54 protein-coding genes and 1 pseudogene (1 of these 55 only partly in view) are annotated in these 55,050 nt (G+C 69.6%); 27 read left to right on the top strand and 28 right to left on the bottom strand.

Translation table 11 applies throughout. From position 1 onward, the window contains the following. Window positions 1–601: the 3' portion of a zinc-binding alcohol dehydrogenase family protein gene (locus AC5Y4Z_RS20155; protein WP_499966449.1), read on the top strand. 425 nt of this gene lie to the left of the window's left edge; only the last 601 of its 1,026 coding nucleotides appear in the window; the start codon falls outside the window, past its left edge; its stop codon occupies window positions 599–601. 3 nt (window positions 602–604) lie between these two features. On the opposite strand, the gene AC5Y4Z_RS20150 is transcribed toward AC5Y4Z_RS20155, so the two are convergent. The 4 genes from AC5Y4Z_RS20150 to AC5Y4Z_RS20135 form a co-directional block, all read right to left on the bottom strand. After that, entirely contained in the window at window positions 605–1,342 is a 738-nt protein-coding gene (locus AC5Y4Z_RS20150; protein ID WP_499966447.1) for a CPBP family intramembrane glutamic endopeptidase, read from the bottom strand. Between the two features lie 103 nt (window positions 1,343–1,445). Then, complete coding sequence (locus AC5Y4Z_RS20145; RefSeq protein WP_499966445.1) at window positions 1,446–3,821, bottom strand: phosphoketolase family protein; 2,376 nt, start codon at window positions 3,819–3,821, stop codon at window positions 1,446–1,448. A 30-nt stretch (window positions 3,822–3,851) separates the two neighbouring features. Continuing rightward, window positions 3,852–4,697, bottom strand: a complete 846-nt coding sequence (locus tag AC5Y4Z_RS20140; RefSeq protein WP_499966443.1) for an SDR family oxidoreductase — start codon at window positions 4,695–4,697, stop codon at window positions 3,852–3,854. Between the two features lie 33 nt (window positions 4,698–4,730). After that, the gene (locus tag AC5Y4Z_RS20135; RefSeq protein WP_499966441.1) at window positions 4,731–5,633 is read right to left on the bottom strand and encodes an undecaprenyl-diphosphate phosphatase; all 903 of its coding nucleotides are present in this window, start codon (window positions 5,631–5,633) and stop codon (window positions 4,731–4,733) included. A 125-nt stretch (window positions 5,634–5,758) separates the two neighbouring features. Here AC5Y4Z_RS20135 and AC5Y4Z_RS20130 point away from each other — a divergent pair, with 125 nt between their 5' ends. Together AC5Y4Z_RS20130 and AC5Y4Z_RS20125 are read left to right on the top strand one after the other, a co-directional pair. Beyond that, a complete protein-coding gene (locus tag AC5Y4Z_RS20130) occupies window positions 5,759–7,243 on the top strand; it encodes an acetyl-CoA acetyltransferase (protein ID WP_499966440.1) in 1,485 nt (494 codons plus the stop codon). A gap of 109 nt (window positions 7,244–7,352) precedes the next feature. Then, on the top strand, window positions 7,353–9,467 hold the full coding sequence (locus tag AC5Y4Z_RS20125; RefSeq protein ID WP_499966439.1) for an NAD(P)H-binding protein: 2,115 nt from the start codon (window positions 7,353–7,355) through the stop codon (window positions 9,465–9,467). On the opposite strand, the gene AC5Y4Z_RS20120 is transcribed toward AC5Y4Z_RS20125, so the two are convergent. The 5 genes from AC5Y4Z_RS20120 to lon all read right to left on the bottom strand — a co-directional run bounded on the left by AC5Y4Z_RS20120 (window position 9,456) and on the right by lon (window position 14,556). Beyond that, window positions 9,456–10,688 (bottom strand): NAD(P)/FAD-dependent oxidoreductase, encoded by a 1,233-nt coding sequence (locus AC5Y4Z_RS20120; protein WP_499966732.1) that lies wholly within the window; start codon window positions 10,686–10,688, stop codon window positions 9,456–9,458. The genes AC5Y4Z_RS20125 and AC5Y4Z_RS20120 overlap by 12 nt on opposite strands. 5 nt (window positions 10,689–10,693) lie before the next feature. Then, window positions 10,694–11,419, bottom strand: a complete 726-nt coding sequence (locus AC5Y4Z_RS20115) for a DUF72 domain-containing protein (RefSeq protein WP_499966437.1) — start codon at window positions 11,417–11,419, stop codon at window positions 10,694–10,696. An 81-nt stretch (window positions 11,420–11,500) separates the two neighbouring features. Then, window positions 11,501–11,833 carry a TfoX/Sxy family protein gene (locus AC5Y4Z_RS20110; protein ID WP_499966436.1) on the bottom strand — a complete coding sequence of 111 codons (333 nt, stop codon included), beginning with the start codon at window positions 11,831–11,833 and terminating at the stop codon, window positions 11,501–11,503. A 4-nt stretch (window positions 11,834–11,837) separates the two neighbouring features. Beyond that, the gene (locus AC5Y4Z_RS20105) at window positions 11,838–12,233 is read right to left on the bottom strand and encodes a nitroreductase family deazaflavin-dependent oxidoreductase (RefSeq protein ID WP_499966730.1); all 396 of its coding nucleotides are present in this window, start codon (window positions 12,231–12,233) and stop codon (window positions 11,838–11,840) included. Next, entirely contained in the window at window positions 12,226–14,556 is a 2,331-nt protein-coding gene (gene lon, locus AC5Y4Z_RS20100) for an endopeptidase La (RefSeq protein WP_499966434.1), read from the bottom strand. Before lon ends, AC5Y4Z_RS20105 begins: the two co-directional genes overlap by 8 nt. A gap of 88 nt (window positions 14,557–14,644) precedes the next feature. Between lon and AC5Y4Z_RS20095 the strand changes: the two genes are divergently transcribed. Further along, entirely contained in the window at window positions 14,645–15,775 is a 1,131-nt protein-coding gene (locus tag AC5Y4Z_RS20095; protein WP_499966433.1) for a phytanoyl-CoA dioxygenase family protein, read from the top strand. A gap of 191 nt (window positions 15,776–15,966) precedes the next feature. On the opposite strand, the gene AC5Y4Z_RS20090 is transcribed toward AC5Y4Z_RS20095, so the two are convergent. Then, window positions 15,967–17,226 (bottom strand): alpha-hydroxy acid oxidase, encoded by a 1,260-nt coding sequence (locus tag AC5Y4Z_RS20090; RefSeq protein ID WP_499966432.1) that lies wholly within the window; start codon window positions 17,224–17,226, stop codon window positions 15,967–15,969. A gap of 19 nt (window positions 17,227–17,245) precedes the next feature. On the opposite strand from AC5Y4Z_RS20090, the gene AC5Y4Z_RS20085 reads away from it, so the two are divergent. Continuing rightward, window positions 17,246–17,674, top strand: coding sequence for a DUF1810 domain-containing protein (locus AC5Y4Z_RS20085; protein WP_499966431.1), 429 nt, complete (start codon window positions 17,246–17,248; stop codon window positions 17,672–17,674). On the opposite strand, the gene AC5Y4Z_RS20080 is transcribed toward AC5Y4Z_RS20085, so the two are convergent. Genes AC5Y4Z_RS20080 through AC5Y4Z_RS20070 form a run of 3 tightly spaced genes read right to left on the bottom strand, consistent with a single transcriptional unit; the run spans window position 17,671 to window position 20,068 of the window. After that, the gene (locus AC5Y4Z_RS20080) at window positions 17,671–18,945 is read right to left on the bottom strand and encodes an alpha-amylase family protein (protein WP_499966430.1); all 1,275 of its coding nucleotides are present in this window, start codon (window positions 18,943–18,945) and stop codon (window positions 17,671–17,673) included. The genes AC5Y4Z_RS20085 and AC5Y4Z_RS20080 overlap by 4 nt on opposite strands. Window positions 18,946–18,947: 2 nt before the next feature. Then, window positions 18,948–19,484 (bottom strand): alkylhydroperoxidase, AhpD family, encoded by a 537-nt coding sequence (gene ahpD, locus AC5Y4Z_RS20075; protein WP_499966428.1) that lies wholly within the window; start codon window positions 19,482–19,484, stop codon window positions 18,948–18,950. Next, complete coding sequence (locus AC5Y4Z_RS20070; protein WP_499966427.1) at window positions 19,481–20,068, bottom strand: peroxiredoxin; 588 nt, start codon at window positions 20,066–20,068, stop codon at window positions 19,481–19,483. Before AC5Y4Z_RS20070 ends, ahpD begins: the two co-directional genes overlap by 4 nt. A gap of 101 nt (window positions 20,069–20,169) precedes the next feature. Between AC5Y4Z_RS20070 and AC5Y4Z_RS20065 the strand changes: the two genes are divergently transcribed. From AC5Y4Z_RS20065 to AC5Y4Z_RS20050, 4 genes are read left to right on the top strand one after another with little or no spacing between them, the layout of a single operon-like run. Then, on the top strand, window positions 20,170–21,105 hold the full coding sequence (locus AC5Y4Z_RS20065) for a hydrogen peroxide-inducible genes activator (RefSeq protein WP_499966426.1): 936 nt from the start codon (window positions 20,170–20,172) through the stop codon (window positions 21,103–21,105). 26 nt (window positions 21,106–21,131) lie between these two features. Then, window positions 21,132–21,824 carry an EthD domain-containing protein gene (locus tag AC5Y4Z_RS20060; RefSeq protein WP_499966425.1) on the top strand — a complete coding sequence of 231 codons (693 nt, stop codon included), beginning with the start codon at window positions 21,132–21,134 and terminating at the stop codon, window positions 21,822–21,824. Window positions 21,825–21,840: 16 nt separating this feature from the next. Then, the gene (locus AC5Y4Z_RS20055) at window positions 21,841–22,284 is read left to right on the top strand and encodes a TIGR03618 family F420-dependent PPOX class oxidoreductase (protein ID WP_499966424.1); all 444 of its coding nucleotides are present in this window, start codon (window positions 21,841–21,843) and stop codon (window positions 22,282–22,284) included. 22 nt (window positions 22,285–22,306) lie between these two features. Continuing rightward, window positions 22,307–23,056: an enoyl-CoA hydratase/isomerase family protein gene (locus AC5Y4Z_RS20050; RefSeq protein WP_499966422.1), complete on the top strand. Its 750-nt coding sequence runs from the start codon at window positions 22,307–22,309 to the stop codon at window positions 23,054–23,056. An 85-nt stretch (window positions 23,057–23,141) separates the two neighbouring features. On the opposite strand, the gene AC5Y4Z_RS20045 is transcribed toward AC5Y4Z_RS20050, so the two are convergent. Further along, window positions 23,142–23,327 carry a (2Fe-2S)-binding protein gene (locus AC5Y4Z_RS20045; protein WP_499966421.1) on the bottom strand — a complete coding sequence of 62 codons (186 nt, stop codon included), beginning with the start codon at window positions 23,325–23,327 and terminating at the stop codon, window positions 23,142–23,144. A gap of 216 nt (window positions 23,328–23,543) precedes the next feature. Here AC5Y4Z_RS20045 and bfr point away from each other — a divergent pair, with 216 nt between their 5' ends. The 8 genes from bfr to AC5Y4Z_RS20005 all read left to right on the top strand — a co-directional run bounded on the left by bfr (window position 23,544) and on the right by AC5Y4Z_RS20005 (window position 31,511). After that, window positions 23,544–24,023 carry a bacterioferritin gene (gene bfr / locus AC5Y4Z_RS20040; protein ID WP_499966420.1) on the top strand — a complete coding sequence of 160 codons (480 nt, stop codon included), beginning with the start codon at window positions 23,544–23,546 and terminating at the stop codon, window positions 24,021–24,023. 95 nt (window positions 24,024–24,118) lie between these two features. Next, window positions 24,119–26,221 (top strand): MDR family MFS transporter, encoded by a 2,103-nt coding sequence (locus tag AC5Y4Z_RS20035; protein ID WP_499966419.1) that lies wholly within the window; start codon window positions 24,119–24,121, stop codon window positions 26,219–26,221. Beyond that, a complete protein-coding gene (locus AC5Y4Z_RS20030) occupies window positions 26,196–26,690 on the top strand; it encodes a carboxymuconolactone decarboxylase family protein (RefSeq protein WP_499966418.1) in 495 nt (164 codons plus the stop codon). The genes AC5Y4Z_RS20035 and AC5Y4Z_RS20030 overlap by 26 nt, the downstream gene beginning before the upstream one ends. 18 nt (window positions 26,691–26,708) lie before the next feature. After that, window positions 26,709–27,590 carry a TIGR03854 family LLM class F420-dependent oxidoreductase gene (locus AC5Y4Z_RS20025; protein ID WP_499966417.1) on the top strand — a complete coding sequence of 294 codons (882 nt, stop codon included), beginning with the start codon at window positions 26,709–26,711 and terminating at the stop codon, window positions 27,588–27,590. Between the two features lie 160 nt (window positions 27,591–27,750). After that, a complete protein-coding gene (locus tag AC5Y4Z_RS20020; RefSeq protein ID WP_499966415.1) occupies window positions 27,751–29,103 on the top strand; it encodes a type I glutamate--ammonia ligase in 1,353 nt (450 codons plus the stop codon). A gap of 5 nt (window positions 29,104–29,108) precedes the next feature. After that, the gene (locus tag AC5Y4Z_RS20015; protein WP_499966728.1) at window positions 29,109–30,212 is read left to right on the top strand and encodes an amidohydrolase family protein; all 1,104 of its coding nucleotides are present in this window, start codon (window positions 29,109–29,111) and stop codon (window positions 30,210–30,212) included. A gap of 31 nt (window positions 30,213–30,243) precedes the next feature. Beyond that, window positions 30,244–31,077: a lysophospholipid acyltransferase family protein gene (locus AC5Y4Z_RS20010; protein WP_499966414.1), complete on the top strand. Its 834-nt coding sequence runs from the start codon at window positions 30,244–30,246 to the stop codon at window positions 31,075–31,077. After that, window positions 31,077–31,511 carry an SRPBCC family protein gene (locus AC5Y4Z_RS20005; RefSeq protein WP_499966413.1) on the top strand — a complete coding sequence of 145 codons (435 nt, stop codon included), beginning with the start codon at window positions 31,077–31,079 and terminating at the stop codon, window positions 31,509–31,511. The genes AC5Y4Z_RS20010 and AC5Y4Z_RS20005 overlap by 1 nt, the downstream gene beginning before the upstream one ends. Window positions 31,512–31,596: 85 nt before the next feature. Here the strand turns inward: AC5Y4Z_RS20005 and AC5Y4Z_RS20000 are convergent, their stop codons facing one another. After that, window positions 31,597–32,970, bottom strand: coding sequence for a phenylacetate--CoA ligase family protein (locus AC5Y4Z_RS20000; RefSeq protein WP_499966726.1), 1,374 nt, complete (start codon window positions 32,968–32,970; stop codon window positions 31,597–31,599). A 39-nt stretch (window positions 32,971–33,009) separates the two neighbouring features. Here AC5Y4Z_RS20000 and AC5Y4Z_RS19995 point away from each other — a divergent pair, with 39 nt between their 5' ends. From AC5Y4Z_RS19995 to AC5Y4Z_RS19985, 3 genes are all read left to right on the top strand, one after another. Then, window positions 33,010–34,419 carry an amidase gene (locus tag AC5Y4Z_RS19995; RefSeq protein WP_499966412.1) on the top strand — a complete coding sequence of 470 codons (1,410 nt, stop codon included), beginning with the start codon at window positions 33,010–33,012 and terminating at the stop codon, window positions 34,417–34,419. Between the two features lie 64 nt (window positions 34,420–34,483). After that, complete coding sequence (locus AC5Y4Z_RS19990; protein ID WP_499966410.1) at window positions 34,484–36,088, top strand: putative alpha/beta hydrolase; 1,605 nt, start codon at window positions 34,484–34,486, stop codon at window positions 36,086–36,088. Window positions 36,089–36,098: 10 nt separating this feature from the next. Beyond that, window positions 36,099–36,608: a hypothetical protein gene (locus tag AC5Y4Z_RS19985; RefSeq protein WP_499966409.1), complete on the top strand. Its 510-nt coding sequence runs from the start codon at window positions 36,099–36,101 to the stop codon at window positions 36,606–36,608. Window positions 36,609–37,238: 630 nt separating this feature from the next. Here the strand turns inward: AC5Y4Z_RS19985 and AC5Y4Z_RS19980 are convergent. The 9 genes from AC5Y4Z_RS19980 to ag85B all read right to left on the bottom strand — a co-directional run bounded on the left by AC5Y4Z_RS19980 (window position 37,239) and on the right by ag85B (window position 43,542). Then, window positions 37,239–37,715, bottom strand: coding sequence for a hypothetical protein (locus AC5Y4Z_RS19980; protein WP_499966407.1), 477 nt, complete (start codon window positions 37,713–37,715; stop codon window positions 37,239–37,241). 135 nt (window positions 37,716–37,850) lie between these two features. After that, window positions 37,851–38,135, bottom strand: coding sequence for a hypothetical protein (locus AC5Y4Z_RS19975; RefSeq protein WP_499966406.1), 285 nt, complete (start codon window positions 38,133–38,135; stop codon window positions 37,851–37,853). Window positions 38,136–38,189: 54 nt separating this feature from the next. Beyond that, on the bottom strand, window positions 38,190–38,648 hold the full coding sequence (locus tag AC5Y4Z_RS19970) for a nuclear transport factor 2 family protein (protein ID WP_499966405.1): 459 nt from the start codon (window positions 38,646–38,648) through the stop codon (window positions 38,190–38,192). 128 nt (window positions 38,649–38,776) lie between these two features. Next, entirely contained in the window at window positions 38,777–40,108 is a 1,332-nt protein-coding gene (locus tag AC5Y4Z_RS19965; RefSeq protein WP_499966403.1) for a cytochrome P450, read from the bottom strand. Window positions 40,109–40,116: 8 nt separating this feature from the next. Next, the gene (locus tag AC5Y4Z_RS19960) at window positions 40,117–40,536 is read right to left on the bottom strand and encodes a lipoprotein LpqH (RefSeq protein WP_499966401.1); all 420 of its coding nucleotides are present in this window, start codon (window positions 40,534–40,536) and stop codon (window positions 40,117–40,119) included. A 13-nt stretch (window positions 40,537–40,549) separates the two neighbouring features. After that, entirely contained in the window at window positions 40,550–41,383 is an 834-nt protein-coding gene (locus AC5Y4Z_RS19955) for an SDR family oxidoreductase (RefSeq protein WP_499966399.1), read from the bottom strand. 6 nt (window positions 41,384–41,389) lie between these two features. Further along, a complete protein-coding gene (locus AC5Y4Z_RS19950) occupies window positions 41,390–41,863 on the bottom strand; it encodes an SRPBCC family protein (RefSeq protein WP_499966725.1) in 474 nt (157 codons plus the stop codon). A 47-nt stretch (window positions 41,864–41,910) separates the two neighbouring features. Next, window positions 41,911–42,324 (bottom strand): resuscitation-promoting factor RpfC, encoded by a 414-nt coding sequence (rpfC, locus tag AC5Y4Z_RS19945; protein ID WP_499966398.1) that lies wholly within the window; start codon window positions 42,322–42,324, stop codon window positions 41,911–41,913. A 228-nt stretch (window positions 42,325–42,552) separates the two neighbouring features. Further along, complete coding sequence (gene ag85B / locus AC5Y4Z_RS19940) at window positions 42,553–43,542, bottom strand: diacylglycerol acyltransferase/mycolyltransferase Ag85B (protein WP_499966396.1); 990 nt, start codon at window positions 43,540–43,542, stop codon at window positions 42,553–42,555. A gap of 642 nt (window positions 43,543–44,184) precedes the next feature. Here ag85B and AC5Y4Z_RS19935 point away from each other — a divergent pair. After that, complete coding sequence (locus tag AC5Y4Z_RS19935) at window positions 44,185–45,297, top strand: DUF7159 family protein (RefSeq protein ID WP_499966395.1); 1,113 nt, start codon at window positions 44,185–44,187, stop codon at window positions 45,295–45,297. On the opposite strand, the gene AC5Y4Z_RS19930 is transcribed toward AC5Y4Z_RS19935, so the two are convergent. Genes AC5Y4Z_RS19930 through AC5Y4Z_RS19920 form a run of 3 tightly spaced genes read right to left on the bottom strand, consistent with a single transcriptional unit; the run spans window position 45,294 to window position 48,168 of the window. Continuing rightward, window positions 45,294–45,839, bottom strand: coding sequence for a YceI family protein (locus AC5Y4Z_RS19930; protein ID WP_499966723.1), 546 nt, complete (start codon window positions 45,837–45,839; stop codon window positions 45,294–45,296). The genes AC5Y4Z_RS19935 and AC5Y4Z_RS19930 overlap by 4 nt on opposite strands. Before the next feature lie 21 nt (window positions 45,840–45,860). Continuing rightward, complete coding sequence (locus tag AC5Y4Z_RS19925; protein ID WP_499966394.1) at window positions 45,861–46,874, bottom strand: alcohol dehydrogenase; 1,014 nt, start codon at window positions 46,872–46,874, stop codon at window positions 45,861–45,863. A gap of 10 nt (window positions 46,875–46,884) precedes the next feature. Continuing rightward, window positions 46,885–48,168, bottom strand: coding sequence for a cytochrome P450 (locus AC5Y4Z_RS19920; RefSeq protein ID WP_499966393.1), 1,284 nt, complete (start codon window positions 48,166–48,168; stop codon window positions 46,885–46,887). A 212-nt stretch (window positions 48,169–48,380) separates the two neighbouring features. Between AC5Y4Z_RS19920 and AC5Y4Z_RS19915 the strand changes: the two genes are divergently transcribed. From AC5Y4Z_RS19915 to AC5Y4Z_RS19905, 3 genes are read left to right on the top strand one after another with little or no spacing between them, the layout of a single operon-like run. Further along, window positions 48,381–48,785, top strand: coding sequence for a hypothetical protein (locus tag AC5Y4Z_RS19915; RefSeq protein WP_499966392.1), 405 nt, complete (start codon window positions 48,381–48,383; stop codon window positions 48,783–48,785). Between the two features lie 4 nt (window positions 48,786–48,789). Beyond that, window positions 48,790–49,080 (top strand): hypothetical protein, encoded by a 291-nt coding sequence (locus tag AC5Y4Z_RS19910; RefSeq protein WP_499966391.1) that lies wholly within the window; start codon window positions 48,790–48,792, stop codon window positions 49,078–49,080. A 47-nt stretch (window positions 49,081–49,127) separates the two neighbouring features. After that, on the top strand, window positions 49,128–49,370 hold the full coding sequence (locus tag AC5Y4Z_RS19905) for an Rv1893 family protein (RefSeq protein ID WP_499966390.1): 243 nt from the start codon (window positions 49,128–49,130) through the stop codon (window positions 49,368–49,370). A 6-nt stretch (window positions 49,371–49,376) separates the two neighbouring features. Here the strand turns inward: AC5Y4Z_RS19905 and AC5Y4Z_RS19900 are convergent, their stop codons facing one another. Further along, window positions 49,377–50,507, bottom strand: a complete 1,131-nt coding sequence (locus AC5Y4Z_RS19900) for a nitronate monooxygenase (protein ID WP_499966389.1) — start codon at window positions 50,505–50,507, stop codon at window positions 49,377–49,379. A gap of 466 nt (window positions 50,508–50,973) precedes the next feature. On the opposite strand from AC5Y4Z_RS19900, the gene AC5Y4Z_RS19895 reads away from it, so the two are divergent. The 3 genes and pseudogenes from AC5Y4Z_RS19895 (at window position 50,974) to AC5Y4Z_RS19885 (ending at window position 55,001) form a co-directional block, all read left to right on the top strand. Beyond that, the gene (locus tag AC5Y4Z_RS19895; RefSeq protein WP_499966388.1) at window positions 50,974–52,641 is read left to right on the top strand and encodes a PE family protein; all 1,668 of its coding nucleotides are present in this window, start codon (window positions 50,974–50,976) and stop codon (window positions 52,639–52,641) included. A 56-nt stretch (window positions 52,642–52,697) separates the two neighbouring features. After that, window positions 52,698–53,749, top strand: a pseudogene (locus tag AC5Y4Z_RS19890) (13E12 repeat family protein); the annotation flags it as partial. A 151-nt stretch (window positions 53,750–53,900) separates the two neighbouring features. After that, a complete protein-coding gene (locus tag AC5Y4Z_RS19885; protein ID WP_499966387.1) occupies window positions 53,901–55,001 on the top strand; it encodes an IS110 family RNA-guided transposase in 1,101 nt (366 codons plus the stop codon). Window positions 55,002–55,050: the final 49 nt, after the last annotated feature.

Genomic DNA, 55,050 nt, shown 5'->3' with positions numbered 1-55,050 from the left:
CGCGCACCACCTGCCCGGCGGCTACAGCGACAGCGAGCTGGCGCCGCTGCTCTGCGCCGGCATCATCGGGTACCGCTCGCTGCTGCGCGCCGAGCTGCCTCCGGGCGGGCGGCTGGGGCTGTACGGGTTCGGCGGCAGCGCCCACATCACCGCGCAGGTCGCGCTCGCCCAGGGCGCCGAGGTGCACGTGATGACCCGCGGGGCCGAGGCGCAGCAGCTGGCGCTGAGTCTCGGCGCCGCGTCGGCCCAGGGCGCCGCGGAGCCGCCGCCGGTTCCGTTGGACGCCGCGATCCTGTTCGCGCCCGTCGGCGAGCTGGTGCTGCCAGCGCTGGAGGCGCTGGACCGCGGCGGCACCCTGGCGATCGCGGGCATCCACCTGTCGGACATCCCGACCCTGAACTACCAGCGCCACCTGTTCCAGGAGCGCCAGGTCCGGTCGGTCACGTCGAACACCCGGGCCGACGCGCGGGCCTTCCTCGACTTCGCCGGCGAGCACCGCATCGAGGTGACCACGCCGCAATACCCGCTCGACCGGGCCGACGAGGCGCTGACCGATCTCGCGGCCGGGCGCATCGCCGGGGCCGCGGTGCTGCTCGTCTGAGGCTCAGGTCGACAGGTGCCAGACGAACGCGGCGGCCAGGGCGCCCAGCCCGTTCAGCGACCAGTGCAGCGCGATCGGGGCGATCAGGCTGCCGCTGCGCCGGCGCAGCCAGCTGAAGACGAACCCGGCCGCCCCGGTGGCCAGCACCGCCAGCGTCACCCCGGCCAGCATCCCGGCGAACCCGCCGCCGAACAGCCGGGTGAACCCGACGTTGCTGCTGGTCAGCCCCAGTGACGTGGCGACGTGCCACAGGCCGAACAGCAGCGACCCGGCCAGCGCCACCCCGCGAAACCCCCAGGCCCGGTTCAGCGCGCCGTGCAGCACGCCGCGAAACGCCAGCTCCTCGGGGATCACGGTCTGCAGCGGGATGATCACCATCGAGGCGATCAGCGCGCCGGAGATCGTGGCGTAGTGGTTGTTCAGGAACATCGGCCGCGTCGCCGGCAGCGCGATGCCGATCCCTATGACCGACGCCACCGCCGCCACGGCGGCCAGCGCATAGCCCACCCCGGAGCGCCAGTGTTGGCGGCCCAGGCCGAGATCGGTCCAGTCCAGGCCGCGGGCGCGCATCAGGATCGCCAGGCCGACGGCCGCGGCCGGGACGGTGGCGATGCTCGCCCACGGCGTGGTGAAGTGCGCGATCAGGTTCGTCAACACCAGCACCACGACGACCACGGCGATGTCGAGGTGGACGCGGAACCGATGCAGCGCCGGCGTGTCGGCAAGCGTCGCGTCGGGCATCCGGCCAGTTTACCGGCGCCGCGGCGGCACCCGTTTTCCCGCCGAGCGTGCGCGTCTGTACACCGACACGCCGTCAAGGCTGTCATTCCGCGCACGCTCGCGGTTACATCGGCGTCTCGGACCCCCACGTCCAACCGGAGATCGCGGGGTCGTCCTCGCCGTGCTCGCGGGTGTACATCCGCGCGGCCAGGCGGGCGTCGACCATGCGCTGGCGCAGCATCGCGGCGCGGTTGCCCAGCCCGTCGACCCGGTCGATGACGTCCATCACCAGATGGAACCGGTCGAGGTCGTTGAGCATCACCATGTCGAACGGCGTGGTAGTGGTGCCTCGCTCTTTGAACCCGCGCACGTGCATGTGGCTGTGGTTGGTGCGCCGATAGGTGAGCCGGTGGATCAGCCACGGGTAGCCGTGGTAGGCGAAGATCACCGGCGTGTCGATGCCGAACAGCGCGTCGAATTCCTTGTCGGGCAACCCATGTGGGTGTTCGGAGTCCGGCTGCAGCCGCATCAGGTCGACGATGTTGATGACCCGGACGGCCAGGTCGGGCAGCTCGCGGCGCAGGATGTCGGCGGCGGCCAACGTCTCCAGCGTCGGGATGTCACCCGCGCAGGCCAGCACCACGTCCGGTTCGGCGGCTAAAGATCGAGCGGTGCTGGCCCACTGCCAAATACCCAGCCCTCGCGTGCAGTGGGCGATCGCCTCATCCATGTCCAGGTAGGCCAGCGCGGGCTGCTTGCCGGCGACGACGACGTTGATGTAGTCGCGGCTGCGCAGGCAGTGGTCCGCGACCGACAGCAGCGTGTTGCCGTCGGGCGGCAGGTACACCCGGGTCAGCTCGGCCCGCTTGTTGGCGACCAGGTCGATGAAGCCGGGGTCCTGGTGCGACGCGCCGTTGTGGTCCTGGCGCCACACGTGCGAGGTCAGCAGGTAGTTCAGCGACGCGATCGGCCGCCGCCACGGCAATTCGCGGCTGGTGGCAAGCCATTTCGCATGTTGGTTGAGCATCGAGTCGACGATGTGGACGAACGCCTCGTAGCAGTTGAACAGGCCGTGGCGGCCGGTCAGCAGATAGCCCTCCAGCCAGCCCTGACACAGGTGCTCGGAGAGCACCTCCATGACGCGGCCGTCGGGGGCAAGGTTCTCGTCGTCGGGCTGCAGCTCCGACAACCACACCTTGTCCGTCGCCCCGTAGACCGCGTCGAGCCGGTTGGAGGCGGTCTCGTCGGGACCCATCAGCCGGAACCGGTCGCCGTTGCGGGCGATCACGTCCCGCAGGAAGGCCCCCAGGATCCGCGTCGCCTCGTGGGTTTCCGCGCCCGGCCGCGACACCGGCACGGCGTAGTCGCGGAAATCCGGCAGGTCGAGGTCGTGCAGCAGCAGCCCGCCGTTGGCGTGCGGGTTGGCGCTCATCCGGCGGTCACCCGTCGGCGCCAGCGCCCGCAGCTCGGGGCGCAGCGCGCCGTCGGCGTCGAACAGCTCCTCGGGTGAGTAGCTGCGCAGCCACTGGTCGAGCTGCGCGCGGTGTTCGGGGTTGTCGTGGGTCTCGGCGAGCGGGACCTGATGCGCTCGCCAGGTGCCCTCCACCTTCTTACCGTCGACCACCTTCGGGCCGGTCCAGCCCTTGGGGGTGCGCAGCACGATCATCGGCCAGACGGGCCGCTCGCCCTGCTTGCCGGAGCGCGCGGCGCTTTGGATGGCCGCGATGTCGTCGAAGGCGTCGTCGAGCGCGGCGGCCAGCTGGCGGTGCACGTCGGCCGGGTCGTCCCCGGCGACCGTGATGGGCCGGTAGCCGTAGCCGCGCAGCAGCGATTCCAGCTCGGGGTGGGGGATGCGGGCCAGCACGGTCGGGTTGGCGATCTTGTAGCCGTTGAGCTGCAGGATCGGCAGGACCGCGCCGTCGGTGACGGGGTTGAGGAACTTGTTGGAGTGCCAGCCGGCGGCCAGCGGCCCGGTCTCAGCCTCCCCGTCGCCGATCACGCAGGCCACCACCAGTTCCGGGTTGTCGAACGCCGCACCGTAGGCGTGCACCAGCGCGTAACCCAGCTCGCCGCCCTCGTGGATGGAGCCCGGCGTCTGGGCGGCGACGTGGCTGGGGATGCCGCCGGGAAAGGAGAACTGCCGGAACAGCTTTCGCAGCCCCTCGGTGTCCTCCTCGATGCCGGTGTACACCTCGCTGTAGGTGCCCTCGAGGTAGGCGTTGGCGACCAGCCCGGGGCCCCCGTGGCCGGGGCCGGTGACGTAGATGACGTCGGCGTCGCGGTTGCGGATGATGCGGTTCAGGTGCGCGTAGATGAGGTTGAGCCCGGGCGTGGTGCCCCAGTGCCCCAACAGCCGGGGTTTGACATGCTCGGGTGACAGCGGCTCGGCCAGCAGCGGGTTGTCGAGCAGGTAGATCTGGCCGACCGACAGGTAATTGGCGGCGCGCCAATATTTGTCGATGCCGGCAAGTTCGTCGTCGGAAAGAGTTTGGGGGGTCACGCCACCGCTTGTTCCCGTCTCTGGGTCTCCCTACTCCTCGCCGCGGGCGCGGGCCTCATAGGCCCGGCGCTTTTCGACGTCGACGTCGTCGGTGAAGACGTGTTCGCCGCCGAGGAGGCGGTTGAAGCCCTCGGCCACGCGGCGGGGCCAGAACTTCTGCGCCGCGACCATCGCGCCGGCCGCGCGCGTCACCCGCACCCTGGGCTTGGGATGGGCGACGAGCTTGACGATCGCGTCGGCGATGTCGGACGGTTCGGCGTTCTTGAAGCCCTTGACCCCGTGGGTGCCCGCGGTGAGCTCGGTGTTGACGAATGTCGGCGACACCATCGAGAACGTCACGCCGGCCTTGCGGTACTCCAGCCGCGCCGAGTCGGTGAATGCCACCACGGCGTGCTTGCTGGCGCAGTAGGTGGCCAGCCCGACGGCGTAGAGCTCGCCGGCCAGCGAGGCGACGTTGATGACGTGGCCGGACCCGCGGGGGACCATGCGCTGCGCCGCCAGCTTGCTGCCCAGGATCACGCCGTAGACGTTGATGTCCAGGATGCGACGGGTGACCGCGTCGGGCTCGTCGACGATGCGGCCGACGGGCATGATGCCGGCGTTGTTGATGAGCACGTCGATCGGCCCGAGTTGGCGCTCGACCTCGTCGAGGAAGTCGGCGAACGAATGCGGGTCGGTGACGTCGAGTTTCCCGTAGACGTCGAGGCCCAGCGCGGCGCCCGACTCCTTGACGCGCACCTCGTCGATGTCGCCGATCGCGACCTTGGCGCCCAGGTTGTGCAGCGCGGTCGCGGTGGCGAGGCCGATTCCCCGTGCGCCGCCGGTGATCACGATGACTTTGTCGCGGATCTTCACGCCCAGTGCAGTGTCTGCCATGCGGCAAGCACAGCACTCGGCGCCACCCAACGTCTAGTGCGCGACGAGCCAGACCAGGCTGGCGCCGCCGGCCAGCGCGCAGTAGACCGCGAACGGCGTCAGGGTGCGGGTCTGGAAATACCGGGTGAGGAACCGCACCGCCAGGTAGGCGCAGACGAACGAGGCGACGCTGCCGGCCAGCACCTGGCCCTGGATGCCCGCGGCGCGCGGCCCGAACAGGTCCGGGATCTTGTACACCCCGGCGGCCAGGATGATCGGCGTGGCCAGCAGGAAGGAGAAGCGGGCGGCGTCCTCGTGTGACAGGCCGCGCCACAGCCCGGCCACGATCGCGATGCCGGAGCGGCTGATGCCGGGGAACAGCGCCAGGATCTGGGAGGCGCCGATCAGCAGCCCGCGCCGCATCGGCAGCTCGGCCAGCCGGTTGTCGATCGCCTCGCCGGTGTGGTCCGCGTGCTCCTCGTCGCCGGTCGGCGAGACGCGGCGGCGCAGCACCTCCCCGACGTAGAGGGCGATTCCGTTCGCCAACAGGAACGCCGCCGCCGGAACGGGTCTGCCCAGCGTGGTCCGGAAAGCGTGCTCGAGGGCCAGCCCGGCCAGCCCCACCGGAATGGTGGCCACCACGATCAGCCAGGCCAGCCGCTCGTCGGGCGTCTGGATGCGCCGGTGCCGCAGCGAGGTGAAGAAGCCGGCCACGATGCGCAGCCAGTCCCGCCAGAAGAACACCAGCAGCGCGGCGGCCGTCGCCACGTGCAGGCCGACGATGAACGCCAGGTACGGCGAGTCGGGCGTGGAGACGTTCAGGTCGCGCGCCCACCGCCCGCCGACGAGCGCCGGCACCAGCACCGCGTGCCCCAGGCTGGAGACCGGAAACAGCTCGGTGACGCCCTGAAACGCGCCGACGACGACGGCCTCGACGTAGCTCAAGTGGGCGCTCATCGAATGCAGTCCTCCCTGGATGGTTTCGCGGCCTGCGACCCTATCGCAGCGAATGTGCGGCTGGGCGCACGCTCGCGCCCGACTGTGCGGCCAGCCGCACTGTCGGCGTCCGATAGGTTCGGTCTATGCCCGTCGACCCCAGGACACCGGTGCTGATCGGCCACGGCCAGGTCAACCACCACGACGAGATCGACCCGGCGGCGCGCTCCGTCGAACCTGTCGACCTGATGGTCGCCGCGGCCCGGCAGGCCGCCGATGCCCGGGTGATCGAGGCCGTGGACTCCGTCCGCGTGGTCAACATCCTCTCGGCCCAGTACCGCGACCCCGGCCTGCTGCTGGGTGAGCGGCTCGGCGCGACCAACTTCACCACCCTGTACAGCCCCGTCGGCGGCAACGTGCCGCAATCGCTGCTCAACCAGGCCTGCCTGGACATCCAGGCCGGCCGCGCCGGCGTCGTGCTGCTGGCCGGCGCCGAGACCTGGCGCACCCGCCGGGGGCTGAGGGCCAAGGGCGGCCGGCTGGAGTGGACCGCGCAGGACGAGTCAGTCCCGATGGCCGAGGTCAGCGGCGACGACGTCGAGATGGCCGGCGACGCCGAGATCAGGATCCGCCTCGACCGGCCCGCCTACGTCTACCCGCTGTTCGAGCAGGCGCTGCGCATCGCCAACGGCGAGTCGACCGAGGACCACATCGCGCGCATCGGCGAACTGTGGGCGCGGTTCAACGCCGTCGCGGTCGACAACCCCAACGCCTGGATCCGCAAACCCATTAGCGCCGAGGAGATTTCGCGGCCCGGACCGCAGAACCGGATGATCAGCTGGCCCTACACCAAGTTGATGAACTCCAACAACATGGTCGACCAGGGCGCCGCGCTGGTCCTGACGTCCGTCGAGCAGGCGAAGCGCCTGCGGATCCCCACCGAGCGATGGGTCTTCCCGCACGCGGGCACCGACGCGCACGACACCGCGTCGATCGCCGAGCGCGACGAGTTGCACAGCTCGGCGGCCATCCGGATCGCCGGCGCGCGGGCGCTGCAGCTGGCCGGGCTGGGCATCGACGACCTCGATTACGTCGACCTGTACTCCTGCTTCCCGTCGGCCGTTCAGGTCGCGGCGGCCGAACTCGGGCTCAGCGCCGACGACCCGGCCCGCCCGCTGACCGTCACCGGCGGGCTGACGTTCGCGGGCGGCCCGTGGAGCAACTACGTGATGCATTCGATCGCCACCATGGCCGGGCTGCTGGTGGCCAACCCCGGCCGCCGCGGCCTCGTCACCGCCAACGGCGGCTTTTTGACCAAGCACAGCTTCGGCGTGTACAGCACCGAGCCGCCGGCCGAATTCCGCTGGGAGGACGCGCAACCGGCGGTGGACCGCGAGCCCACCCGCGACGCCATGGTCGAATGGGAAGGCGTCGGGATCGTCGAGGCGTGGACGACGCCGTTCGACCGCGAGGGTGAACCCGAGAAGGCCTTCCTGGCGGTGCGCACCCCCGACGGGTCGCGCGCATTGGCCGCCGTCACCGACCCGGCCGCCGCCGCGGCGACGGTGCGGGAAGATATCGGGGGCGCCAAGGTTGCCGTCAGCGCCGACGGCACCGCAGTGTTGCAGTAACCGGCCGGGCGGATCAGCACAGGCCAGGAGGCCAGTACGCCGGTAACGGTCGCGTAAGTGACGGCGACGTGCCTATTGTCGGTTGGGACGTTCGGGGAGGTGAGCCTGGGTGCGGATCCTGGTTACCGACGCCACCGGCGCGGTCGGGAGGCTGGTCGCACGCCAGCTGGTCGCGGCCGGGCACACGGTCACCGGGATTGCTGGGCGCCCGCACCCCTACCTGGATCCCGCCGTCGAATTTGTTTGCGCGCCGGTGAGCCACCCCGTCCTGCAAGACCTGGCCGACGACGCCGACGCGGTGATCCACCTGGCGCCCATCGACGCCGCCGCCCCCGGCAGCGCCGACGTCGACGGCCTCGCCCACGTGACCCACGCGGCCGCCCGCGCGGGCGCGCGGCTGCTGTTCGTGTCCCAGGCCGCCGGGCGGGCCGAGCTGTATCGGCCGGCCGAGGAACTGGTGTCGGGCAGCTGGGCGCCGAACCTGGTCGTGCGGATCGCGCCGCCGGTAGGGCGCCAGCTCGACTGGATGGTCTGCCGCACCGTGGCCACCCTGCTGCGCACCAAGGTGTCCACCCGGCCGATTCGCGTCCTGCACGTCGACGACCTGGTGCGCTTCCTGGTGTTGTCGCTGAACACCGACCGCACCGGCGTGGTGGACCTCGCCACCCCCGACACCACCAACGTCGTCACCGCGTGGCGGCTGCTGCGAGCCGTCGACCCGCGCGCGGCGCTGCGGCGGGTCCGCAGCTGGCCGCGGTTGGTTCCGGACATGGATATCGCTGCGGCGCAAGAGGATTGGGGATTCGAATTCGGCTGGCATGCGCTCGAGGCGGTCGCCGACACCGCGCGCGGGCTCGTCGGGCGACGGCTGGCCCCCGAGGGCGCCGTCGCCCACGACCGCCGGCTGGCGCTTCCCGTCGAGGTCCTGCCGCGGCCCCGGCCGTCCGGCGACGTGCACAGCGCGGCCCCCGACGGCATGGAGGGGGAGTTCGACGACCGGATCGACCCGAGGTTTCCGGTCTTCAGCGCGACCCGGCTGGCCGAGGCGCTGCCCGGGCCGCTGACCCCGATGACCCTCGACGTCCAGCTGAGCGGGCTGCGCACCGCCAGCCGCATGCTGGGCCGCGTCCTCGCGCTCGGCGGCGTGGTCGACGAGGAGTGGGCCAGCCGGGCCATCGCGGTGTTCGGCCATCGCGCCTACGTCGGGGTGTCGGCCAACGTCGTCGCCGCCACCCAGCTGCCCGGCTGGGACCAGGACGCCGTCGCCCGCCACGCCCTGGTGGACCAGCCGCAGGTGGGCGACGTCCTGCCGTTCGGCGAGCCCAAGCTGGCCGAGGGCGCGCTGGGGTCGATGGCCAAGGCGGTCGTCGCGGCCCGGTCGCTGACCCTGATGCGCCGCCTCAAGCCCGACACGCGCGCCTACAGCGCGGCTGCCGACGCGGAGTGCCTGGACGCCGCGCTACTGGCCGAGCTGCCGGACGCGGCGCTGGAGGTCCGGCTGCCGCTGCTGCGCGACCGCATCCACCAGGGCTGGATCCTCACGGCGCTGTGGCTGGTCGACTCCGGCGTCACCACGGCCGCGCTGGAGCACACCCGCGCGGCGTCCCGGGTGTCCGGGCTGGGCATGCTCATGGAGAGCACCCGCATCGCGGCCGAGACCGCCGGGCTGGCGGCCGCCTTGCGCGCCGATCCGCCGTTGGGCGCGCTGGCCGCCGAGGGCAACGTCGGCAGCGTCCGCGCGCTGTCCCCGGACACCGCCGCCGCGCTCGACGCCGCCGTCGCCCGGATCGGGCACCGCGGGCCGGGGGAGGCCGAGCTGGCCAGCGCGGTGTTCGGCGACGACCCGGTGATGTTGCTGGTGGCCGCGGCCAACGTGGCGGCCGCCGGTGCCGCGCCCGAAGAGCCGGCCCCGCCGCCGACGCTGGCCGGGCGCATCGCGGCCAACACCCGCGGCTCGCGCGAGCTCGCGCACGACACCACCATGCGGTTCACCCACCAGCTGCGGATGACGTTGCGCGAGTTGGGGTCTCGCCGCGTCGCGGCCGACCTGGTCGACGCCGTCGACGACGTCTACTACCTGACCTGTGACGAGCTGGTGACCATGCCCGCCGACGCCCGGCTACGGATCAAGCGCCGCCGCGCCGAGCGGGAGCGGCTGCAGGTCCAGCGGCCGCCCGATGTCATCGACGGAAGCTGGACCCCGGTCGAGCCGTCAGCCCAGTAGCTCGCCCAGCGGCGACTGCGGGTCCGTCAGCCGGTCGACGTCCACCGGGGCCTTCGCCCGGATCAGCGCCTTGACGTCGTCGAGCACGTCCCAGATGTTGACATTCATCCCGGCCAGCACCCGGTCGTCGCCGTCGAGCCAGAACGCGACGAATTCCCGGCCGGGCACGTCGCCGCGGAACACCACCCGCTCGAAGCTCGGCGCGTGTCCCGCGTACTCCATCCCGAGGTCGTATTGGTCGGTGAAGAAGTAGGGCAGCTCGGCGTATTCGCCTGGGCTGCCGAGCATCCCGGCGGCCGCGACCGCGGGCTGCTTGAGCGCGTTGGCCCAGTGCTCGGTGCGGATGCGGGTGGCGAACAGCGGGTGCTCGGCGGCGGCGATGTCGCCGACGGCGTAGATGTCCGGGTCGCTGGTGCGCAACGACGCGTCGACCAGCACGCCGCCGTCCCCCATGGCCAGCCCGGCCCCCTCCGCGAGTTCGACGTTGGGTTGGGCGCCGACGGCCACCAGCACGGCGTCGGCGGTGACCGTCGAGCCGTCGCGCATCCGCAGCCCGGTGGCGCGGCCGGCCTCGGTGGTGATCTCCTCGACCTGCGCCTGCAGCCGCAAATCGACCCCGTGCTCGCGGTGCAGGTTGGCGAACACCTCGCCGACGGTTTCGCCCAACGCGGCCTGCAGCGGCTGGGCCGCCGTCTCGACGACGGTCACGTCGACGCCGCGCTGGCGGGCCCCGGCGGCCACCTCCAGGCCGATCCAGCCCGCGCCTACGATGGCCAGCGAAGACCCTTCGGTGAGAACGGAATTCAGGGCCGCGGCGTCGTCATAGGTCCGCAGGTAGTGGACCCCGCCGGCGTCGGATCCGGGTATCGGGGGGCGCCGCGCGGAAGAACCCGTCGCCAGCAGCAACTTGTCGTAGCCGACCGTGGTGCCGTCGGGAAGCCCGACGGTGTGTCCCCGCGCGTCCACGGACGACACCGGCGCCCCGAGCCTCAGGTCGACGGCCCGCTCGCGATACCAGTCGGCGTCCTGCACCGTGAAGTCGGCGAGCGACTTCTTGCCGGCCAGAAACTCTTTGGACAGCGGGGGGCGCTCGTAGGGAAGATGGTCCTCGGCGGCGAACAGGACGGTCTCGCCGTCAAACCCGTTGCTGCGCAATGCTTCTGCGGCCTTGGCCCCGGCAAGTCCGCCGCCGACGATGACGAATGTAGCCATACTGGCCAGCCTACTTAGCCCAGGAGTTCCCGCAAGGTCAGCGCGTTGCGGACCGCGTGCCCACCCAAGTCGTTGTTGAAGTACATCCACACGTCGCGGCCCTCGTCGTCCCACTGTTTGATCCGCTCGGCCCACCAGCGCAGGTCGGCCGCGGTGTAGGAGCCGGTGTACATCGAAGCCGGCTCGGGGCCGTGCATGCGGACGTACACCAGATCGGTGGTGGCGCGGGGCACGCACGCCAACTCCGCGCCGCTCATCACCACGTAAGCGGCGCGGCGGCGTTCCAGCAGCTCGTAGACGGCGGGGTCGTTCCAGGACGGGTGCCGCAGCTCGACGGCCACCCGGATCGACTCGGGCACCATGCGCAAAAACGCGTCCAGGCGCTCGTCATCGCGCTGTTGCTCGGGGTGCAGCTGCACCAGCAGCACGCCCCGACGGTCGCCCAGCAGCCGCCAACAGCGCTCGAACCGCTCGATCCACGGCTCGGGCGAGGACAGCCGCCGGTAGTGGGTCAGCCCGCGGTGGGCCTTGACCGACATCTTGAACCCCGCGGGCAGCTGCTCACGCCAGCCGGCGAACGTCGAATCCTTGGGCCACCGATAGAAACTCGCGTTCAGCTCGACGGTGTCGAACACCTCGACGTAGCGCGCCAGCCGCCGCGCCGACGGCAGGCCGGGAGGGTACAGGACGTCGGCCCAATGGTTGTAGGACCAGCCGGACGTGCCGATCCGGATCGTCACCGCCGGATCATCCGGCCACCCGCCGGCGCGGCTCGTCCATACCGCACCACGTACCCGCGACGCGTTCGGCCTAACCGGGCGTCACTTGGGGGGCAGGCTGCGGGCGTAGCCGGTGCCGCGGGCGACCCAGCCCTGCAGCTGGCGTTTGGTTTTCACGCCGACGGCGTCGACCCGCAGCCAGCCGCGGGCCTCCCGGCCGGCCATCACCATCGGGCTGACGTGGGCACGCTGCACCAGCTTGTCGGTGTCGTCGGGCGGTACCCGCACCAGCAGCCCGCCCTGGCCGCTGGCGGCCACGGACATGTTGCCGTTGATCAAGAAGGCCAGCCCGCCGAACATGCGCTTTTCCTCGACGCCGCGCTCGGCGGACAGTAGCTCGCGGATCCGGTTGGCCAGGTCCTCGTCGTAGGCCACGCGCTCAGTCCAGATCCACCCGGATGGTGAGCAGGTCGCTGCCCATCGTCCGCACCGCCGCGCTGTTGAGCCGGGGCAGGCTGCGCAGCCGCTGCCGCGCGTCGTCGTCGGGCAGCAGGTGGGCGGTGCCGTTGCGCCACTGGCCGCGGACGCGCACCCGCACCCTGGGATTGGCCTTGATGTTGTAGACGTAGTCGGAATGATCGCCGTGTTCGGAGACCATCCAGAACGCGCCGTCGATCACGCTTCCGCCCACCGCCGTCAGCCGCGGCTTGCCGCTCTTGCGGCCGATGGTTTCGAGCATGGTCACCGGCAACTGCCGGCCCACCGGGTTGGCCACCATCCGTTGCACGCGGTGCACCACTCGCCGTTTGAGAGTCACCGCCCTATTGTTACGCAGCCGCCGTGGCCGCGGTACCCACCGGCTCCAGCGCCTGCGAGACGATCTCGGCGACGTCGGTCATCGGCTTCACGTCCAGCGCGGCGAGCACCTCGGCGGGCACGTCGTCGAGGTCCGGCTCGTTGCGGGCCGGGATGAAAACCGTTGACAGCCCGGCGCGTTGGGCGGCCAGCAGCTTCTGCTTGACGCCGCCGATCGGCAGCACCCGGCCGTTCAGCGTGACCTCGCCGGTCATCCCGACGTCGGAGCGGACCTGACGCCCGGTGGCCATCGAGACCAAGGCGGTCACCATCGTCACGCCGGCCGACGGGCCGTCCTTGGGCACCGCGCCCGCGGGCACGTGCACGTGGATGCGCCGGTCCAGCGCCGCCGGGTCGATCCCCAGCTCGGTGGCGTGGCTGCGCACGTAGGACAGCGCGATCTGCGCCGACTCCTTCATCACGTCACCCAGCTGACCGGTCAGCTGCAAGCCGGCCTCGCCGCCGGTGGACCCGGCCTCGATGTAGAGCACGTCGCCGCCCAGGCCGGTGACGGCCAGGCCCGTGGCCACGCCGGGCACCGCGGTGCGTTCGGCCGACTCGGGCGTGAACCGCGGGCGGCCCAGGTAGCCAACAAGATCCGGCTCGTCTAGAACTATCGGGCTCACCGGTTCGTCGGCCAGCTGCGTCGCCACCTTGCGCAGCGCCTTGGCCAGCAGCCGCTCGAACTGCCGCACCCCCGGCTCGCGGGTGTAGTCGGCGGCGATCTTGCGCAGCGCGGCGTCGGTGACGGTGACCTCTTCGTCGTTCAGCGCCGCCCGCTCCCGCTGCCGGGGCAGCAGGTAGTCGCGCGCGATCGCGACCTTGTCGTCCTCGGTGTACCCGTCGATGGTCACCAGCTCCATGCGGTCCAGCAGGGCCGACGGGATGTTCTCGATCACGTTGGCGGTGGCCAAAAACACCACATCGGACAGGTCCAGATCCAGGTCCAGGTAGTGGTCGCGGAACGTGTGGTTCTGCGCGGGGTCGAGCACCTCGAGCAAGGCGGCCGAAGGGTCGCCGCGATAGTCGGAACCGACCTTGTCGATTTCGTCAAGCAGCACAACGGGATTCATCGAACCCGCCTCACCGATCGCGCGCACGATCCGGCCCGGCAGCGCGCCGACGTAGGTGCGCCGGTGCCCGCGGATCTCGGCCTCGTCACGCACCCCGCCCAGGGCGACGCGCACGAACTTGCGGCCCAGCGCCCGGGCCACGCTCTCGCCCAGCGACGTCTTGCCGACGCCGGGCGGCCCGGCCAGCACCATCACCGCCCCGGAGCCCCGGCCGCCGACGACCTGCAGCCCGCGCTGCGCGCGGCGGCTCCGCACGGCCAAATATTCGACGATGCGGTCCTTGACGTCGTCCAGCCCGTGGTGGTCGGCGTCCAGGATGTCCCGCGCCGCCGTCAGGTCCGTCGAGTCCTCGGTCCGGGCCTTCCACGGCAGGTCGAGCACGGTGTCCAGCCAGGTGCGGATCCAGCCGCTTTCCGGGCTCTGGTCGCTGGAGCGTTCCAGCTTGCCGACCTCGCGCAGCGCGGCCTCGCGCACCTTCTCGGGCAGGTCGGCGTCTTCGACCCGCGCGCGGTAGTCGTCGGATCCGTCGGGCTCACCCTCGCCCAGCTCCTTGCGGATCGCGGCGAGCTGCTGGCGCAGCAGGAACTCCTTCTGCGTCTTCTCCATGCCCTCGCGGACGTCCTCGGCGATCTTGTCGTTGACCTCGACCTCGGCCAGATGCCCGCCGGTCCACTCGATCAGCACCCGCAGCCGCTCACCCACGTCCACGGTTTCCAGCAGCTGGCGCTTCTGCACGTCGGTCAGATACGACGCGTACCCGGACGTGTCCGCCAGCGCCGACGGGTCGGTGAGGCTGTTGACGTAGTCGACGATCTGCCAGGCCTCGCGCCGTTGCAGCATGGCCAGCAGCAGCTTCTTGTACTCCGCGGCCAGCGCCTTGACCTCGTCGGTGGCCTCGGTCTCGGGCGCCTCGGTCACCTCGACCCACAGCGCCGCGCCGGGGCCGGAGGCCCCCGCCCCGATCGTCGCCCGGCGCTCGCCGCGCACGACGGCGGCCGTGCCACCACCGGCGATCCGCCCGACCTGCAGGATCTTCGCGATCACGCCGTGGGTGGGGTAGCGGTCGTCCAGCCGGGGCGCGATCAGCAGCTGCCCGGAGTCGCTGGCCTGCGCGGCGTCGATCGCCGCGCGTGCGGCCTGAGAGCTCTGGTCCAGCGCGATCGGCACCACCATCCCGGGCAACACGATCGTGCCGGTGAACAGCACCGGCACTGAGTTGGCTTCAGCCATCAATCCTCCAAAAGTTGAGTCTGATGCGCTTAACCCAGCCCGGCGCGGGTTTGTTCCCGAACGGCGACCGCGCGGTCATAATCACTCCATGCCGCTGTCACGGCCCGACCTGCGATCCCTCGACCCGGACATCCTGGAATCCGCGGCGAAAGACCTCGCAAAAACCGGCGCGGTCACCTTCCTGGTCGACGACGACGCACGCACCTATTCCGTCGACGGGCCGACGATTCGCGTCGACGGCGGCCGGGACGGGGGAGACACCGTCGTGCGGCTGTCCCGACGGGCCTGGGACGACATGGTCGGCCAGGTCCGCACGGTGATCAACCTGCTGCTCAGCGGCGACCTCGACTTCCAGCGTGGCGGGTTCGACCAGCTGGCCGACTGGGACCCCATCCTCAGATACCTGCACGCCGGCGTCCCGCCGTACGACCCGGCCCGGGCCGACCTGCACGGGCGCGACCCGCGCGCGGCGTTCACCCTCGACGCCGACGACGCCGAACTGGCCGCGCAGCTGCGGACGATGGGCTACCTGCACGTCAAGGCCGTCTTCGGCGCCGACGAGATGGAACGCGCCAACCGCGACGTCGATCGCCTTGCGGCACAAGCCAACCCGGGTGACGACCGGTCCTGGTGGGTCACCGCCGAGGACGGCGGTAACCAGCTGTGCCGCCTGGTTTACGCGACCCTGCGCTCACCGGTCCTGGCCGCGCTGGAGGACGACCCCCGGGTGCGCCGCCTCGGCGCCCTGCTCGACCCCGCGCTGCGCCCGGCGCCCGACCGGATGGAGGGCGCCGCGGTGCTGCTCAAGGTGCCGGGCAACACCAGCGGGCTGTCCAACATCCCGTGGCATCAGGACTGCGGGATGGGCGGGCACGCGATCATGTGCCCCGCGGTCAGCGTCGGCATCCAGCTCACCGGCTCGGACGCCTCGACCGGCAACCTGCTGGTGGTGCCCGGCAGCCACGGCCAGGCCATCCATTACCGCTGGGAACAGCGGCTGCAGGGCGTGCCGGTGGTCAGCATCGACACCGCGCCCGGCGACGTCACCGTGCACATCCAGGACCTGATGCACGCCTCCCCGCAGCCGACGGGCACCGGCGGCCGCCGCACCATGTACGTCACGCACTACCCGCCGCAGCTGTGGCAACACATCGGTCCCGGCCAGGCCTACAACGACCTGGTGCGCGACCGCACCGAACAGGTCGCGCGCCTGCAGTAGCGCCCCCATACGCAATGCAAGTGCATGGTGGTGTCATGTCGCGGACCGCGCCGTCGACTTCGGCCTGCGCAGGCTCGTGGGCGAACCCTTGAGCCGCGATGACGCGCTGGCGCTGCAGGGCAGCGGTTTCGATTTCACCAACGACGAGGTCGAATCGCTGTCGGACACAGGACAGGGCTTGCCGGCCAGTCCTAAACGATCGTGACGCTCCCGTCTGGATCAAACGGCGCCAGCCGGCGCAGTTGCGTCACGTGCTTCGGCGACAGCTCCTCGAGGCAGGTGACGCCGAGCAGCGCCATCGTCCGGGTGACACCGCTGGCCAGGATCTCGATCGCGCGGGTGACCCCGGCCTCGCCGCCGGCCATCAGCCCGTACAGGTAGGCCCGGCCGACCAGCGTGCACCGGGCTCCTAGCGCGATCGCCGCGACGATGTCGGCGCCCGACATGATGCCGGTGTCGAGCAGGATCTCGGTGTGCTTGCCCAGCTCGCGCGCGACGGCGGGCAACAGGTGGAACGGCACCGGGGCCCGATCCAGTTGGCGCCCACCGTGATTGGACAACACGAGGCCGTCGACGCCGCGGTCGACGACGGCGCGGGCGTCCTCGAGCGTCTGGATCCCCTTGACGACGAGCTTGCCCGGCCACCGGGCCTTGATCCACTCCAGGTCGTCGAAGGTGAGGCTGGGGTCGAACATGGTACTGAGGTATTCGCCGACGGTGCCCGGCCAGCGATCCAGCGACGCGAACGCCAGCGGCTCGGTGGTCAACAGGTCGAACCACCACTTCGGGTGCGCCGCCGCGTCTGCCACGGTGCGCAGCGTCAGCGTCGGCGGGATCGTCATCCCGTTGCGGTTGTCACGCAGCCGCGCCCCCGCGACCGGGACGTCGACGGTGACCAGCAGCGTGTCGAAGCCCGCGTCGGCCGCGCGCTGCGCCAGCGCCATCGAACGCTCGCGGTCGCGCCACATGTACAGCTGAAACCACTTGCGGCCCTGGGGGACGGCGGTCACCAGGTCTTCGATCGCGCAGGTGCCCAACGTGGACAGCGAGAACGGGATCCCGGCCCGCGCGGCCGCCCGCGCGCCGGCGATCTCGCCCTCGGTGTGCATCAGCCGGGTGAACCCGGTCGGCGCGATCGCGAACGGCAGGACGACCGGCTGGCCCAGCACGTTCCATCCGGCGGTGACGTTGGTGACGTCGCGCAGGATGGTCGGGTGAAACTCGATGTCGCGGAACGCTTGTCGGGCCCGTGCGATGGACAGCTCGTCGTCGGCGGCGCCGTCGGTGTAGTCGAACGCGGCCCGGGGGGTGCGGCGCTTGGCGATGCGGCGCAGGTCCTCGATGGTGAACGCGGCGTCCAGGCGGCGCCTGACCCCGTCGAACCGCGGCCGTTTGAACCGAATCAGCGGCGCCAGGTCGCGCGCCTTGGGCACTCGCCGCTTGACCGCCATGTGTGCCACCGTAAAGGCCATGGCATCGACAGGCGACCCCTTCGACCTGAACCGCTTCGTGGACGCGCAGGACCGCGTCTACGACGACGTCGTCGCGGAGCTGCGCGACGGGCGAAAGCGTAGTCACTGGATGTGGTTCGTCTTCCCGCAACTGCGCGGCCTGGGCGGCAGCCCGACCGCGGCGCACTTCGGCATCTCCTGTCTCGACGAGGCCCGCGCCTACCTGAGCCATGAGGTGCTCGGGCCGCGGCTGCGCGAGTGCACCCAATTGGTCAACGCGGTGCAGGGCCGTTCGGCCTCGGAGATTTTCGGCTCGCCCGACGACCTCAAGCTGCGCTCGTCGATGACGCTGTTCGCCCAGGCCACCGACGACAACCGGGAGTTCGTCGCGCTGCTCGACAAGTATTACGACGGCCAACAGGACCCGCTGACCCTGCAGCGGCTCTAAGCGGGGCTCACTATCCGCCAGCCATGGGGTTCGACGACGAGCGTGTCCACGACCTCCTGAGGCGGGGCCGACGATCCGCCGAGCACCTGCCCCCGCGCGGCGTCCACCTCCGACAGCGCCAGGCGCAGTGGCTCGTCGGCGATGTTGAGCGCGAGCAGCAGCGCGTCGTCGCCGCTGCGGGTCTCGTAGACGTAGTGCTTGTTATCCAGCCGCAACGCGGTCGTCGACGCCCGATGCAGCCACGGATGGCGGCGGCGCAGCCCGATCAAGAACTGGTGCAGCGCCCATATCTCGGTGCCGAAGGCATCCAAGTCCATTGGGGGAGGGCCGAACTCCGGGCGCACCGCGTCGTCACCGCCGTAGCGCTCCTCCTTGACGCCGCGGAAGCCCAGCTCGTCGCCGGCGTACACGCTGGGCACGCCCCCGACGGTCAGCTGGATCGCCAGCGCGTGCGCCACGTGTTCGCGACGCTCGAGCCGACTGGCGATGCGGGTGACGTCGTGGTTGCCGACGAACGTCAGCGGGGCGAAGCTGCCCAGAAACTTGTTGTGGCGCTGCAGCGCCCAGTCCAGCTCGAAGAAGTTGCCGTCGTTGAGGGCGCTCCAGATCGCCTTCCACAGCTCGTACTGGGTCGCCGAGTCGAACTTCGCGTCCTCGACCACCGCGGCGTAGTCGCCGTGGATGAGCTCACCCACGAACCAGGCGTCCGGGAAACGCTCGCGCACCCGCGGCAATGTGGCCGCCCAGAAGTGTTGCGGCACAATGTAGGCCGCGTCCAGGCGCCAGCCGTCGGCGCCGCGGCCCAGCCAGTGCGCCATCACGTCGACGGTGTAGTCGACGACCTCGGGGTTGTCGTGGTTGAGGGTGACGAGCTCCGCGTGGCCCTCGAATGTGCCGCCGCTGAGCCAACCCGGTGCGCGCCGCGCGAAGTCCGCGCCGACGTGGTTGAACACCCCGTCGAGCAGCACGCGCAGCCCGCGGCGATGGGCCTCGGCGACCAGGTGATCGAAGTCGGCGTCGTCGCCGAGGCGCGGGTCGATGCGGTAGTGGTCGGTGGTGTCGTAACCGTGTGTGCGCGAGGCGAAGATCGGGCCCAGCGCGATCCCCGACGCCCCGAGCGCGATCGCGTGGTCGAGCCAGTCGACGAGCCGCCGCAGCCGGTGTTGGTCCGGTTGCGGCGGCTCGGACGACTCGGGAAACGCGCCGACGAATCCCAGCGGGTAGACCTGCCACCAGACGGCGTGCTCGACCCAGGACGGCGCGCTCACCATGCTCAGCCGACGGCCGCCGGCGTCTGGGCGGTGACGATCGCCTGTGCCACACCGGAAACGATCGCCGCGGCCTTCAGCGCCTCGAGGATGGTCTCCCGGCTGACGTCGGCCTCGCGCAGCGTGTGCTCGTGGGCGGCCACGCAGTCCGGGCACCCGTTGATCGACGACACCGCGAAGCACCACAGCTCGAAGTTGGCCTTGTGCACGCCCGGGTTGGCGATGATGTTCATCCGCAACCCGGCCCGCAGGTCGTCGTAGGCGCCGTTGAGGAAGCCGCGGCCGCGGTAGAACACGTTGTTCATCGCCATGATGGACGCGGCGCCCAGCGCTGCCTGGTACGCCTCGGCGGACAGGTAGTCGGCCGCCTCGGCGCCAATCTCGGCCAGCACCTGGGCGTTCCGGGTGGCCGCGGCGCTGGCCAGCAGGGTGCCCCACAGCTGTTCCTCGTCCAGCACCGTGGTCCGGGCGATGGAACCCAGGTTCAGCTTGAGGTCCTTGGCGTACTCCGGCAGCGCCTCCTTGAGGTTGTCGATGCTCATGCCGAGGCCTTCAGCAGCTCGCCGGCGTCGATGGTCGGGTCGCCCTTGCGCCAGTTGCAGGCGCACAGCTCGTCGGATTGCAGAGCGTCCAGGACCCGCAGCACCTCGTCGACATTACGCCCCACCGATCCGGCGGTGGCCGAGACGAATTGGATTTCGTTGTTCGGGTCGACGATGAAGGTGACCCGGTCGGCGACGCCCTCGTCGTTCAGCACGCCGGTGGCCAGCGAGAGCTCCCGCTTGATGTCCGACAGCATCGGGAACGGCAGCTTCTTGAGGTCCTCGTGCTGCGCACGCCACTGGAAGTGGACGAACTCGCTGTCGATCGAGACACCGAGCACCTGCGTGTCGCGGTCGGCGAACTCGTCGTTCAGCTTGCCGAACGCCGCGATCTCCGTCGGGCACACGAACGTGAAGTCCTTGGGCCAGAAGAAGACCACGCGCCACTTGCCGGGGTGATCCTCGTTGGTGATGGTGGTGAAGTAGTCACCGGGTTGCTTGGCGTCGACCTTCGACAGGTCGCCGCCGATCAGCGCGGTGAGCTGGTAGGCGGGGAATTGGTCACCGATGGTCAGCAGGGACATGTCTCTCCTTTTTTGGATTCACTCAAGATTAGCCTTATGTCACCATGATGCCGCGGCCTCAGCTTGAAGTAAAGGTGATATATCGCACTATACTTATAGGCATGTCCGATAAGAGCTATCAGCCCACCCTCGCCGGGCTGCGCGCGTTCGTCGCGGTGGCCGAGAAGCACCATTTCAGCAGCGCCGCAACGGCTCTCGGCGTGAGCCAGTCGACCCTGTCGCAGGCGCTCGCGGCGCTGGAGGCCGGGCTCGGCACCCAGCTGATCGAGCGCTCGACGCGGCGTGTCTTCTTGACGGCGGAGGGCACGCAACTCCTGCCGCGCGCGCTCGCCGTCGTCGAGGCCGTCGACGCGTTCACCGCCGCCGCCGCGGGCGCGTCCGATCCGCTGCGGGCCACCGTGCGGCTGGGCCTGATCCCCACCGTCGCGCCCTACGTGCTGCCGACGGTGCTGGCCGGGCTGGCCGAGCGGCTGCCCGCGCTGACCCTGCGGGTGATCGAGGACCAAACCGAACGGCTGCTGCGGATGCTGCGCGACGGCGCGCTGGACGCCGCGTTGATCGCCCTGCCCACCGATGCTCCAGGGGTGACCGCGATCCCCATCTATGACGAGGATTTCGTGCTCGCCCTGCCGCCCGGCCACAAGCTGTCGGGCAAACGCCGGGTGCCGGCGACGGCGCTGGCCGAGCTGCCGCTGCTGCTGCTCGACGAGGGCCACTGCCTGCGCGACCAGGCGCTGGACGTCTGCCAGAACGCCGGCGTGCGCGCGGAGCTGGCCAATACGCGCGCGGCCTCGCTGGCGACCGCCGTGCAGTGCGTGAGCGGCGGGCTCGGGGTGACGCTGATCCCGCAGAGCGCGGTGCCGGTCGAGTCGGCCCGCAGCCGGCTGGGCCTTGCCCAGTTCGCCACCCCCCGGCCGGGGCGGCGGATCGGGCTGGTGTTCCGTTCGTCGAGCGGTCGCGACGAGTCCTACCGGCGGTTGGCCGAGACGATCGGCACGCTGATCGGCGAGCAACACCAGGTGCGCCCCGCCAGATAGCCGTTCGCCGGCGGTAGGTTTCACCCATGGAAAAGGTGATCGCCGTGCTGATGCGTGCCGACTCGAACGACGACTGGTGCGCGCGGCAGCGCGGCCCGGTCGCCGACGCGCTGCTGGAGTTGGGTCTCTCTGGCCTCTCTATCAATGTCCGCGACGACGCGGTGCGCCACTCGCTGATGACGCTGACGACGCTCGATCCGCCGGTCGCCGCGGTGGTGAGTCTGTGGACCCAGCAGTGCTACGGCGACCAGGCGACGGCCGCGCTGGCGCTGCTCGAGGCCGAATGCGAACGCCTCGCCGCGTACCTGGTGACCGAGTCGGTCCCGCTCGCCGCGCCCCTCGAACTCGGTTGTCGCACAACGGGTCTGGCTAACATCGCGTTGCTGCGCCGGCCCGAGGGCATGGACCAGCAGACGTGGCTGACCCGCTGGCAGCGTGACCACACCTCGGTGGCCATCGAGACGCAGTCGACGTTCGGCTACACCCAGAACTTCGTGGTGCGCCACCTGACCCCGGACGCGCCGGGAATCTCCGGCATCGTCGAAGAGTTGTTCCCCGCGGAGGCGATCACCGACCTGAAGGCCTTCTTCGGCGCCGCCGACGACAACGACCTGCAGAACCGGATCGGCCAGATGGTCGCCAGCACAACCGCATTCGGCGCCAACGAGAACATCGACACCGTGCCGACCAGCCGCTACGTCTTGAAGACGCCGTTTTAGAGGATCGAGGCCCCCCGTGACGACACTGAGCGAAGCGGTCGCGCTGGCCGCCGCCGACAACGGCCTGGCCGTGGTGTCCACCGTCCGCGCCGACGCGACGGTGCAGGCCTCGCTGGTCAACGTCGGCCGACTGCCACACCCGGCGACCGGCGAGCCGGCCCTGGGGTTCACCACCTACGGCAAGGTCAAGCTGGCCAACCTGCGGGAACGCCCGCAACTGGCCGTCACCTTCCGCAATGGCTGGCAGTGGGCCACCGTCGAGGGCCGCGCGGAGCTGGTCGGCCCGGACGACGCGCGGCCCTGGCTGCAAGACCCCGACCGGTTGCGGCTGCTGCTGCGCGAGGTCTTCACCGCCGCGGGCGGCACCCACGACGACTGGGACACCTACGACCGGGTGATGGCCACCGAGCGGCGCGCGGTGGTGCTGATCGCCCCGACCCGCGTCTACAGCAACGGCTGAACCCACCCGTTAGGCTGCAGCCGTGACGCTGCAGATCGACGACGAAAACCGGGTGCGCACCCTCACCCTGAACCGGCCCGAGGCGCTGAACGCGTTCAACGAGGCCCTCTACGACGCCACCGCCGACGCGCTGCTGGCCGCCGCCGACGATCCCGACGTCGCCGTCGTCCTGCTGACCGGCGCGGGCCGCGGGTTCAGCGCCGGCACCGACCTCGCCGAGATGCAGGCCATGGTCACCGACCCCGACTTCAAGCCCGGCAAGCACGGTTTCCGCGGCCTCATCGAGGCGCTCGCCGCCTTCCCCAAGCCGCTGATCTGCGCGGTGAACGGCGTGGGCGTCGGGATCGGCGCCACCATCCTGGGCTACGCCGACCTGACGTTCATGTCGTCGACGGCCCGGCTGAAGTGCCCGTTCACCAGCCTGGGCGTCGCGCCCGAGGCGGCCTCGTCGTACCTGCTGCCGCAACTGGTGGGCCGGCAAAACGCCGCCTGGCTGTTGATGTCCTCGGAATGGGTCGACGCCGACGAGGCGCTGCGCATGGGTCTGGTCTGGCGGGTCTGCGGCCCCGACGAGCTGCTGCCCGAGGCCCGCCGGCACGCCGAAGTGCTTGCCGCCCGGCCGATTTCGAGCCTGATGGCCGTCAAGCACACGATGATGGAGCCGGTCCGCCCCGAGATCGTCGCCGCCAGTGCGCGGGAGAACGCTCACTTCGCCGAACTGATGGGCACCCAGGCCAACGCGGCGGCCCTGGCGGACTTCAACAAGCGCTAACGGGGGCCAGCCTTCGCGAGCCGAACCACGCTGCGAAATCCCGGGCGCAGATTCGCAGTGACGTTCGGCTCGCGGGCGCGCGACGCTAGCGCGACCGGACGGGCTGGCGTTCGTGCTCGGCGGCGAGGATCGCGCGGAGCGTGCGACGGCAGCGCCCGCAGTCGCCCCCGGCCCCACAGGCCTCGGCGATCTCCTTGGACGTCGACGCGCCCCGCGCGACGGCGTCGCAGACGGTCTGATTGGTGGCCCCGACACAGAGGCATACGTACATCAGCACACCCCCGCACAAGCCGAGTGGAACCACCGCATATTAGTGGAGTCTAACCTAACTTCGTTTGGCGAGTCTAACCTAACAAAGAGTGATGTAAGTCATTCCTAACCTCACTGAGCCCAGCCAAACCTTGCTGGAAGATTCGATATTCGCGTGGCAAAGTGCTGGTCGTGACCCCAAAGACCACAGCCGAGCCTCACTACCGTAGGAGTCGTCATGCAAGGTGACCCGGACGTTTTGCGCTTGCTCAACGAGCAACTGACCAGTGAGCTCACCGCGATCAACCAATACTTCCTGCACGCCAAGATGCAGGACAACTGGGGCTTCACCGAACTGGCCGAGCACACCCGCGCGGAGTCGTTCGACGAGATGCACCACGCCGAGGAGCTCACCGACCGCATCTTGCTGCTCGACGGGCTGCCCAACTACCAGCGCCTCTTCTCGTTGCGCATCGGCCAGACGCTGCGCGAGCAGTTCGAGGCCGACCTGGCGATCGAATACGAGGTGATGGACCGGCTCAAGCCGGGCATCATCATGTGCCGGGAGAAGCAGGACAGCACCAGCGCCAACCTGCTGGAGAAGATCGTGGCCGACGAGGAAAAGCACATCGACTACCTCGAGACCCAGCTGGAGTTGATGGAAAAGCTGGGCGAGGAGCTCTACTCGGCCCAGTGCGTCTCGCGGCCCCCGAGCTGACGATCGCCCGCTACTCGCGCCCGTAAGCCCCCGGTTTGGTTGCCGTCGGCTAACGCTGGGCACCCGTTAGCATCGGGCGGCGAGGAAAGGCGGGCATGACGAGCACGACACCGGCGGCGGCTGCGGCCGGCCAGGCGGCCGATTCCGGATCCGCCGACGTCTCGGTCGATCCGCAGCGGCGGAATTTCATCTTCGTAGCGGTCTTGCTCGGCATGCTCATGGCCGCCCTGGACCAGACGATCGTGGCGACGGCGCTGCCGACGATCGTCGCCAATCTCGGTGGGGCGGGCCATCAGTCGTGGGTGGTGACCAGCTACCTGCTGGCGTCGACCATCATCACCGCCCTCGTCGGCAAGTTCGGCGACCTGTTCGGCCGCAAGATTGTGTTCCAGGCGGCCGTGGTGTTCTTCGTCGCCGGGTCGGTGCTGTGCGGGCTCTCGGGTTCGATGGGCGTGCTGGTGGCCTCGCGCGCGCTGCAGGGCATCGGCGGCGGCGGGCTCATGGTCACCGCCATGGCACTGATCGGCGAGGTGATTCCGCTGCGGGATCGCGGCCGCTATCAGGGGGCGATGGGCGCGGTGTTCGGCGTCACCACGGTGATCGGGCCGTTGCTCGGCGGGTACTTCACCGATCATTTGTCGTGGCGCTGGGCGTTCTGGATCAACGTGCCGGTGTCGATCGTGGTTTTCTTCGTGGCCGCAGCGGCCATCCCGCCGCTCAGCAAGCGCACCAAACCGGTCATCGACTACGTCGGGATCCTGTTGGTCGGCCTGGGTGCCACGGGGCTGACGCTGGCCACCAGCTGGGGCGGCACCACGTATCCGTGGGGCTCGGTGACGATCGTCGGGCTGTTCTCCGGTTCCACGGTGGCCCTGGGGATCTTCGTCTGGGTGGAAAGCCGTGTCGCCGCGCCGATTCTGCCGACCCGGCTGTTCGGCAGCCCGGTGTTCACCGTGTGCTGCGTGCTGTCCTTCGTTGTCGGGTTCGCGATGTTGGGGGCACTGACGTTCCTCCCCACGTACATGCAGTTCGTCGACGGCGTCTCGGCGACCACGTCGGGCCTGCGCACGCTGCCGATGGTGGTGGGCATGCTGACCACCTCGATGGGCAGCGGTGTCCTGGTCGGCCGCACGGGCAGATACAAGGTCTTTCCCGTCGCGGGCACCGCGGTGATGGCGGTGGCGTTTTTCCTGATGTCGCGCATGGACCCGTCGACGTCGGCGTTGCTGCAATCGCTGTTCCTGGTCATCCTCGGCGCGGGGATCGGGATGTGCATGCAGACGCTGATCCTCATCGTCCAGAACACCTCGAGCTTCGACGACCTCGGTGTCGCCACCTCGGGGGTTACCTTCTTCCGGACGATCGGAAGTTCTTTCGGCGCAGCGATATTCGGCTCGCTGTTCACCAATTTCCTGCACAGCCGAATCGGTCCGGCCATGGTGGCGGGCCACGCGCCGGCCGCCGCGGCCGCTTCACCGGAGGCGTTGCACCGGCTGCCGCACAGTGAGGCCGCCCCGATCGTGGCGGCCTATGCCGAGTCGCTCACTCAGGTCTTCTTCTGGGCGGTGCCGGTCGCGGTGGTCGGGTTTGTCTTGGCGTTGCTCCTGCGCGAGGTTCCGCTCAGGGACATTCACGACAGCACCGTCGATCTCGGCGACGCGTTCGGGATGCCGACCAGTGAGACGCCCGACCAGATGCTGGAGGTGGCCATCGCACGCATGCTGCGCAGCGAACCCGGCATGCGATTGCGCAGCATCGCCATGCGCCCCGACTGCCGGCTCGACGTCGCCGGGCTGTGGGGCGTCCTGCGCATCAACCGCTTCCAGCAGATGTATGGGACGGCGCGGCTCACCGACATGGGCGAGTACTTGCGGGTCCCCTTCGAGGTGCTGGAACCCACCTTCTCCCGCCTGATCGCCGCGGGCTACGCGCAGGGCGACGGCGACGAGCTGTGGCTGACCCCGGCGGGCACCCAGCAGGTCGACTACGTCCACTCGCTGCTGCTGGCCTGGCTTGTCGACAAGCTGGCCCGATCGCCCGGCTTCGAGGGCCGCCCCGATCGGCGCCAGGTGCAAGCCGCGCTCGAGCGCGTTGCGCATCGAATTCTGGCCCAACGCGATTGGCATGACGAGCACCCGTCCGCGTCCGCTGCCGCGGGCGTACCATCCCTCCATGAGCCGAATCGGAACATTCGCTGACGACGACATCTACGGCTGGGCCGCCAAGTCCCCGGACCTCGGCGGCGCGATCGCCAACTTCAGCCAGGCGGTCTACACCAAGAACCGGCTGCCCATGCGCACCCGCGAGCTGGCCCGGGCCGTGATCGCCCACGACAACGAATGCACCGTGTGCATGAACACACGTGACGCCGACGGCCCCGCCGAGGGCGTTGACGAAGAGCTCTACGAGCACGCGCTGGAGTGGCGCACCTGGCCGGGATACAGCGAACAGGAGCGCCTGGCAGCCGAATTCGCGCACCGGTTCGGCACCGAGCACACCAAGCTGCGCGACGACGAGGACTTCTGGAGCCGTGCCGGCGAGCACTTCTCCGAGGAGCTGCTCGCCGACCTCGCCATGTCCTGCGCCCTGTGGGTGGGCATGGGCCGGATGCTGCGCACGCTCGACATCGGCCAGGCCTGCAAGCTCACCCTGCCCAGCCGCGCGTAACCAACGCTCCGCTCCCCGATGAAAGTTCGCTTCGGCGTCGGGTTGGGCGCGGACACGGCGCCGGATCAACTCGCCGGCATCGTCGATCACCTGGAAAGCGCCGGGGTGGACTCGCTGTGGTTCTCCGAACTCGTCTACTCCCCGGCGGTCGATCCCGTCGTCGGCATGGCCTACACGCTGGCCCGAACGACCCGGCTCAAGGCGGGCACGTCGGTCGCCGTGCTGCCCGGGCGGCATCCGGTGCTGGTCGCCAAACAGCTGGCGTCGCTAGCGGCCGTCGCGCCCAAGCGGGTGCTGCCCGTCTTCGGTCTGCGGTCGGCGATCCCGGCCGAGCGCGAGGTGTTCGTGGTGCCGGAGGGGGAGCGGGCGGCGGTGTTCGACGAGTCGCTGCGGGTGCTGCGCGCGGCGCTGGTCGACGACGACGCCACCTACCGCGGCCGGTACTTCACCGTCAGCGGCGCCGCCGTCGCCCCGCGGCCGGTGCCGCCGCTCGACATCTGGCTGGGCGGCTCGGCGCCGGCGGCGTTTCGGCGCATCGGCGCGCTGGCCGACGGCTGGCTCGGCAGCTTCCTCACCCCCGACGAGGCGCGGGCGGGACGCGAGGCGATCGAACGGGCCGCCGAAAGCGCCGGCCGGCGCATCGAACCCGATCACTTCGGCATCTCGCTCGCGGTCACCGACGGCGAGCTGCCCGACGAGCTGGCCGCGGCGGTCCGGCGGCGCCGCCCGGATATCGATCCCGGCGCGTTGATCGCCACCGGCTGGGATGCGCTGCACCGCCAACTCGACGCCTACCTCGACGCGGGGTTGACCAAGTTCGTCATCCGGCCCGCCGGCGGGGCGCCGCTGGACGGATTCATCGACCGGTTCGTCGCCGAACTCGTCGCCCGCCAGAACTAAACGCATTCGGTTGCGCCGCGACACATAAACCTCCGCGACGACACGCTGGAGAACGTCGCAGAGGTTTATGTGTCGTTGGCACAACGTCGCAGCGCTGCCAGCTGGACGCCTTCATCGACCGGCTCACCGATCGCGTCGCCGACGACGCACAATGACACCCATGGCAGCCACCCCCCTCGCCGCCGCCGCGATCGCCCAGCTGGAGGCCGAAGGCGTCGACACCGTCATCGGCACCGTCGTGAACCCCGCCGGCCTCACCCAGGCCAAGACGGTCCCCATCCGGCGGACCAACACGTTCGCCGACCCCGGCCTGGGCGCCAGCCCGTCGTGGCATGCCTTCGCCATCGACCAGACCGGCATCGCGTTCACCGGCGACGTCGGCGTGGTGGGCGACCAGCGCCTGCGCATCGACCTGGCGGCCCTGCGGATCGTCGGCGACGGGTTGGCCTGGGCGCCCGCCTCGTTCTTCGAGCAGGACGGCACACCGGTTCCGGCGTGCGCCCGGGGCACGCTGGGCCGGGTCGAGGCCGCGCTGCAGGAGGCTGGCATCGAGGCGGCGATCGGCCACGAGCTCGAATTCCTGCTGGTGGGCCCGGACGGCGCCCGGCTGCCCGCGGCGCTGTGGGCGCAGTACGGGCTGGCCGGTGTGCTCGAGCACGAGGCCTTCGTCCGCGACGTCAACGCCGCCGCCACGGCCGCGGGTGTCGGCATCGAGCAGTTCCATCCCGAGTACGGCGCCAACCAGTTCGAGATTTCGTTGTCGCCGGCGGCGCCGGTGGCCGCCGCCGATCACCTGGCGTTGACTCGGCTCATCGTCGGCCGGGCCGCCCGCCGCCACGGCCTGCGCGTCAGCCTGTCGCCGGCGCCCTTCGCTGACAGCGTCGGATCCGGTGCGCACCAACATTTCTCGCTGACAACCACGGACGGTCCGCTGTTCTCCGGCGGAACCGGCCGGGCCGGCATGACGCCGGCGGGGGAGAGCGCGGTCGCGGGCGTCCTCGGCGGGCTGCTGGAGGCCCAGGGCATCCTGTGCGGATCGATCGTGTCGGGTCTGCGGATGCGGCCCGGCAACTGGGCCGGGGCCTACGCGTGCTGGGGCACCGAGAACCGCGAGGCGGCGGTGCGTTTCGTCAAGGGCGGCCCCGGCGCCCCGTACGGCGGCAACGTCGAGGTGAAGATCGTCGACCCCTCGGCGAACCCGTACCTGGCGTCGGCGGCGATCCTCGGCCTGGCGCTGGACGGGATCCGGCGCGACGCCGCGCTGCCGCCGGAGATCACGGTGGACCCGGCGAACCTGTCGGAAGCGGACCGCGCCAACGCGGGCATCGCGCGCCTGCCCGAGGCCCAACCGGAAGCCATTGCCGCGCTGGACGGTTCGGCGCTGCTGCGGTGCATCCTGGGCGACCCCGCCGTCGACATGGTGGTCGCGGTGCGCCGCCTGGAGCAGGAGCGCTACGGCGACCTGGATCCCGAGCAGCTGGCGGACAGGTTCCGCATGGCGTGGAGCCTGTGACGGGCATGGCGTCCGCGCTGTCGCACCACATCGCCGGCGTCGCGCTGATCGACCAGCACGCGCACGGCTGCTGGCTGACGGCGGGGGACCGGCGGCGGTTCGAGAACGCGCTCAACGAGGCCAACACCGACCCGCTCGTGGACTCGGGTTTCGACTCCCAGCTCGGCTTCGCCGTGCGCGCCCACTGCGCGCCGCTGCTGGGGCTGCCCAAACACGCTGAGCCGCAGGCCTACTGGGAACGCCGTCGGCAACTCGGCGAGACCGAGCTGGCGCGGCTGTTCCTACCGGCGGCCAACGTCAGCGACTGGCTTGTCGACACCGGCATCGGAGCCGGCGATACGGGCGGCGCCGCCGCGATGGCCGACCTGTCGGGCAACCGCGCCCACGAAATCGTCCGTCTGGAACAGGTGGCCGAGCAGGCCGCCCAAGCCCCGGGTGACTACGCCGCGGCGTTCGAGGAGATCCTGCACCGGCGCGCGGCCACGGCGGTCGGCACCAAGTCGATCCTCGCCTACCGCGGCGGGTTCGAGGGCGACCTGTCCGAGCCGTCGGCGCCGGAGGTGGCCGAGGCCGCGAGCCGGTGGCGCGACGGCGGCGGCACCCGGTTGAAGGACCGGGTGCTGCTGCGGTTCGGGCTGCACCAGGCGTTGCGGCTGGGCAAACCGCTGCAGTTTCACGTCGGCTTCGGCGACCGGGACTGCGACCTGTCCAAGGCCAGTCCGCTGCTGCTGCTCGATTTTCTGCGGCAATCCGGGGACACGCCGATCGTGCTGCTGCACTGCTATCCCTACGAGCGCGAGGCCGGGTATCTCGCGCAGGCCTTCAACAACGTCTACCTCGACGGCGGGTTGAGCGTGAACTACCTGGGCGCCCGGGGCCCCGCGTTCATCGCCCGGCTGCTGGAGATGGCGCCCTTCCGCAGGATCCTGTACTCGTCGGACGGGTTCGGGCCGGCCGAGTTGCATTTTCTCGGTGCGGCGCTGTGGCGCAACGGCATTCACCGCGTGCTGCGCGGATTCGTCGCCGACGGGGACTGGAGCGAGAACGACGCCATCCGGGTGGTCGACCTGATCGCCCGCGAGAACGCCGCCCGCATCTACCGCGTTTGACCCAGGGGGACGCGCGGGTATACCGCCGGTTATGCCGACGCTAGGGGGCGTCTTGGAGTGGGCCCGCGACCAGGTCGTGTCGCGGGTGCCCAAGGCCGACCTCGACCAGCGCGACCCCGACTACATCCGCGACCAGTTGCCCGGCACCTGGCTGCTCGCGTCGCTGTACTTCAGGGCTGACGTGCGCGGCCTCGACCGGATCCCGGCCGAGGGGCCGGTGCTCCTGGTCGGCAACCACAGTGGCGGCAACGTTCCGCCCGACACCTTCGTGTTCACGCTCGCGTTCTGTTCCTACTTCGGCGTCGAGCGGCCGTTCTACCAGTTGGCCCACAACCTCGTCGTCTCCGCGCCGCCGCTGCGCGCGCTGCGCAAGTTCGGCACCGTCGCCGCCAACCCCGAAAACGCCCGGCTGGCACTGGATTCGGGGGCGGCGCTGCTGGTCTACCCCGGCGGCGACTACGAGGTCTTCCGCCCGACCTGGGAACGCCATAAGGTCGACTTCGGCGGGCGCATGGGCTACGTGCGGCTGGCCCGCGAGGCCGGTGTGCCGATCGTTCCCGTCTCCAGCGTCGGCGGCCAGGAGAGTGCGCTGTTCCTCAACCGCGGCCAGTGGCTGGCCAGGCTGCTGATGGCCGACAAGTTGCTGCGGCTCAAGAGCATCCCGATCTCGCTGGCGCTGCCGTGGGGCCTCAACATCAGCGACCTCGCGGGCCACATCCCGCTGCCGACGAAGATCGCGATCGAGGTGCAGGACCCGATCGAGGTCGACGGTGACGACCAGGCGGTGCACGACAAGGTGATGGCCAGCCTGCAGGGCGGCGTCGACCGCCTGGCCGCGCAACGCCGCTTCCCGGTGATCGGCTGATGCGCGTCGAACGCCGCTGCGTCATCAACGCCGATCGCGAGGCGGTCTGGAAGATCGTCAGCGACCCGGACTGCTACCCGTTGTTCATGACGAACCTGGAGCGGTGGGAGTCATCCAACGATCTGGACCGCGGCCTCGGTGCGCGCTACACCGTGCACTGGAAGATCGGCTCGGTGCCGGTGGGCGGGCTGATCGAGGTGGTCGAATTCGACGACTGCCGCGACGTGGCCTGGGTGGGCATCACCGGCGTCGCCCTGCGCGGACGCATCCGGCTGCGCGACGGGTCCGAGGGCAAGACGAAGGCGACGTTCCGCCTGTCGTATCAGGCGCCCGGCGGGTTTCTCGGCTACATCGCCGACCGCGTCGCCGTGCGCCAGGTGGGCCGCACCCTGTCCGAGACCCTGAAGTGCCTGAAGGCACTCGCCGAGTCCTAGCCTTTTCACGGCGTGCAGACGCAAAAGCACCCGACACGCCGGGCGTGCGGGTGCTTTTGCGTCTGCTCGCGAGGGGTTACGAGCCCTACAGCGGGACGAACCGCCGCAGCTTTCCGCTGGCCTGGTGGCGCGCCAGGCTGTCGGCCGCCCGGACCCGAATCGCCGGCTCCGCCAACCCGTACCGTTGCAGCGCGGCCACCAACGCGATCCGCAGCGCCGCAAGGTCCGCATCGCCGACCACCACGACGTCGGCTCCCGACAACGTCTGGGCGACCTGATATTCGGAGATGCGCGGATCGGTGCCCAGCACATGCCGAAACGCGAGCGCCGGCACCGTCGTTGCGCCGTAACGGAAGTCGTCGTCGCGGCGCCCGTCGACGTCTGCGATGCGCGCAAACGCGCTGCCGCACGCGCACGCACCCGGCAGCGGCGTGACCTGATCGCCGAGGTCGTAGCGGATGAACGGGAACGTGCGGTTGGCCAGCCCGGTGGCCAGCGTCCGCGCCGCCGGCTCCTCGGGACCCACCGGCCTGCCGTCGTGGTCGACGCGCTCGACGACGACCTCGTCCTCGCAGACGTGCAGGCCCGGCCCGCGTCCGCAGCCCACCGCCTGCACCCCGATTTCGGTGGAGCCCCAGACGTTGTGGATCGGCGCTCCCCACGCCTCGCGGATGGCCGCGCGGTCCTCGTCGAGCAGCGGTTCTGAGTTGGTGCTCACCCGCACCGGCTCGATGCGCAGCTCGCCGGCCGTCGCGGCGCGGGCCAGCCGCCCGATCACCGACGGGTAGCCCACCAGGTGCGTGGGCCGCGCGGCCGCGACCGCCGCGAGCACCTCCTCGAACGGCCCGCCCGCGGCGATCACCACCGTCTCCATGCCCGGCGCCGTCGGCACGTCGAACAGCGGCGTGCTGGCGTGCGGCGGAACGCCGGCCTCCAGCACGGCAAGGCACGACGAAACCGTCGCTCCCCGAAGCTCTTCCCGCGCCTGCGTGCGCCAGGCCAGGCACGCCGCCGACACGAAGAACTCCCAATCCCACACGTACACCCCGCGCACCCCGCTGGATCCGCCGGAGCTGAAGATCTGCTGGCCTTCGGCGGTATACGAAAACCATTGCTGCTCAGCGAGAATGCGTTCGGCGCGGGCGCGGTCGAGGCCGGGCGTCGTGACGATGGCGTCCCAGTGCTCCTGCGCGTCCTGCTTGGTCATCATCGGCAGCGACGCTAGGTCGGCAACCGTGGCGCGGGATGCGTCGAGCCCTCGCAGCCGTCCGGCGTGAAACGGCGACCGTTCGGCCGCGAAGGCGAGCAGGGATCGCAGCCGCCGATTCCGGTAGCGCTCGATGCGCTCACGGGACCACTCCAGCCGCGCGACGTGGTCTTCGAGGCGGGCCCGCACCTCGGTCAGATGCGCCGCCCGCATCCGCTCGTAGCCCACCCGCGCCTCCGCATCGTTGGCCATTTTGCCGCCGTCAACCGCGACAACGGGCACTGTATGAGCATGAGCGACCTGTGTCACCTGCCGGCTCACGAATTGGTGCGGCTGATGGCGTCCCGCGAGGTGTCCTGCCGCGAGGTCACCAGGGCCCACCTGGAGCGCATCGAGGCCGTCAATTCCGCGCTCAACGCGCTGGTGCAAGCCGCCGACCCAGAGCAGTGCCTCCAGCTGGCCGCCCGGGCCGACGAGCATGTGGCCCAAGGCGAATCGCTGGGCCCCGCTCACGGGCTACCGGTGGTCATCAAAGACGCCATGCACGTGGCAGGGTTGGCCTGCTCGGGCGGCAGCCCCGCGCTGCGCGCGGTGGCCCGCACGGACGCGACGGCGGTGGCGCGGCTGAAGGCCGCCGGGGCAATCGTGCTCGGTCTGACCAACGTCCCGGAATTGGGGCGCGGCGGCGAAACCAACAACAACCTCTACGGCCGCACCAACAATCCGTACGACCTGTCCCGGACGCCCGGCGGCAGCAGCGGCGGTTCGGCCGCCCTCGTCGCCGCGGGCGGCGCGGCGCTCAGCGTCGGCACCGACGAGGGCGGCAGCATCCGCCAACCGTGCCACAACACCGGCATCGCCGGGCTGAAGCCCTCGCACGGCCGAATCCCGAGAACCGGCAACGTCTTTGGTGACGCCCCGGGCATCTTCGGCCCGTTCTGCAACTACGGCCCGCTGGCGCGGACGGTGGCCGACCTGTATCTCGGCCTGTCGATCATGAGCGGGCCCGACCTGCGCGACCCGTACGTGGTGCCGGCCCCGCTGGGCCATCCCCACGACGTCGACCTGTCGGCGCTGCGCGTGGCCACCTACGTCGACGACGGCATCTCCACACCCAGCGACGAGATCGCCGACGTGGTCGAGGTCGCCGCCGACGCGATAGGGGACGTGGCCGCCGTCGTGCAACACGCCGCGCCGGCGTGCCTCGCGCGCACGGTGGAGCTGCTGTGGACGTCGGTGTTCCTGGGCGGCGACCGCGGGGAGGGGTTCGAGGCCGACCTGCGGGCCCTGGGCGCCACGGATCCTTCGGAGGAACTGGCCGAATTCCTCACCCAGGCACGCGAAGTCGAGTTCTCGCTGACCGAGGCCCGCGACCGACTCGTCGACCTCGACCGCTACCGCATCGAAATGCTGTCGTTCATGTCCGACTACGACGTCATCGTGTGCCCGGCGATGCCGACCCCTGCCAAGCCCCACCATCACGGACTCGTGGAGGTCAGCGACTTCTCGCACCTGATGGCGCACAACCTGACCGGGTTTCCCGCCGCGGTGGTCCGCTGCGGGACGTCGGCCGACGGGCTGCCCATCGGCGTCCAGGTCGTCGCCCGGCCGTGGGAGGACGCCACTGCGCTGGCCGTGGCGAGCCACCTGGAAAAGGTGTTCGGCGGGTGGCGGCCGCCGATCGATTTGCTGGGGGCGTAGTTCGCTGTAACCTTGTCCGGGAAGGGGTGGCGATGCTGTTCGATTCCGGTTTGCTGGTCGCGCGGTGCAACTCAGGTACATAAGCATCGCCGCGCTGATCGCCGCGGCGGGTGGTGACCCCTGGGCGATCAATCGAAGCCTGCAGTCCGGCAGGCCCGCCCAGATCTCGGATCTGGCCGAGGCCTTCCACAGCGCGGGCCGATGCACGACGGAGTCCAGCGACGCGTTCGCCCAGGCCCGCAACCGCTTCGAGGCGGCGTGGAATCACGAGAACGGCGATCATCCGATCAATGACTCCGCCGAGGTGCAGCGGGTGACCAAGGCCCTGGGCGCGCAGTCGTTGCAGTTGCCCAAGATCGGCGTGGACCTCGAGAACATCGCCGCGGCGTTGGCCGAGGCGCAAAAGGCCGGGGCCGGGCAGATCGCGGCGCTGGAAGGTCAGCTGCAGCAGCTCGACGACTTGATCGGTCAGGCGGTGGAGATGGAAAAGGATCCCAAGCTCACCGCCGAGGACCGCTCCGCCCTGGATGCGTTCATCCGTACCTGCGAAGACGACGCCATCGCCGACACCAAGGCCGCGCTGGGGCAGCTGCAAGCGACGCGCAACGGCTACGCGGCCACGTTGCAGAAGTCGTTGGCCACCCTGCGCACCGACGGCTACGACCCGCCGGCCACCCTCGAGGACTGGGCGGAGGGTCCGCTAAAGCCGGGCGAGGCAAGGGATCTGGGCCCGGTCGCCGGGACCGGCGCCAGCCCGGGCATCCCGGGTATCGGCGCGGCGGATCTTGGCGAGGTGGTTCGCCTGCCCGACGGGAGCTACGTCGCCGTCTTCGGGGATTCGTTCGCCGGCGATCAGATGGGCGCCGGAACGCATTACCCGTCGGTGGCCGTGCCGGTCACCTTCGACGACCAGGGGCGGCCCCATTTCGGCGCGCCGTTGACCGGTCCGGACGGCAGCCCGAACGTCCTGTTCCCGCCGCCCCCCCAAGCGGTGGGCAAGAACACGCTGCCCGCAGGCAGCATCCAGATGCGCGACGGCACCACCTACATGATGGCCGCGGGCACAACGAAATTGAATCCCGACGGTGGTTCGTGGCTGGTCCAGGTCACCAACGACCCGTCCCGCGGCTGGCAGCCCATCCAGGGCTCGTGGCGCGCGCAGGGGGCCGCGCCGACGCAGATCAGCGGCTTCCAGGCGTCCGACGGCACCGTCTACATCGCCGCCGACTCGTTCGACCGCAGCCAGGGCGTCACCATGTACCGGGTCGACCCCGCCCACGTCACCGACCGCTCCGCCTGGCAGCCGTGGACCGGAAACGGCTGGGGCACACCCCAACAAGCCGCCGCGCCGATCAGCCGCACCCCGTTCGGTGAGCTCAGCTTGCGCGAGGTCGGGGGACAGCCGGTGCTGTCCGGGTTCAACCAGGGCACCGGAAACCTCGAGGTCCGCGTGGCGAACGACCCGACGAAACTGTTCAGCTCCGGCGCCGTGACCGTCGTTGCGCAGCAAAGCAATCCGCAGGCGCCCAACTTCGTGCCGCAGAACTATGGCGGATTCATACTGCCGGGGTCCACGCTGGATAATCTGAATCTCTTCGTCAGCCAATGGAACACGAACACCAACACGCCGTACAACACGCAGGAATTCCAGGTCAATGCGAACCGCTAGGGGGACGAACATGATCGCCAGGACGCTGGTCGTTGCCGCCGGGATCGTCGGCGCCGCCGTGACGAGCGCGTGTGCCGCCCGCGCCGACACGCCCGCCTTCCCCGACATCAGCGGGTATGCGCCGGTCAACGTGCAGGACTACACGATCGGGCTGCCCAACACCGGGCGCGCGCCGCTCAACACGGTGTATTTCCTCACCCCGGACGGCATCACCTGCGACTTCTTCTCCGGCGAAGCGCAATGCACCGGCAACAATTTCCCGGCGATTCCGCCCGCGCCCGGGGCCGGCACCGTGAATTCGATCGGAACCGCGTCGGGGCTGGGACGATCCAACGACCCGATCGCGCCCAGCGGTCAGGTCTACGGCCACCCCCTGACCACCCTGCCGCCGATGCACTCGATCACCGTGAACGGTGTGGTGTGCGGCGTCGACGGCGCGGGTACCACCGCGTGCAGGGACCCCCAGGGCCGCGGGTTCGTCCTGTCGTCGCATGGGTCGGGCTGGCTGCCCCACGTCTAGAGATGGCGCTTTTGCTGCTGATCCTCAAGATCGCGTTGATCGCGTTTGTCGCGGGAGGCGTTGTCGCCCTGTTCATCCGGGGGGTCAGGCGCGCCCGGGCGAACAGATCGGATCCGCGGTGGACGGGGCGAGGGCAACCCGGATACGAGGCATCGGCTCATGGCGCGATGCCCACGACACCGCTACCCGAGTGGGCCTTCTGGGACGACGAGGGCGACCCGCCGCGGGAGCCGTCAGACTAGGTCCGTCACGCCGCCAACCACCGACGCGGGTCGTTCACCCCGTTTCCTTCGGGTGACCGGTTCCCGCGTGGCGCAGCCAGAGGGTGCGGTTGCCGGGGGCGACGAGATACCAGATGCGGCCGCCGCTAGTGACCTCGTATTGCCACTGCTCAAGCTCGACTCCGCGATGAACGCCGGTAGCTAGAGGGCCTTTGAGCTGATGATGTCGGCCGCTCTGGACCGGACGATCCAGCCTCGTTCGCAGTTCGTGCCAGGCTCGCGCAGCATTCGCGGCGGCCTCTCGACACAGTGCTTCCCAGCCCTTGACGGCTTCGCTGGTGGCGAAGCGCAGCTCCCACTCGCCGCGGGCGGCCGGCGGCGGGACCCGGTCACCGCGCTTGGGAGCCAACTAAGCGCGGACCGCCGGCTTCGGAACCGGCCCGTAATCACCGTCGCTCGGAGCGCTCAGCGCGCTAGCCAGTTCCGGGTCGGCCAGAACTTCGGCGGTGTGACGCCAAGCGTCGATAACCTGGGCCACCGGGCCCGGGTTGTCGATTGATTCGGCGGCCTTCAATGTTGACACCAGCTCCGTAAGGAATTCATCGACCTCCTCGGTCGACAGGAACGTAACCCACGGAAACACCTCGGGGATTACGTCGGTCAACAGGTCGCGCACATGCGGGTCTCGCTGCATCAAGGCGACAAATATTCGCGAGGTCGCCGACGAAGCCTCGCGAGCCTGGGCTGCCCGTGACGCCGTGGTCAACACCAAATCCTCGGCGTCGCGCCGGCGCACTACCAGGACACGGCTTACGGATCTGCGCAGCCAGCCTTCCACCGTGGCCTTGCCACGCAGCTGCAGATCCGAGAACGACACAACGTCCATGACATTTAAGGTAGTTCTAAAGTCTCGGGGTGTCGAGTGTGGCCTCGAACGGCCACGGCGTCGTCGGTGGGGGATCAGCGAGTCCGAGATGCCGGCGCACGGTGCCGGTCTGCAGCGCGTGCATCCCGAGTCGGGTTATCCGATCGCAGATGAGCCGCCGCTGCCAAACGTGCGCATCAGCAGACACGCGCGCTCAAGAATCTGCGTCGCTTCAGTGATCGCGCGTACGTCTGGATCGTCGAACTCGTCTTCGCGTCCCGGTCCACGCGGCGGGTGGTACTGCCCCGTCCTACACCAGGCCACGATGCTGTGCATCTGGCCGTTGCCGTTTACCCAGGAAGAATGCGCGAACAGCGGCAAGATCGTCGCTGCCACTTCCGCGACCGGCCACGTGAGCCACCACGGCTGAGGATTGTTCATCGGCAGATTGAAGCAGGCGCGTTTTCCGGGCGCATCGCCTTCGAAAAAGTGCCCTCAGACCAACGCGGACGCGTCAAAAATCCAGCTGGTATCCGCGTTGGCCAGGTTCTCGAAGTGATTCGGCGGCGCGAAGGACACGAGGCTGTTCATGTCCCAATAGTCTTTCCAGACGGTGATCTTGCCGCCCTCGACCTTGTGCACGGTCACGAACCGCAGCACACCTTGCTCACCCGACGCGAACGTCCAAGTCTCCGAGTGCTCGTAGATGACGTCGGTGCTGTTGGACACCAGCACGCCGTCGTGGTTCTCGTAGCCCGCCAGCGGCTCGAGTCCCATCTTGAGCCGCTTCACGATGTCTTCGGGGCCGCGCGCCGACAACGCGGGAACCGGCATGTCGACGTACAGGCAGTCGTCGGCCAAAAACGTCTTGATCGCGTCCCAATCCCGCCGCGACAGCGCCTGCCACATCCCGACGACGACATCCTCGACCGCAACCTCAGAAACCTGTGTCATAGCGGCAAATAAACCCGGTTGTCGGACACGTGTCAACCACGGCGGCGGAACTCACCAGCGCGAACCCTTCACGACGAGCCGCGAGCCGAACGCCACTGCGAAAACCAGAGCGCGGATTCGCAGTGCGGTTAGGCTCGCGACGCCGAAGACGCCGAGACCCGCGCGGACGGGCCCAACGCGACCGGCAGCGTCGACCACCCGCGCAGCACCCGCGTCTCGCGCCTGCTTCCGGTCCCGGCCGCCCGAGCCTCGGGGAAGCGGTCGAAGAATGTGCGCAGCCCGACTTCCCCCTCGGCGCGCGCAAGCGCCGCGCCCAGACAAAAGTGTCGGCCGCCGGAGAACGCGAGATGCCTTCCGGCGTTTGGCCGTTCGATGTCGAAACGATGCGGATCGGGGAACACCGACGGATCCCGGTTGGCGGCCGCCAGGTAGATCACCACCAACTCGTCGCGTTTGATCCGCGCGCCCGCCACGTCGACATCCCGGACCGCCACCCGCGCGGTGAGCTGCACCGGCGAATCGAGCCGCAAAATCTCTTCCACCGCGTTGGGCCACAGCTCGGGCCGTTGGCGCAACGTGTCCAAATGCTCGGGTGCGTCCAGCAGCATGCGAATCCCGTTGCCCAGCAGGTTCACCGTGGTCTCGAACCCGGCCGCCAACACCAGCCCGGCGATCGCCTGCAGCTCTCCGGGGTCGAGACGCGTGTCAGCAGAACCGCTTTCGGCCATCTGGATCAGCTGGCTCATCAAGTTGTCACTCGGTGAGCGCCGCAACTCGCGCAGGTGGCCGGTGAGCCAGGCGTCGAATCCGGCGATTCCCCGCTGCACGCTCCGGTATTGGCGCCACGGCAGGCCGACGTCGAGGCTGGGCGCGCCGAGTTCGCCGAATTCCAGGACGCGCGGCCGGGCCGGCCCGGGCACCCCGAGGATGTCGCTGATGATCGCGACCGGAAGCTGCGAGCAGTACCGCCCGACGACGTCCACCACGCCGGTCCCGTCAGCCAGCCGGTCCAAGAGGTCGCTCGCGGTCCGCTCGACACCGTCCCGCAGTGCGGCGACCGCCCGGGGGGTGAACACCGCCGACACGGTCTTGCGGTAGCGGGTGTGGTCGGGCGGCTCGACGGCCAGCAGCGACGGCGCGCGCAGCGGATGCAGCAGCTCGTCGCGCGTGCGGCGCTCCAGCCAGCGCAGCGGCGCCGGCAGGTTCGAGCCCATGTTCACCACGCGGAAGTCGTCGGATCGCAGCAACTCGTGGGCCAGGGCGTGGTCTGTCGTCAGGTAGTTGATGCGGCCCTTCACCAGCGGTCCCAGGGCCCGCAGATCCTCGTAGTACGGCACCGGGTCGTCGGCGACCGACGGATCGGCGATCAGCCTGGCCTGCAGGTCGCCCCGCCGCGCACCGATCGCCGCGACGCCCCGGATGAAGCCGTGCATCGCGAGCCAGTGCAAGCGCTCCTTCACCGCTCGCCTCAGCACTCGGCGGTGATCTTGAAGTCCGTGGTGATCACCTTGTTGGGGTTGCTGTTGCTGATGCCGTAGGCGCTGCCGGTGATGGTGTAGGAGTTGTTGCTGACGTCGGCGCGCGCGTCCCCGACCCCGCCCTGATAGAAGCTGCCGGTGAATCCGCCGAAGTCGCGGATCTTCACCCATTGCGGCATGACCCGGTACCCGCTGAGCAACACCGTCGCTTCGACGTGGCCCTTCTCGTCGCCGATGTCGAGGGTCCGGTACGCCTGAATCTGGCTGCACGCAGCCGGACGTGCCGTGTGGGTGGCGCCGTCGATGGTCACGTGGGCGGCTTTCCGCGGCGTCGTCTGCGGCTGACCGCACCCCGCGACCGCGGCGCCGGCGATCAGAATGAAAGTAGTTGCGAGCAAACGGTTTTGCACCGGGCCTCCTGAATTACGGCCGCTTCGGCATCAGCGCCGGCAGAGATTTGACGATGCGGCCGCGCACGAACTCCGGGCTCAGACCCTTGAGCAGGTCGATCATCCGAATGCCCTTGGGCACGTACCAGTGCAGCCGCTTCGGGTTGTGGTAGGCCTGCCACGCCGCCTCCGCCACGCTGGTCGCGGGCATGAGCCGGAACAGGCCCTTCTTGGGTGCGGTGGCGCGAAGCTCCTCGCCGGACATCGTCGGCCGGCCGTCGTCGGAGTGGTTGGTGGTCGTGGTGAGGATGGCCGTGTCGATCAGACCCGGAAGCACGTCGGCGACCCGCACCCCGTGTCGCTGCCATTCGACGCTCAGCGCCTCGGTCAACCCCTTGACCGCATGCTTGGTCGACGAGTACACCGCGATGCGCGGCATCCCGTAGGTGCCCGACGACGACGACGTCGAAAACATCAGGCTGCCAGGCGTTTTCTTCAGGTAGGGCAGCGACGCGTAGGCGCCGGTCAACACCGCCTTGAAGTTCACCTCCACGACGCGCATCGCCGCCTCGTAGGGCACGTCCTCGAACCAGCCCGACTCGCCGATGCCGGCGTTGTTCCACATCATGTCCAGCCCGCCGCCGGCGTTGCCGGAGCAGAAGTCGGCCAGCGCGCCGTCCAGGGCGGCCTTGTCCGTCACGTCGACGGAACGCGTCCACACCCGGTCGTCACCCAACTCTTGCCGCAGCGTCGCCAGGCCGTCCTCGTTGCGGTCCACGGCGCCGACGCGCCAACCCTTGGCGTGAAAAAGCTTGGCGCCCTCGCGGCCCATGCCGCTGCCCGCGCCGGTGATGAAGACCGATTTCACGACGCGTCAGCCCGCCTCGACCAAGTCTTTGATGCGGTTGAGCGTCTTGGTCATGTCGCGGACGTTGCGCCGCTTGCGCAAGAACCCGCCGAACAACCAATAGACCCCGAGCCACGGCGCGGGGTTGAGCCGAAACGACTCCGTCACGTCGGTGCCGCCGTCGCTGGGCGCCAACCGGTAGTGCCAGTTGTTGACCGCCCGGTCCCCGAGCATCACCGCGAAGCCGAACTCGCGGCCGGGTTCGCACGCGGTGACCTCACACGTCGTCCAATACACCGGGCCTATCTCGTTGCGCCGCACGTGGCCGCGGAATTTGGCGCCCAGCGCGGGCCCGGACGCGTCGCCCAGCCACTCCGCCTCGAACACTTCCGGGGAGAACCGCCCGGTGTTGCGGACATCCGCGATCAGATCCCAGATCTTGTCCGCGGGCGCGGCCATGTGAACCGTCGACGAACCTTCCATGCGCTGATCCAAACACAGCTTCGCGTCCGGTCATAGGGCCCGCGCGGACGAGGGCCGACTAATCGTCAGTGCGGAATGGCCGCCTGGATGATGCCATTGATGATCTGCTTGATGCCCTGTGCCGGGTGCGAATACAACCCGATCGGAAGGCCCGACGCCGCGCCGCACTTCGGCCACGCCTCGATCCCTTGGTCCTCCAGGACCCGGTTGGCCACCGCGATCTGTTGCTCCCTGGATGCGGCCGCCGGGTTGCCGACGCCGCCGTAGCGGGCCCAGGTGCTCGGCTTGAACTGCAGCCCACCGTATTCGCCGTTGCCGGTGTTGGCTTGCCAGTTGCCGCCGGACTCGCATTGCGCGACCGCGTCCCAGTTGGGGGCCACGGGAGCGGCGTGCGCCACCCCGGCGGAGGAGGTCAGCAGCGCTGCAACGAACCCGCCGACCATCGTGGACTTGACGAGAGGCTTGCAGACTTTTCTCATGCCAGGGATTTCGCGCGCCGTGTCCGAAGCGTTACCGATTCGAAAATGCCGCGAGATAACCCTTCTAGCAGCGCAATTGGGCCTTTCACCAGCCAAAACGCAGCTTTAGAAAACGGTGAGAAATAAATAAATTAGCCCTGGCAACACGAGTTGATAAACGGCCCATAATGCGCTACTGCGCCTGACGATTTCGTCAAGCGCAGTAGCGACGTGCGTCCGGTCAGCTGGTTATCCGCCGCCGCCGGGGGTCGCGCCCAGGCTGCTCTGCAGGTCGGGCTTCATGGCGTTGAGCTGGGCTCCCCAGTACTCCCAGCTGTGGGTGCCGTAGGGCGGGAAGTTGAACACGGCGTTGTGGCCGCCCGCGGCGTTGTAGGCGTCCTGGAACTTTTTGTTGACGCCGATCATGAAGTTGCTCTCGAGGAACGTGGCCGGCAAGTTCGCGCCGCCCAGTTCGTTCGGAGTCCCGTTGCCGCAGTACACCCAAAGCCGGGTGTTGTTGGCGACGAGTTGGCCGACGTTGACCAACGGGTCGTTACGCGTCCATGCCGGGTCATTGTCGGGCCCCCACATGTCTTCCTTCTTGTAGCCGCCGGCATCGCCCATCGCCAGGCCTATCCAGCCCTGCCCGGTGGAGGGGCTGAGGTAACCGGACAGCGAACCGGCGTAGATGAACTGACCAGGGTGATAGATGGCCAGGTTCATTGCCGATGCACCCGCCATTGAGATCCCGACCGCGGCGCTGCCGTTCGACTTGACGCCCTTCTGCGACGACAGGTACCCGGGCAGCTCGCTGGTCAGGAATGTCTCCCACTTGTAGGTCGAGCAGCCGGCCTTCCCGCACGCGGGGCGGTACCAGTCGGTGTAGAAGCTGGACTGCCCGCCGACCGGCATGACGATCGACAGGCCCGACTTGTAGTACCACTCGAACGCGGGTGTGTTGATGTCCCATCCGTTGTAGTCATCCTGGGCCCGCAGTCCGTCGAGAAGGTACACGGCGGGGGAGCCGCTTCCGCCGCTCTGGAATTGGACCTTGATGTCGCGGCCCATCGCCCCGGACGGTACCTGCAGGTATTCGACCGGCAGCCCCGGGCGCGAGAATGCCCCCGCGGTCGGCGCCTGGCCGGCAAGACCGATCAGGCCCGGCAGGGCGGCAGCCGCAGCCGCACCGACCAGAAGCCGACGCCCCCAGGCCCGCATCTTCTCGCTCACGTCTGTCATACCTGCCCCTTGTCCGTATGTGATCGCGGTCTCAGCTGGAATTTACCGGGTCATTCGGCCAAATGTCGATCAGGACGCGAACGAGTCTCGGTTTCATATCGGTTTTTTGCATGAAATTCGCGATCTGGATAACCGCGACGCAACCGGTCGACGGCCGCGCGGCCTCCAACATCGCAGCGGGAAGCCCGAGGCAGTGGCCGGTTTCGGGCGCTGCGACCCAGGCCCACGGGCCGCGCGCCACTTAAGCCGGCGAGGCGCTCCACAAAATGGCGGGGCCGATTTCGCCAAGCCGGTCCGCCGGATACCGCCCCGCGGGCCACGGAGCGCAGGTTCGTCGCCCGCGCGTTCGATTGCCACCGGCGAACGATCGGTAAAACATGGCCTGATGAAATCCGCGTGTCACCTGCCGTTTTGCGCCGGCGCCCGCGCCCCGGCGTTACGCGCGGGGTGTGAGTTTGACGGTGATCTCGGACCGGGGCAGCCGAAGTTGCGCGGACCGCGTAGGCTCTCACGGAGCAAGCCGATGGAGACCACGCGATCCCGGTCCGTTCCGGCTCTCATGAACCGCCGCACCAGCGGAATTTGTGGTGCGTGACGTGCGGTTGAGAGCGTCGGAGGGCCGGGACTGATTGAGGTGCGAATTTGGATACGGTACTGGGGCTATCGCTGACGCCGACCACCGTCGGGTGGGTCCTCGCCGAAGGACACGGCGCCGACGGCACAATCCTGGACCACCAGGAGTTGGGTCTGCCCTCCGGCCGCGGCGTGCGCGCCCTCAATACCGCAGAACAGGTCGCTGACGAGGTGTTGCGGGTCGACACCCTGGCGGCCGCCGGCGATCACCGGCTGCGTGTCATCGGGCTGACCTGGAACGACGACGCATCCGCCCAGGCGGCGCTGCTGTTGGAAGCGCTGACCGACGCCGGCTTCGACAACGTGGTGCCCGTCCGGCTGCTCGAAGCGGTCGAGACCCTGGCCCGCGCGATCGCACCGGTCATCGGCTACGAGCAGACCGCGGTCTGCATCCTCGAGCACGAGTGGGCGACCGTCGTCATGGTCGACACCCACGACGGCGAAACCCAGACGGCCGTCAAGCGGGTGCGCGGTGGGTTCGACGGCCTGACTTCCTGGCTTCGCGGCATGTTCGAGCGACGCGCCGGGTGGCGCCCCGGCGGGGTGGTCGTCGTCGGCGCGGACACCGACATCGAGGGCTTCTCCTGGCAGCTCGAAAAGGCGCTGCCCGTGCCGGTTTTCGCGCAGACCATGGCCCAGGTGACGATCGCCCGCGGCGCCGCGCTGGCCGCGGCCCGAAGCACCGAGTTCACCGACGACCAGCTGGTGGCGCACCTCAGCGAGCCACCCGTCGCACCCGCGCCGCCGCGCCGCAAGTTCTCCCACGCGGGGGCGGCCACCGCGTTGGCCGCAGGCGCCGTGACGTTCGTCGCCTCGTTGTCGCTCGCGGTCGGCATCCAGCTGGTCCCGGACAGCCAGCCCGCCCCGGGGAACCGCGAGGTTCACGAACCGGCGCCGCAAGTGGCCCAGGCCATTGCGCCGCCGCCGGCGGCCGCGCCGATCGCACCCCAGTCGAAGCCCGCCGCCGACACGCCTGCGGAAGCCGCGCCACGCGAGCAGAACGAAGCCCCCGCCGAGCAGCAACCTGATCCCGGGGCCCGAGGGCCCTACCTGACCCGAGTGCTCGAGCACATACCCGGCGACGCCGGTGACGCGGCCCCGCCCGCGCCGACCCAGCCCTAGGACCCGCCGCCTTTGGGGTGCGCCGCGGTGAAGGACAGCACCACCTCGTCGGCGACCTTCATCGAGCCCATCAGCAACGAGTAGGGCTTGACGCCGAAATCGGTTTGCCGAACGGCGGATTCGGCGGACATCCGCCACTCATCACCGAGATCCTCTGTGCGCAGATCGATTACGTGCTTGCGGGATGTTCCGCGGATGTGCAGCTTGCCGGCGAGGCAGTACCCGTCGCGGGTCTTCTCGACATGATCGGCGGCGAAACGGATCTCGGGGTAGCGGTTGGCGCCCAGCGACTTCAGGGCGTTCGAGCGCACCAGCGCCTTTTCCGGCGCGGTCAGCCCGGTGACGCCGCCCTCGCCGCGCAACACCTCCAGGGAATCGACGTCGACGGCCAGCTCCGCGGTGACCGGTTCGGCACCGGCCCAGGCCACCGTCGCCTCCCAGCGGGTCATCGCGATGATGAGGTTGTGCCCCATACGCGCCGCCCGGCCCGCGACACCGGTGCGGAGCGACAACTCACCGTCGGATGCGCTGATGGTCCACAGGTCGGTCACAAATCGACTGTGTCACATGGTCAAAACGGTGCGGTAGTGCGCCCGCCCCTGTTCCAACGCGGCATAGCCCTCGGCGGCCTGCGCCAGCGGTAGCTCCTCGATCCACGCCCGCACACCGGACAAAAGCGCGAAGTGCATGGTCTCTTCGACGTCTTTGGCCGTGCCTGAGGGATGCCCGACGATGCTCAGGCCCGGGGTGATCAGCTGCACCGGGCTGATGGGCAGCGGCTCGGGGGTCACGCCGATGGTGACCAGTTCGCCCTGGGGGAGTAGCCCGCCGACGGTGTCCGCCATGGCCTTTGAGTTCCCGGCGGTACCGAGGACCACCGCCGCGCCGCCCAGGGCCTGCAACGCCTCGGAGACGTCGCCGCTGGTGGAGTCGATGTAGTGATGCGCGCCAAGCTTCTTGGCGTCCTCGGCCTTCCCGGTGCCCCGCGCGATGGCGATGGTCTCGAAACCCATCGCGCGGGCGAACTGCACGCCGAGATGGCCGAGCCCGCCGACGCCGAGGATGGCCACCCGGTCGCCGGGCAGCGCCTTGGTGTGGCGCAGCGCGTTATAGGTCGTCACTCCCGCGCACCCCATCGGGGCGGCTTCGGCATCGGAGAGCCCGTCGGGAATCCGGGCCAAAGTGTTGGCCGGCACGGTCACCGACTCGGCGTAGCCGCCGGGGTACTGCCAGCTCGGCACCTTGCCGTTGGCGCAGTGGATGAAGATGCCCTTGCGGCAGGGATCGCAGTGGTAGCAGCACCCACCGAACCAGCCGACCGCCACCCGATCACCGACCGCGAAGCCCTCGACGCCGTCGCCGAGTTCCGCTATCTTCCCGGCGATTTCGTGCCCCGGCGTCAACGGCCACGACATGCCGGGAAAACCCCCGGAGACAAAGTGGGCATCGGTGCCGCAGATGCCGCACGCGGAGACCGTCAGCCGTACCTCGTCACGACCCGGCGGCACCGTATCGACGTCGACCAGCTCCAGCGGTGCGCCCGCGGACTTCACATGAACAGCTCGATGGGTTGTCATGCGGTTGATGCTACTGCGCGACAGGGCCTTTCGCGCCGTCGGTGTGGTAGTCGACCTCCCAGTGTTTGATCCCGTTGAGCCAGCCCGACCGCAGCCGTTGCGGCTTGCCGACCGATTCCAGGTCCGGGATGCCGTCGGCGATCGCGTTGAACATCAGGTCGATCGTCATCCGCGCCAGGTTGGCGCCGATGCAGTAATGCGCGCCGGTGCCACCGAATCCCACGTGCGGGTTGGGATCGCGCAGGATGTTGAAGGTGAACGGGTCGTCGAAGACTTCCTCGTCGAAATTGGCCGAGCGGTAGACCATGACGACCCGTTGGCCCTTCTTGATCTGCACGCCGGACAGTTCGTAGTCCTCGAGCGCGGTGCGCTGGAACGACGTCACCGGGGTCGCCCACCGGACGATCTCGTCGGCCGCGGTGGCGGGACGCTCCCGCTTGAACAGCTCCCACTGGTCCGGAAAGTCGGTGAAGGCCATCATGCCCTGGGTGATCGAGTTGCGCGTGGTCTCGTTGCCGGCCACCGCCAACAGGATCACGAAGAAACCGAACTCGTCGTCGGACAGCTTGTGGCCGTCGATGTCGGCCTGGACCAGCTTGGTCACCAGGTCCTCGCCCGGATTTTGGGCACGGTCGGCGGCCATCTGCATGCCGTACATGATGAGCTCCACCGACGCCGTGATGGCGTCGTTGTTGGCGAATTCGGGGTCCTGGTCACCGACCATCTCATTGGACCAGTGGAAGAGCTTCTTCCGTTCTTCCTGCGGTACACCCATCAACCCGGCGATCGCCTGCAACGGCAGCTCGCACGACACCTGTTCGACGAAGTCGCCGCGACCCTGGGCGGCCGCTTCCTCGACGATGCGGCGGGCGCGCTCGGCGAGGTCGCCGCGCAGCCGCTCGATGGCTCGGGGGGTGAAGGCCCGCGAGATGATCTTGCGCAGCCGGGTGTGCTGCGGCGCATCCATGTTGAGCAGCACGAACTTGCCGCGCTCGACCTGCTCGCCGACCGTGCCGTCCTTGTAACGGGGCAGCGCGGTCTTCTCCAGGCTGGAGAAGACGTCGCTGCGCAGCGAGACCTCTTTGACGTCCTTGTGTTTGGACACCACCCAGAAGCCGCCGTCGTCGAAGCCGCCCGCCCCGATCGGTTGTTCGTTCCACCAGATCGGCGCCGTGCGGCGCAGCTCGGCCAGTTCTTCGACCGGCAACCGCTCGGCGTGAATGTCGGGATCGGTGAAGTCGAATCCGGGCGGCAGATTGGGGACCGGGTTGGCCGTCGGCTCGGCGATTGACATGGCGCACTCCTCGAAACACGAAGTCGTCTAGGTGTCCTGGTGCAAGGAAACCATTGCCGGACCACGGTTGGGAAGGATTGGAGCGATATCGTCGCCGAAGAATTGCAACACGTTCAGTGCTGTCCGTCGGCCGTACGCCGTCGGTGATCTTGTGGCCGGCGGCGCAACCGATATGCTTTTGTCCAGGTCACCGGCGACAGGCGGGGTGGAACATGATTCGGGAATTGCTCAGCGCCGCTTCCATAGCGGGCATCACGGTCGGCATGGCGCCGTGCGCGGCCGCCGATCCACACTACGACGGCGACGTGCCCGGGATGAACTATCAGGCCTCGCTGGGCGCGCCGTGCGACAACTACGAAAGCTTCATCTTCGGGCGCGGCCCCAGCGGTCAGGCCGAGGCCTGTCACTTCCCGCCGCCCAACCAGTTCCCGGCGGCGACCACCGGCTACTGGGTCATCTCGTACCCGCTCTATGGAGTGCAGCAGGCCGGCGCCAAGTGCCCGGGCCCACAGGCGGCAGCGCAGTCGGACCGGGGGCTGCCCATGCTCTGCCTGGGGGATCGCGGGTGGCAGGAGGGCTGGTTCACCGGGGCGGGGTTCTTCCCCCCGTCGGGGTAACCGCATGAGCGCAGCCCCGCCCGCCGCAGCGCCGGTCCCGCGCTGGCTGCGCTTCGTCCTGGCGTCGGATCGCGCCGGCTCGGCCTGGTACATCGGGACGGGCTTCTTCTTCGCGCCGGTGCTCGCGGTGCTGTCGCCGTGGCCGGCGGTCACCGCGGTGCTCTGGGGCGCCATCGGCGTGGCCGGCCTGTGGCTGGGGCTGCTCGGCGTCGCGATGGCCGTCGGGCTGGCGCGGGTCTTGCGGTCCGGCGCGGAGATTCCCGAGGACTACTGGCGCACGCTGGTCAACTACTGACCCCCACTAAAGTCGTGTCAAAGATGTTGCCACGAAAGGAGACTCCGATGGGCTTCAACCCCAAAGACGCCGTCGACGCGGCCCGGGACATCGCGACTAACGCCGTCGAAAAGGCCTCGGACATCGTCGAAAACGCCAGCGACATGATCCGCGGCGACATCGCGGGCGGCGCCAGCGGCATCGTCCAGAGCTCCATCGACATCGCGACCCACGCCGTCGACCGGGCCAAGGAAGTGTTCACCGGCCGGGACGACGCCGACCTCGACCTCGACCTCGATGACGACGAGTAGCCGCCGTCAGACGGCGGCCGCCTCGTTGAGCTCGTCGAGCCTGTTGGTGGCTTCCAGGTACTCCTGCACCCAGCGCTCGATGACGGTCGACGTCTTCTCCACCTTGGTGAACTGGCCGACGACCTGACCGACCGGGTTGAACGCGACGTCCACCGATTCGTTGGGGTACCTGTTCGTGGCCCGCACCGCCATGCCGGAAACCATGTACTGCAAGGGCATTCCGAGCGGCTTCGGGTTGTCCGGCTGCTCCCAGGCCTCGGTCCAGTCGTTGCGCAGCATCCGGGCCGGCTTGCCGGTGAACGACCGGCTGCGCACGGTGTCCCGGCTGCCCGCCTTGACGTAGGCCTGTTGCTGCACGGGCGTGTTCGAGGATTCCTCGACCATCAGCCACTGCGACCCGGTCCACGCCCCCTGGGCGCCGAGCGCCAAAGCCGCCGCGATCTGCTGGCCGCTGCCGATGCCGCCCGCCGCCAGCACCGGGAGCGGGGCCACCTCCTTGACGACCTGCGGCCACAACACGATTGAGCCCACCTCGCCGCAGTGGCCACCGGCCTCGCCGCCCTGCGCGATGATGATGTCGACGCCTGCGTCGGCGTGCTTGCGCGCCTGCGAAGGCGAGCCGCACAGCGCTGCCACCTTGAGTCCGGCGTCGTGGATGTGCTTGATCATGTCGGCCGGCGGGGTGCCCAGCGCGTTGGCGATCATCTTGACCTTCGGGTGCTGCAGCGCAACCTCGACCTGAGGCGTGGCGGTCGCCTCGGTCCAGCCGAGCAGCTGCAGGGTGTCGCCGTCGCTGTCCTCGACCGGGATGCCGTGATCGGCGAGGATCTTCTTGCCGAAGTCGAGGTGCTCCTGCGGCACCATCTTGCGCAGCGTCTCGGCCAGCTCTTCGGCGGACAGGTGGGAGTCCATCCCCTCGTATTTGTTCGGGATGACGATGTCGACGCCATAGGGGTGGTCGCCGATGTTCTCGTCGATCCAGTTGAGTTCGATCTCCAGCTGTTCGGGCGTGAAGCCGACGGCGCCCAGCACGCCGAAACCACCCGCCTTGCTGACCGCCACCACCACGTCGCGGCAGTGGGTGAAGGCGAAGATCGGGAACTCGATGCCGAGTTCGTCGCAGATCGCGGTATGCATGCCTACTCCTGAAAGCTTGACCCTGACGAGCGGAACTGAAACGTGTTCTAGTTTAGTACGCAGCGGCCTGACGTGGCCAGCGGCCCCTGGCCAACGCGCCGGCACTACGACGCTTCAGGACCGCGGGTGACTGCGGCGTTCCCAACGCAGGGCATGACCTGCGACGGACCCGCTCCCGGCCGTCGGCGGGAAATGTTTAATGCGATCAAGCCCCGTCGACACAGGCAATTCCTAGCCACCGCTTAAGTTTTCGATAGCTTGTGCGCGTATAAGCCGACCGGCTGGGGCGGGCGAATTCGCTTCTGGCACTTAGTTTTTCGATACACGATGCGACATGGACACCCTGGCCCCTGTGAAGCCGCTGGCAATTATTGTAATTGCGTCAAATTAACTGTCGGCGGCCCTAGCATTTCGCTCATCATCGATTACGCGATGGCCCATCGGGCGGGTTATTGGAGGTTGTCAGATGTCGTTTATTACCGCTGTGCCGGACATGTTGGCCGCGGCCGCAGAGAATGTGGCGGGCATCGGGTCGTCGCTGAGCGAAGCCAACGCGGCGGCGGCGGCCCCGACCACCGGCTTGGTGGCCGCCGCCGAGGACGAGGTGTCGGCGGCGCTGGCCGCCTTGTTTTCCAGCCATGGCGCACAATTCCAGGCGGTCAGCGCCCAGGTCGCGGCGTTTCACGCGCAATTCGTCCAGGCCCTGACGGGCGCCGGCGGCGCCTACGCGGCCACGGAGGCCGCCAACGCTTCGCCGTTGCAGACCCTCGAGCAGGACGTGCTCGGGGTGATCAACGCCCCGACCCAGCTGCTGTTGGGTCGCCCGCTGATCGGCAATGGCACCAACGGCGCCCCGGGAACCGGAGCAAACGGGGGGGCCGGCGGCCTGTTGATCGGTAACGGCGGCAACGGCGGTTCCGGCGGGGCCGGGCAGGCCGGTGGCGCCGGCGGGAACGCCGGCCTCATCGGTTTCGGCGGCACGGGCGGGACCGGGGGCCCCGGCCTGGCGGGCGGCCGAGGCGGCAACGGTGGGTGGCTGTGGGGCTCCGGCGGTCTTGGCGGTGCCGGCGGGACGGGCGGCGGGGCCGGTGGGGCGGGCGGCAACGCGTTCCTGATCGGTTCCGGTGGCGTCGGCGGGGGCGGCGCGGCCGCGGCCGGCGCCGGCAACGGCGGGGCAGGCGGGGGCGGCGGCCGGGCGGGCTTCCTCGACGGCTTCGGCGGGACCGGCGGCAACGGCGGCGACGCGACCAGCGGCACCGGCGGGGCCGGCGGGGCGGGCGGCACCGGACAAGGCCTCTTCCTTGGCTTCGGCGGGGCGGGCGGAAACGGCGGCAACACCGTCACGGGCATCGGTGGGGCCGGGGGTGCCGGCGGCACCGGCTTCGCCCGCATCCCCTTCGGGATCGACTTGAGCCTCGGCGGCAACGGCGGCGCCGGCGGAAACGCGACCGGTCTCCTGGGCACCGGCGGCGCCGGTGGCGCGGGCGGTGCCGGCGCTTCCAGCGGCTTCTTCGGAATCGACTTGGCCCAGGGGGGCCTCGGCGGGCTGGGCGGTGGGGCCACCACCGGAACGGCCGGGGCGGGCGGAGCCGGTGGCCTGGCCGCTGCCCCCGACCTCGTCGGGTGGGGCGCCGCCGTCGGCGGCAACGCGGGCGCCGGCGGTGCCGCCACCGGGGCGCTCGGCACTGGTGGCGCCGGCGGTATCGGCGGCACAGCCGCGGCATTGGTCGGCATCGGCGGCGGCGGGGCCGGCGGGGCCGGCGGTGCGTCGGCCCTCGGCAACGGCGGCGCCGGCGGGGCCGGTGGGCTGGGCGTCGGGTTCCAGGCGGCCATCGGCGGTGCCGGTGGGCACGGCGGCGCCGCGCCCCTCGGCAACGGCGGCAACAACGGCGGCGACGGGGGCGGCGGTCTCGGGTTCTTCGGCTATGGCGGAGCCGGCGGCGACGCCGGGACCGGCACCGGCGTTGCGCACGGCGGCAACGGCGGCAACGCCGGGACGCTCGACGCGGGCAATTACACCCCGTCGATCTTTGGGATCGGCGGCAACGGCGGCAACGGTCTCAATGGCGGGCCCGGCGGCACCGGCGGCCAAGGCGGCATTTTTGGCGCCCCCGGCACGAACGGCAAGCCATAGCACGCTAGATCACGTCGCCGGAATTCTTGTCGGAGGGCCGACGTAGTATTTCGCACATGTGTTCGAGTACGCGCGAGCAAGTCCAGGAGGACTTCGATGCGCTGCGCGCTGCGGTGTCGCGCGTTCTCGACCATTCTTATGACGCGCTGACCACCCCGGAGCGGCTGGCATTGTTGGAGCGCCTCGAACACGAGACCTGCCGGTTGCGCGTGCCGGCCACGCACTGATCAATCAGCTGGTTCAGCAGTCCACGCCGGCGGAGTTGGGCGGCAGGCTGTCGCATGTCGTGGCCGATCGGCTGCGCATCACCCGCGCCGACGCCAACCGGCGGGTGGCCGAGGCCGCCGATTTGGGCCCGCGCCACGCGCTGAGCGGTGAGCCGTTGACGCCGCGGCTGCCGGCCACCGCGGCCGCCCAGCGCGCGGGGCAGGCCGGCCCCGGTCATGTGGCGGTGATCCGGCGGTTTCTCGACGAGCTGCCCTGCTGGGTCGACGCGGAGATTCGCGACCGCGCCGAGTCCGAGCTGGCGAAGTTGGCCGCCCAGTACCGGCCCGAGCAGGTGCGCGAATGGGCCGATTTGATCGCGTACTACCTCAACCCGGACGGCACCTACACCGACGAGGAGCGGGCCCGCCGCCGCGGGCTGGTTCTGGGCAAACAGGGCGTCGACGGCATGTCGCAACTGCGCGGCTGGCTGACCCCCGAGGCGCGGGCCACCCTCGAGGAGGTGCTGGCCAAGACGGCGGCGCCCGGGATGTGCAACCCCGACGACGACATCCCCGTCGTCGACGGCCCGCCCGACGACGAAGCCAAGCGCCGCGATACGCGCACCGCGGCCCAACGCAACCACGACGGGCTCAACGCCGCCCTGCAGGCGCTGCTGTGCAGCGGAAACCTGGGCCAGCACAACGGGTTACCGGCGACGATCATCGTCACCGCCGCGCTCAAAGACCTCGAGGCCGCGGCCGGCAAGGCCCTCACCGGCGGGGGCACCGTGCTGCCGATGTCGGACGTGATCCGCCTGGCCCGCCATGCACATCAACTTGTTGAATCACGGCCAGGAGGGTCTGGCCTACAGTCATGCTCTTCTAGGCGGTGGCCGGCTCCGCTCGATGCGCACCTGTCACCCACGTGGGTTGACTCAGTAGTGACCTGCGTCCGGTCATCGCCGCAAACGAGGAGTGGCTTGAGAGAGGTCTGCCTAGCCGAAAGTTGATGTGCCCTCCTCGCTTTCTACACATCGAAGTGAGGAGTTAAACATGTCAGCGGTATCCACCATCGACCGACGGGTGGTGATCGCCATCGATCCCCACAAAGCGTCGTGGACCGCGGCTGCAGTCGGCGAGTCCTTGCAGCCCTTGGCCACTTTGCGGGTAGGCGTCAGCCGCGCCGGGTACCGGGCACTGCGGCGCTTTGCCCGCACCTGGCGCGCCAACATGTGGGCCATCGAGGGGGCCCACGGAATGGGTGCCCCTTTGACCGCCCAGCTGGCCCGCGATGGAGTGGACGTCGTGGACGTTCCCGCCAAACTCGCTGCCCGCGTAAGACTTCTCTCTACCGGGCACGGTCGTAAGAACGACGATGCCGATGCGCTGTCGGTCGGGATCGCCGCTCTCAATGCCAGCCATCTCACCACGGTCACCGTCGATGACGCCGTGACCGCGCTACGGGCAATCGTCGAACACCGCGAGGATCTGGTAAAGATCCGCACCCAAGCCATCAACCGGCTGCACGTGCTGCTCACCAAGCTGAGTCCCGGCGGAGCATCAAGCACTTTGACCGCCGAACGTGCAGCCACGCTGCTCAGTACGATCCGTCCCCGCGATCCCGCTACCAAGGCGTTGCGCGCCTTGGCCGTCGACATGGTCGGCGAAGTTCGCCACCTCGACCGCCGCATTGCCAAGGCCGCCGGCGACATCGAGTCCGCAGTCACCACCTCGGGCACCACCCTGACGGAACTGCACGGCATCGGAACGATCTCGGCCGCCAAGATCATCAGCCGCGTCGGGGACGTCCACCGATTCCGTTCAGCAGCCGCCTTTGCTACCTACACCGGCACCGCCCCCATCGAGGTGTCCTCCGGCGACGTCGTGCGCCACCGACTCTCCCGGGCCGGTGACCGCCAGCTCAACGCCTGCCTGCACGTCATGGCACTCACGCAGATCCGCTCCAATACCCCGGGGCGGGCCTACTACCAACGCAAACGATCCGAAGGCAAGAGCAAACGCGAGGCCATGCGCTGCCTCAAACGGCGGCTCTCCGATACGGTCTACCGACAACTAACCCGCGACGCCCACCCTCACGGGGCGGACCCGGGAGGACACTCGGGGGCGGCTCTGTTGTCTCGCGCGGTCGGCTGACACCCCGTACACCGACACTTCAGACCAGTCACTTCCCGGGCCCGCTACC

This window comes from Mycobacterium sp. NGS63, assembly GCF_059812295.1.
Note: the sequence above shows the minus strand (reverse complement) of the source record. Positions and strands in the feature narration are given on the sequence as shown.

What these genes read in the sequence shown, in the direction of transcription:
- AC5Y4Z_RS20150 (WP_499966447.1), bottom strand. Translation starts at nt 1,342, where the DNA reads ATGCCCGACGCGACGCTTGCCGACACGCCGGCGCTGCATCGGTTCCGC.
- AC5Y4Z_RS20140 (WP_499966443.1), bottom strand. Translation starts at nt 4,697, where the DNA reads ATGGCAGACACTGCACTGGGCGTGAAGATCCGCGACAAAGTCATCGTG.
- AC5Y4Z_RS20135 (WP_499966441.1), bottom strand. Translation starts at nt 5,633, where the DNA reads ATGAGCGCCCACTTGAGCTACGTCGAGGCCGTCGTCGTCGGCGCGTTT.
- AC5Y4Z_RS20130 (WP_499966440.1), top strand. Translation starts at nt 5,759, where the DNA reads ATGCCCGTCGACCCCAGGACACCGGTGCTGATCGGCCACGGCCAGGTC.
- lon (WP_499966434.1), bottom strand. Translation starts at nt 14,556, where the DNA reads ATGGCTGAAGCCAACTCAGTGCCGGTGCTGTTCACCGGCACGATCGTG.
- AC5Y4Z_RS20095 (WP_499966433.1), top strand. Translation starts at nt 14,645, where the DNA reads ATGCCGCTGTCACGGCCCGACCTGCGATCCCTCGACCCGGACATCCTG.
- AC5Y4Z_RS20090 (WP_499966432.1), bottom strand. Translation starts at nt 17,226, where the DNA reads ATGGCGGTCAAGCGGCGAGTGCCCAAGGCGCGCGACCTGGCGCCGCTG.
- AC5Y4Z_RS20085 (WP_499966431.1), top strand. Translation starts at nt 17,246, where the DNA reads ATGGCATCGACAGGCGACCCCTTCGACCTGAACCGCTTCGTGGACGCG.
- AC5Y4Z_RS20080 (WP_499966430.1), bottom strand. Translation starts at nt 18,945, where the DNA reads ATGGTGAGCGCGCCGTCCTGGGTCGAGCACGCCGTCTGGTGGCAGGTC.
- ahpD (WP_499966428.1), bottom strand. Translation starts at nt 19,484, where the DNA reads ATGAGCATCGACAACCTCAAGGAGGCGCTGCCGGAGTACGCCAAGGAC.
- AC5Y4Z_RS20070 (WP_499966427.1), bottom strand. Translation starts at nt 20,068, where the DNA reads ATGTCCCTGCTGACCATCGGTGACCAATTCCCCGCCTACCAGCTCACC.
- AC5Y4Z_RS20065 (WP_499966426.1), top strand. Translation starts at nt 20,170, where the DNA reads ATGTCCGATAAGAGCTATCAGCCCACCCTCGCCGGGCTGCGCGCGTTC.
- AC5Y4Z_RS20060 (WP_499966425.1), top strand. Translation starts at nt 21,132, where the DNA reads ATGGAAAAGGTGATCGCCGTGCTGATGCGTGCCGACTCGAACGACGAC.
- AC5Y4Z_RS20045 (WP_499966421.1), bottom strand. Translation starts at nt 23,327, where the DNA reads ATGTACGTATGCCTCTGTGTCGGGGCCACCAATCAGACCGTCTGCGAC.
- bfr (WP_499966420.1), top strand. Translation starts at nt 23,544, where the DNA reads ATGCAAGGTGACCCGGACGTTTTGCGCTTGCTCAACGAGCAACTGACC.
- AC5Y4Z_RS20035 (WP_499966419.1), top strand. Translation starts at nt 24,119, where the DNA reads ATGACGAGCACGACACCGGCGGCGGCTGCGGCCGGCCAGGCGGCCGAT.
- AC5Y4Z_RS20030 (WP_499966418.1), top strand. Translation starts at nt 26,196, where the DNA reads ATGAGCCGAATCGGAACATTCGCTGACGACGACATCTACGGCTGGGCC.
- AC5Y4Z_RS20025 (WP_499966417.1), top strand. Translation starts at nt 26,709, where the DNA reads ATGAAAGTTCGCTTCGGCGTCGGGTTGGGCGCGGACACGGCGCCGGAT.
- AC5Y4Z_RS20020 (WP_499966415.1), top strand. Translation starts at nt 27,751, where the DNA reads ATGGCAGCCACCCCCCTCGCCGCCGCCGCGATCGCCCAGCTGGAGGCC.
- AC5Y4Z_RS20015 (WP_499966728.1), top strand. Translation starts at nt 29,109, where the DNA reads ATGGCGTCCGCGCTGTCGCACCACATCGCCGGCGTCGCGCTGATCGAC.
- AC5Y4Z_RS20010 (WP_499966414.1), top strand. Translation starts at nt 30,244, where the DNA reads ATGCCGACGCTAGGGGGCGTCTTGGAGTGGGCCCGCGACCAGGTCGTG.
- AC5Y4Z_RS20005 (WP_499966413.1), top strand. Translation starts at nt 31,077, where the DNA reads ATGCGCGTCGAACGCCGCTGCGTCATCAACGCCGATCGCGAGGCGGTC.
- AC5Y4Z_RS20000 (WP_499966726.1), bottom strand. Translation starts at nt 32,970, where the DNA reads ATGGCCAACGATGCGGAGGCGCGGGTGGGCTACGAGCGGATGCGGGCG.
- AC5Y4Z_RS19995 (WP_499966412.1), top strand. Translation starts at nt 33,010, where the DNA reads ATGAGCGACCTGTGTCACCTGCCGGCTCACGAATTGGTGCGGCTGATG.
- AC5Y4Z_RS19985 (WP_499966409.1), top strand. Translation starts at nt 36,099, where the DNA reads ATGATCGCCAGGACGCTGGTCGTTGCCGCCGGGATCGTCGGCGCCGCC.
- AC5Y4Z_RS19980 (WP_499966407.1), bottom strand. Translation starts at nt 37,715, where the DNA reads ATGGACGTTGTGTCGTTCTCGGATCTGCAGCTGCGTGGCAAGGCCACG.
- AC5Y4Z_RS19975 (WP_499966406.1), bottom strand. Translation starts at nt 38,135, where the DNA reads ATGAACAATCCTCAGCCGTGGTGGCTCACGTGGCCGGTCGCGGAAGTG.
- AC5Y4Z_RS19970 (WP_499966405.1), bottom strand. Translation starts at nt 38,648, where the DNA reads ATGACACAGGTTTCTGAGGTTGCGGTCGAGGATGTCGTCGTCGGGATG.
- rpfC (WP_499966398.1), bottom strand. Translation starts at nt 42,324, where the DNA reads ATGAGAAAAGTCTGCAAGCCTCTCGTCAAGTCCACGATGGTCGGCGGG.
- ag85B (WP_499966396.1), bottom strand. Translation starts at nt 43,542, where the DNA reads ATGACAGACGTGAGCGAGAAGATGCGGGCCTGGGGGCGTCGGCTTCTG.
- AC5Y4Z_RS19925 (WP_499966394.1), bottom strand. Translation starts at nt 46,874, where the DNA reads ATGACAACCCATCGAGCTGTTCATGTGAAGTCCGCGGGCGCACCGCTG.
- AC5Y4Z_RS19920 (WP_499966393.1), bottom strand. Translation starts at nt 48,168, where the DNA reads ATGTCAATCGCCGAGCCGACGGCCAACCCGGTCCCCAATCTGCCGCCC.
- AC5Y4Z_RS19915 (WP_499966392.1), top strand. Translation starts at nt 48,381, where the DNA reads ATGATTCGGGAATTGCTCAGCGCCGCTTCCATAGCGGGCATCACGGTC.
- AC5Y4Z_RS19910 (WP_499966391.1), top strand. Translation starts at nt 48,790, where the DNA reads ATGAGCGCAGCCCCGCCCGCCGCAGCGCCGGTCCCGCGCTGGCTGCGC.
- AC5Y4Z_RS19905 (WP_499966390.1), top strand. Translation starts at nt 49,128, where the DNA reads ATGGGCTTCAACCCCAAAGACGCCGTCGACGCGGCCCGGGACATCGCG.
- AC5Y4Z_RS19900 (WP_499966389.1), bottom strand. Translation starts at nt 50,507, where the DNA reads ATGCATACCGCGATCTGCGACGAACTCGGCATCGAGTTCCCGATCTTC.
- AC5Y4Z_RS19895 (WP_499966388.1), top strand. Translation starts at nt 50,974, where the DNA reads ATGTCGTTTATTACCGCTGTGCCGGACATGTTGGCCGCGGCCGCAGAG.
- AC5Y4Z_RS19885 (WP_499966387.1), top strand. Translation starts at nt 53,901, where the DNA reads ATGTCAGCGGTATCCACCATCGACCGACGGGTGGTGATCGCCATCGAT.